Genomic DNA, 56665 nt, shown 5'->3' on the forward strand with positions numbered 1-56665 from the left:
CCGTTGCCAACACGCTGACAATTGGCTGGGGTGAAATCGGCACTGTCGCAGGTAAGACGATTACAGGCACCAATCTCTTTATCTGTGGGCTGATTGGTCTCCTTGTCACGGGCCTGATCGTGGTGATTACGGAATATTATACCGGCACCAACAAACGCCCGGTCAATTCCATTGCGCAGGCTTCCGTTACCGGGCATGGCACAAACGTCATTCAGGGGCTGGCCGTTTCGCTGGAATCGACTGCTTTGCCTGCGATTGTCATCGTTGGCGGCATTATCGGTACCTACCAGCTGGCGGGCTTGTTTGGCACTGCAATCGCTGTGACGGCCATGCTGGGCATTGCCGGTATGATTGTAGCACTCGATGCGTTTGGCCCCGTGACCGATAATGCGGGTGGTATTGCGGAAATGGCCGGGCTCGACCCGGAAGTCCGCAAATCCACCGATGCGCTGGATGCTGTTGGTAACACGACCAAGGCCGTCACCAAGGGCTATGCAATTGGTTCGGCAGGTTTGGGGGCTCTGGTACTGTTTGCGGCTTACTCCAACGATCTGGCTTATTTTGCCGCTAACGGGCAAACCTATCCATATTTTGCCGATATGGGGCCGGTATCGTTTGAACTGTCCAACCCATATGTGGTTGCGGGTCTGATCTTTGGTGGCTTGATTCCATACCTCTTCGGCGGCATGGCTATGACGGCCGTGGGGCGGGCAGGAAGTGCCGTAGTGCAGGAAGTACGACGTCAGTTCCGTGAAAAGCCCGGCATCATGACGGGGCAGGAGCGTCCGGATTACGCGCGCGCGGTTGATCTTCTGACCAAGGCAGCAATTCGCGAAATGATTATCCCGTCACTGCTGCCAGTTCTGGCACCACTCGTCGTCTATTTCGGTGTGCTGCTCATTTCAGGCTCAAAAGCTGCAGCCTTTGCAGCTCTCGGTGCATCGCTCTTGGGCGTCATCATCAACGGGTTGTTCGTGGCTATATCCATGACATCGGGTGGCGGAGCATGGGACAATGCCAAGAAGAGCTTTGAGGATGGCTTTACCGATGCCGATGGTGTGAAGCACATGAAGGGGTCGGAAGCGCATAAAGCCTCTGTAACCGGCGATACGGTGGGTGATCCCTACAAGGATACGGCTGGTCCAGCGGTCAACCCGGCAATCAAGATCACCAACATCGTGGCGCTCTTGCTGTTGGCCGTGCTGGCACATATGGCTTGATATAAAAGCATATCTTCCAAAAGTGGGAACCAATTTTTGGATGAAGACATGTGTAAAAACAAAGACTTAAAGCGTGTCACGTGGATGTGTTAAAACGCGACACGCTCTGGTCCAACAAGAAAAGCCCGCCAGTTGGCGGGCTTTTTGAATTTTGTGGCAGATCAGTTGTTTGCGCCGCCTGCAGCACTTGGCACGGATGTCGGAGCCTTGCTAACACCCTGAATAATCTGACCGATAAAGGTCTGGTCCTTGCCGCCCGTTGGTGTCGTGCGCGACACGAAATCGAACAATTTACCGTCCTGTAGACCGTAATTGGCAATATTGCTGACCTTTCCGTCCTTGTCGAAGTAGACAGCAAGGATATGACGGTCGATGATCTTCGGCTTCATGAATTGTGCCGCACGGTAGCGCTTCTGCGAAATGTAATAAAACACTTCATTGTCGAAGGTTGCCGTGGTGGACGGTGTACCGAGTGCAAGAAGCACCTGTTCACGGCTGGAGCCAACCGGAACTGAATCAAGTGCCTCCTGATCGAGCACGTAACCCTCTGTAAGCGTTTCCGACGGATTTAGCGTGGATGCAGTGTTGCATCCGGCAAGAGCCGCCGAAAAGAGAATTGCTGTGCCTGCGAGAAGGGCACGCTGTTTGCGTGCGCTTAGGAAAATTCGCTGCAACAAAGACCTCTCCATACATTCTATATCAGCGCGGCACTTTCGCCGTCGGGAGAACTTCGGTAAACCACCTTGCTTCTGGATGCAACAAGTACGGTCGTACAGGAATGATTCTTCGACTTTTTCGCCGCAAATCAAAAGCTAATGAGACAGTTGTGCTTCGCGTTTACGAGACGATCGTGGCGGCGGCGCGGCAAAAGCGTTTTTATGCACAATTTCAGGTGCCTGATACGCCATTAGGTCGTTATGAAATGCTTTCAGTGCACATTTTCTTATCTCTTCATCGGATGAAGGGCGAAAATTCTGTGCTGATGCCGCTTGCACAGGACATTGCAGACGAATTTTTCAAAGATGTGGATCATTCTTTACGCGAACTGGGAATCGGTGATCAAGGCGTTCCCAAGCGTATGAAGAAGCTTGCGCGCATGTTTTATGGGCGCGTCAGTTCGTATGGTACGGCACTGGACGCTGGCGATAAAAATGCGCTGGCTATCGCTTTGACGCGAAACATTCAGCCTGATCTCGAATTCTGGCCACATGCGCACTATCTGAGCGAATATGTATTTGCCTGCCGTGATCGGTTGGTAAAAATTGATGACAGTGCTTTGGCAGCAGGCGACATATCCTTTATGGATGCGGATGAAATCGTGCTTACGCCAATTGATAGTACAAAAGAGGCAAACGAGAATGACTGATAAACCGGCGCTGACCTATCCCGTTCCGGTTCTTCATCTGCCCCAGAAGGGCTTAACGGTGAAGATCGGGACAAACGATAGGGAAAGAGCAGCATTGGCAGCTGAGCATGGCCTCCAGACTGTGAATTCTTTTGCCGCTGAGTTTTTGCTGACGCGGTGGAAAAAGAACGGCGTTCGTCTGCGTGGTACCATCAATGCAGAAATCGTGCAGTCCTGCGTTGTGACGCTGGAACCCATCGATGCTACGGTTTCCGAAGAAGTGGACACGATTTTCGTGCCAGAAAATTCACGCCTCGCCAAAATTCAGCTCGATGAAAGCGGTGAGTTGCTGCTGGATGCCGACGGCGCAGATATTCCGGAGACGTTTGTCGGCGATAAGATTGATATTGGCGCTGTTGCGGAAGAATTTTTTGAGCTCGCGCTTGATCCATATCCGCGCAAGCCTGGTCTGCTCGATGACGCTGAACCAGTCGTTTTTGGTGACGCGGAAGAGGGAGACAAGCCTGATTCGCCTTTTGCTAAACTTTCGGAATGGCAGAATAAGCCGTGATTTAACTGATGCTTGAGAGAATCTGGTTGTGCGCGACCGGAAAAACACTATTTTCGCGGAAAACCCCTCTGCTTTCAGACAGGCAGGATTGGGGAAAAGGGATCGCACAGGAATAATCAATAGTGATAAAAATTTCGATTGACGCCATGGGCGGTGATTTTGGCCCAGAAGTGGTCATCCCCGGCGCGGCGAAGGCACTTGAACGCCATCCTGACATCCGGTTCATTTTCTTCGGGCTGGCCGGACAGGTTGAGCCTGTATTGGCACGTTACCCGAAACTGCAGGCTGTATCAGAATTCCGCGCCAGTCAGGTCGTGGTTAAAATGGATGACAAACCCAGTCAGGCGCTTCGCTCTGGTCGTGGCAAATCTTCCATGTGGCAAGCGATTGAAGCCGTAAAGACGGGCGATGCCGACGTCTGTGTGTCGGCCGGAAATACCGGTGCGCTGATGGCGATGTCAAAATTCTGCCTGCGTATGCTTTCTGATGTTGAGCGTCCGGCAATAGCGGCCATCTGGCCAACTTTGCGCGGTGAAAGCGTTGTCCTGGACGTGGGGGCTACAATCGGTGCCGACGCTCGCCAGCTGGTCGATTATGCGGTGATGGGCGCCGGTATGGCGCGCGCGCTTTTCGAGACAAAAAAGCCAACGGTTGGCCTCCTCAACGTTGGTACCGAAGAAGTCAAAGGCCTCGACGAGATCAAGGAAGCCGCCCAGATTCTGCGCGACACACCGCTCGAGGGGCTGCAATATACCGGTTTTGTTGAAGGCAACGATATCGGCAAGGGCACTGTCGACGTGGTCGTAACCGAAGGGTTCACGGGTAATGTTGCACTGAAAACTGCCGAAGGTACAGCGCAACAAATGGCGCAACTGCTCCGTCAGGCGATGACCCGAACATGGCTTGCGAAAATTGGATATATTTTTGCAAAGGGCGCATTTGACCGCATTCGCGAAAAAATGGACCCGAACAAGGTGAATGGTGGCGTGTTGCTTGGCATGACCGGCGTTGTAATCAAAAGCCATGGCGGTGCTACAGCCGAGGGTTTCTGCTCGGCAGTCGAAGTTGGCTATGACATGGTGCGCAACAAGCTTCTTCAAAAGATTGAAGCTGATCTGGCTCATTTCCACCACAGTCATCCGCATGCTGTGTCCAATGATGGCAACGAAGCTGCCAAGTGATTGTTAGCCCTTTAAATTGGGTATGAATGTAGACCGGTAGGCGTGCGACCGGTGTGATCGGGCTAGAACGGTTTCAAAAAGTGGGAACCGGTTTTTCACCGAAACTGCGATAAAACAAAAAGATAGAGCGGCTCTTCCGGTTCAGGAAAAGTAGAAGCTGCTCGAGGACAGGAAAAAGATGATAAGATCTGTCGTAAGAGGTATTGGTTCAGCGCTGCCTAAGCGGATCATGAAAAATGCCGATTTTGAAGGCGTGATTGAAACCTCTGACGAATGGATCGTCCAGCGCACGGGCATTCGCCAGCGCCACATCGCAGATGAAACCGAGACAACAGTATCGCTTGGTGCCGCGGCTGCGCGTGCGGCCCTTGAAAATGCTGGTCTGCAAGCTTCCGATATCGATCTGGTTCTGGTGGCGACCTCGACGCCAAATCACACATTTCCGGCAAGTGCCGTCGAAATCCAGCGCGAGTTGGGCATCACTTCAGGATTCGCGTTCGATCTTCAGGCCGTTTGCAGCGGTTTCATCTATGCGGTGACGACGGCGGACCTTTATATTCGTGGTGGCATGGCTCAGCGTGTGCTGGTCATCGGGGCGGAAACCTTCTCGCGTATTCTCGATTGGAACGATCGCACGACCTGTGTGCTGTTCGGTGACGGTGCGGGCGCATTGGTTCTTGAAGCAGGTGAGGGCAAGGGCCTGACATCAGATCGCGGTATCCTTGCTGCGAATCTTCGTTCTGACGGTAATCACAAGGAAAAGCTTTTTGTGGACGGTGGTCCATCGACCACACAAACTGTCGGTCATCTGCGCATGGAAGGCCGCGAAGTCTTCAAGCACGCTGTGGGTATGATCACCGATGTGATTGAAGCGTCCTTTGCCGAAACAGGTCTATCTGCTGACGATATCGACTGGTTTGTGCCACATCAGGCCAATAAGCGCATTATCGACGCTTCGGCCAAGAAGCTGAATATCGCCGAGGAAAAGGTGGTTATCACCGTCGACAAGCACGGCAACACATCGGCAGCCTCGGTTCCTCTGGCACTTGCGACAGCCGCCGCAGACGGGCGCATCAAGAAGGGCGATCTCGTTCTTCTGGAGGCCATGGGCGGTGGATTTACCTGGGGCGCGGTATTGTTGCGCTGGTAATTAAAAATTTGATGGGCCGCGAGGAAACTCGCGGCTTGACCGGACCGCGTTTATTTGTGTAACCTCCTGTCACTTAAGGATATTATCTGTTCAAACGCTAACCAGGTAGGTTCTGTTATGGGAGGTAAGACGGTCACACGCGCTGATCTGGCAGAGGCTGTTTACCGCAAGGTAGGCTTGTCCAGAACAGAATCGGCGGCTCTGGTCGAGATGATCCTCGACGAAGTCTGTGACGCTATCGTAAACGGTGAAACTGTGAAATTGTCGTCATTCGCGACATTTCAGGTCCGTGACAAGAATGAGCGCATCGGTCGCAACCCGAAGACCGGTGAGGAAGTGCCAATTCTTCCCCGTCGTGTCATGACGTTCAAAGCTTCTAACGTTCTCAAACAACGCATCCTTCAGGAACACCAGAAGCGCGGGTCGAAAAGCGCCAAGTCGTAGTTTTTAGATGGATAGAGGTTTTTAATCTCTTTGTTCTTTACTGTATCGCCCCTTTGGGGGCGAAGTATTACGCTTGCTTATATATCCAGTGACATCAGCAGTCTGAAATCTGTGCTTCTTCCTGTTATATATGAAGGGGTGCTTATAAAGTTCTGATATTATATAATCTACGGACAGAGCGAGTCGGTTCCCTAATATAACAAGCCGAAAAGTAGGGGCTTTTCGTTCGATATTTATATGTTAAACGCCGTTCGATTATTATGATACTTTGGCCGACACGAAATTATGTGTCGATTGCCATTTGAACGATCTGGGCTGGCAGGACTCGCTGCACGGCGAGGCCAAACCACTGGAAAGGGCAAGCAGATGGACAAAAGCCCTGATGCATTCAGGACTATAAGCGAAGTAGCAGAAGATCTCGATCTTCCGCAGCATGTGCTGCGCTTCTGGGAGACGCGCTTTACCCAGATCAAACCGATGAAGCGAGGCGGCGGTCGTCGCTATTATCGTCCGCTTGATGTTGAATTGCTCAAAGGCATTCGCCACCTGCTTTATGATCAGGGTTACACTATCAAGGGTGTCCAGCGGCTCCTCCGTGAAAACAATGCGCAATTCATCATCGCGCTTGGCAATGGCGATGTTCAAGCCATTGAAGCCATCACGCGCCAAAAGCAGGCCGCCGCTGAAAAGCAAGCGATGGAAAACGCTGCCGATAATGAAATGGCACTGCCAAGTGGCATCAAGGCACCGCAACCTGCGCGCAAGCTGTTTGGCTTGTTGAAGGGTGAAGAAGACGGCCCGATTGGAGCTGATGGGAAGCGCCCGTCGAAGGACAATCGTTCGCTTCTGCAGGAAGCACTTTTTGACCTGCTTGAATGCAAGCGCCTGCTGGATCAGGTTCGCTAATAGGTCAGCTCACGCTTGCCGGGCAATAAAATGAAAAAGGGAGGCAGTGCCTCCCTTTCTTTTTATCACTTACGTCGACGACAGCTTCAAGCCAATAATACCGGCCAGAATGAGTGTTACACTGGCAACGCGGAAGAATGTCGCGGCTTCACCCAGAATGAATATTCCAACGATGAATGCACCAACCGCGCCAATGCCGGTCCAGATTGCATAGGCTGTACCAAGCGGCAGGGTGCGCATTGCAATCGAAAGCAAGGCAAAACTGCCGATCATCGTGACAATCGTAATAACGCTAGGCGTTAAAAGCGAGAAGCCTTCCGACTTTTTCATGAAGTAGGCCCAAACAACTTCGAGGCCGCCAGCCAGTGCTAGATAGATCCATGCCATTTTAGTGCTCCTAGGGTATGGGCCGTCCCATTTTTCAAGAGAACGAAAGGTCGTCCTTTCGTCAATATTGTAAATCTAATGAGAAGGGTGCAGAGCATCATTGAGATACATGCAGCTCAGCATGGTAAAGACATATGCCTGAATGATTGCCATCAGCAATTCAAGTGCTGTCAATGCGACGGTCATGGCCAGAGGCATAATGGCCGATATTAACCCCAGCGAACCCAGACCACCCAGTCCAACCACAAATCCGGCAAATACCTTCAGCGTGATGTGACCGGCGAGCATGACTGCAAACAGACGCACCGAATGACTGATCGGGCGCGAAATGTAGGACATGAGCTCGATAGGAACGATAATCGGCGCGAGCATCACCGGGACGCCTGCGGGCATGAACAACCGGAAAAACTTGAAACCGTGGCGTAGCAATCCGTAAATGGTGACCGTAAGAAACACGAGCATAGCCAGTGCAAACGTGACGATGATGTGGCTTGTTACCGTGAAGGCATAAGGAAACATGCCGATGAGGTTGGCCACAAGAATGAACATGAAAAGCGAGAACACCAATGGGAAGAATTTCATCCCGTGTTCACCTGCATTTTCACGTATAGTCTTTGATACAAACTCGTAAAGCATTTCCGCCGACGACTGCCAACGACCTGGCACTACTCTACTGCGTCGCGAGGCCATGAAGAGAAAGCCTGCAGCGACTGTTACGGTCAGCAGCATGTAAAGTGCAGAATTCGTGAAAACGATCTGCTGGCCACCCACGGTGCCAAGCTCGATGATAGGTCGGATTGCAAATTGTTCTATAGGCCCGGCCATGGAGCACCCCTCCAAATGGGGCCGTCCCCTATGCGAACACAGGCGCGGGTCGTCCCGCGCAGCCCTCAGATAGAGAAAGTTTTTGCGATCTGCAAGTCCGCGAACGAGCCGAAGCTTACGAAAAGTTAATTGTTTCGCTCTGGATCGATTAGCTTTTTACGCTATCCTTAATTACCGCAACCAACTCTGGAGACGGATCGATGGCTATTTCACGGCGAAATTTTATCGTTGCAGCTTCTGCTGCAGGTGGCGGAATAGCTTTATCGCCATTTGAAGTTTCGCAAACTGCGGCGCAAACACCTGTGTCAAAAGTGGAAAACTCTGGTTTTCATAGGTTTCAGTTTGGCGACTTTGAAATCACGACACTTTCTGATGGGCGCCGGGCGGGTGAAGCACCAGAGAAGACTTATGCGATCAATCAGGATCCAAAAGATGTTGCGGCATTGCTGGAGGAAAATCTGCTTCCTGCCGATCGTTTTGTGAATAGTTTTACGCCCGTTCTGATTAATACTGGTAAGGAACTGGTCCTGTTCGATACAGGAATGGGGGCAGGAGCCCGTGAGGCGGGGCAGGGCAAATTGATCAGTGCACTGGAGGCTTCAGGCTACAAGGCGGATGACGTTTCTCTTGTGGTTCTCAGCCATTTCCATCCCGATCATATCGGCGGTTTGATGGAAGACGGAAAACCAGCCTTTGCAAATGCACGCTATGCTGCGGGACAGAGAGAGTTTGATTTCTGGACCGACCCAGCCCGGCTCGAAAGTCCGGCAAAGACCGTCGCACAAATGGTCGAAAAGAACGTAAAGCCGTTTGCAGAAAAAGCCACCTTCATCGATGATGGCAAAGAAGTGGTCCCCGGTATTCATGCTATCGGCGCTTACGGCCACACGCCGGGGCACTTGGCATTCCGGGTGGAATCGGATGGCAAGTCGCTCGTGCTGATTTCAGACACAGCTAATCATTCGGTTATCACCTTGCAGCGTCCAGACTGGCACGTTTCATTCGATATAGATAAGGACATGGCAGTCGCGACCAGAAAGCGCATCTTCGATATGATCGCTACCGACCGGCTGCCTTTCATCGGCTATCACATGCCATTTCCGTCGCTTGCTTATCTGCAGCGCGAGGGCGAGGGCTATCGTTACATTCCTGAAACCTACCAAATTCGTAACACTTAATTTGGCAGGTTTGCGGTGCAAGGGACTTCATTTTCATAAATCCGGAAAATAGACCTTGCACCGCAAGTCGTTATATTCTACGGCTTTTTCATGGCTCGGAGCGTAGCGCAGCCCGGTAGCGCACTTGACTGGGGGTCAAGGGGTCGTGGGTTCGAATCCCGCCGCTCCGACCATTTACCCCGACAATAATAATACATTGATGGCGCTGATGGGGCGTTTGCTATTTAGCTTATAGATACGTCCTTGTTCAGTTTTTCCGTTGTTGCAATGAGCATAGAATTACGTGTGGATGCCTTTTGCAGCGACTTGGAAAATGGCCGGGCAGGGGGAGGATCTGCGCTATCGCTGCGTAAACCGTAACCAGCGGCCGGGCGTCATTCCAAAGGCTGATTTGAAATGCCGCGTGAAATGGCTTTGATCTGCAAAGCCGCAGGCCACAGCAATTTCCGCCAAGCTTACATTGCTACCGGATAGCATACGTCGACCTTTTTCGAGTCTGCGCATGATCAGATAACGATGCGGGCTTGTTCCATGAATGGCTCTGAAATGGCGAGACAACGTGTATCTGTCGAGACCTGAAACGTTTTCAAGGTCGACCGATGAAACTGTGCTTTCGATATTCTCCATAAGGTATTCGCGAATATTCAGCATCGCGCCATGTGCAATAACTTTGGGATGTCCCATCTCTTCCGCTGCATGCTTCCAGAGGTTGGAATGTAGCCGCGTTATTACATCGTCGAGTAGCAGTTCATCGGGCTCGTTATTGAGATCTATAAGAACCTCGACCAGCAGTTGATGGAGCATCTTGTCAGATAATATAGGCTCTTTGACAAAAGGTAAGGTGCGCGTGCGATTTGACGCTTCGAGCAATAGTTCCGGGGGAAAATAGAACATCCTGTAATGTAGCATGTTTTCTGAGCCCGCCGCACCATCATGTAGTTCATCGGGGTGAATCACAATCGTGTTTCCAGGAATGCTAACGCGAGTTGCTCCTCGATAACGAAATGTCTGTACGCCGGCTAATGTAATTCCAAGCGCATAAGTATCATGGCGATGAGGACTAAATCCAATGCCATGGAATCTCGCATCAATGCGATCAATCCCGCGTTCTGTCGGCGCATGCAGGATTCGCTCAGATTTGCACAAACGTTCAATACTCAAAATATTGCAGTCCCTAACATCCGCTTACAACGAACATAACGGGATTATTTTTGCATGTTTGATACAAAGTTCACAATTGTTTTGCGGGATGATTTGGCTCCCTGGCAGGAGCTCAATGTCACCGCTTTTCTCGCAAGCGGGATTGTCAGTCAACATCTGGACATCATCGGTGAACCTTATCAGGATGGGGCGGGTAATATCTATAACGCGTTGTCTGTCCAGCCCGTAGTCATCATGTCCGCGGATACGGCTCAAATGCGTAAGATTCACATGAAGTCGCTGGAGAGGGGGATTCGAACATCCTTGTATATTGACGAGATGTTTTCCACCGGGCACGATACTGCGAATAGAGAAGTTTTCTTAAAATTTTCACCTGAATCGGCAAATGTGGTGGGTATCGCCATTCGTGCAGAGAAGAAAATAGTCGACAAGTTGGTCAAAGGCGCAAGGCTTCATAAATAGATATTTACTATTTACTTCTGCATGATGTGCAAAGTTGGCAGCTACGTCATGAGTTATTCAATTGTGCATGTGATGGATTTATAGAAATTTCACATGACTACAGAAAAGACCCGTGGTTCTGCAGTCAAAAAAAAACCCCTGCTGGTAAGCGGGGGCAATGTTAATTTTATGCATATTTAAAAAGATCACGTACGGGGGTAACCATGACCCTTTCATTTAAATGAAGTTTATACAAGTAATCAATTAGTATTATCTATAAATTATAAATACAAAACCTTTTCGTTCTAGTGTGATGCAGTTTAGTAGCAATAATATTCTCCAGCAATCGCATTTGTTCGCTCGCAATAATTTGGATGATGCAGGGATGGCGTGATATCTATCTCCATAATGAGATGTTCTTCGCAGTAATAATTTGACCTTTTGGTATAATTAAATGTGCCTTATGATGGCCGAATTTGCATATGTAATTGGCGAGCCTTTCAAGAGTTAATTGTCGAACGAAGACGACATTTAACCGGTTCAATTCGCTGTTTAATCAAGCTTTTCTGCGATATTGTTATCGGATATGCTTGGTGTTTGAGGCTGAATGGAGTGAGTTTGATTATTGAGTTTGTAAAATACGTGTCGATCGTTGTGATTGGTCTTTTGCCTATCATGAATCCATTGACCACAATTCCACTATATATGTCGCTGACCAAACGCATGAGTGCTGAAAACAAACGCGTTCAGGCACGAAAAGCTTGCATATATGCATTTTCGATTCTGACTGCTTTCCTGCTCCTCGGAAACGGCATCATTTCGCTTTTCAGCATATCCATGCCGGGTATTCGTGTGGCTGGCGGGTTGATCATCATGATCCTTGCGCTACGAATGATTTTCTCCGGTGAAGATTCATCATCGGAAGTGGATGCCGAGCCTGCCGATATCAAGAAGGCTGATCTGGATTATTCGTTCTCGCCGTTGGCGATGCCCAGCCTCGCGGGACCGGGTTCCATAGCGGTTGTCATGAGTTTCGCGTCGCAGATACCATCGGAACATGTCATTGTGGGCCATTTGGTCGTTATTTTGGGTGTCGCTATAACGATCTGTGTAGCCTATCTCGCATTGTCCTCCGCACCGCTCATTGAGAAAGTGCTTGGTGAACACGGTATGCAGGCGGTGACAAAAATCATGGGCTTTCTACTGACCTGTGTGGCTGTACAGTTTCTTGCGTCAGGTATCCGCGATTTTTTTATCGAGTTCAGCAAGATCAACTAAAACTTTTCCAAAAAGTGTGAAACGGTTTCGGAAAAGATACGCGTAAAAACAAATGATTAGAGCGCTGATTTGATTCAATCAGATAGGTGCTCTAGGTGCGTGGAATGAAGAGAATAATGCACGCTCCGGTGAAAGCTACGGTCGCGCCGATAATGTCCCAGCGATCTGGGCGCATGCCTTCAGCGGCCCAGATCCACACAATCGATGCGATAATATAAATCCCGCCATAAGCGGCGTAAGCGCGTCCCGCAGCGTCGCTCTCAATAAGCGTCAGCAGATAGGCAAAAAGGGCAAGGCAAACCAAGCCAGGAATGAGCCAGAGCGCGGATTTGTCGAGTTTAAGCCATGCCCAAAACGAGAAGCATCCGGCAATCTCAAATATAGCTGCGGCGGCATAGATCAGGAATTGCAAAGCAGATTTCCTTGGCATTGGTTGGGTGATGCGGCTTCGCGCTGGTGTTTATATTCCAATCCAGCACCCCCCCATATGAGGCCAAAGAGCAGATAGAAATGCCGCCAGTGATCGGTGTCGATCACATTGCCGATGAGTACGTGACCAAGATAAGTCGCATAGGCACAAAGCAGAAATGGTTGCCATGGCCGGTTTCTGAACATTAGTTTGAAACCGATGGCCAGAGTAAGGAAAGTCAGCGTTATGAAGGCGATAAAACCAATCCAGCCGTAATCAAGCACTGCTTTCAACCAGACATTATGGGTGTCTTCACCAAACATGGGGCCAAACTCCAGTGGCCCAATTCCCAGAGGGTGTTCTGTCGCCAACACCATGCCAAGCCAGTGTCGGGCAAACCGGCCCAGACGTGCACTGTCATAGCTTTGCTCGAGGCGGGCGCGCTCGAAAAAGAATGCTCTTACATCGGGAATTTGCAGGAGCAGCACAATAGCCAGAGCAATAGCAAGAACCGCAAGGAGACCGATTGTGATTAATCGCAAGCGAAATCTGTTGCTTTCGCTCTGAAGCAGCAGAACTGCAAAAACACAGAGAAATGAAAGCGGCGCCATGGCCCAAGCAGCACGCGAGAAAGAAACCAGTATGCCAAGTGTCAGTACGCAGCACAAAGGCAAATAGATGAGCAAATCTCGGCCATTGCCTTTCATGATGCGGTAAAGACTCCATGTGAAGGGAAGCACCAAAAATGGCCCGTAAACATTTGGATCTTTAAAACCGCCCATCGCGCGCCCAAAGCGGGTAAAGACATCGGCACCGGGAAACAGATTGAGATAGCCCGCAATACCCAGCAGCGATGATAGGATGCCGATGAGAAGGTAGGCGTTGAATATTGTTTTCAGACGACGATAGTCTGCTTCGATGATTGCTGCATAAAAAACTGCCGTGAAGGCGAGAAACAGCGAAACGGCGATATATAACGGTGCATCTTTTGTATCCGCCATTTGCATGACGGAAATCATGCCGCCGAAGTTGAATACAGTCAGCAAAGCAAGCAGCACCGAGCTGGTTCGTGTCAGCCGCATCCCAAAAAGCAGGGCCACAGCTATGAGCGCGACCATATAAAGCTCATAAGGAGCGGGTTCGCTCATCACGAAGCCAAGCAGAAAAACACCGAGCCCGATGGCAAAATTAGCGATGAGCCTGTTTAAAGCGCGCTTACCTGCAATTTCTGTTGCAGGTAAAACGCGGTAAAGCGCAGATATCCCGCTGGCGCTGTTTGCGACCGTTCTCAATAGGCATTTTCCGTGTTGAGAAGTCTGATGGGTGTCAGGAACAGGATTTTGAGATCGAACCAGAGTGACCAGTTTTCAATGTAAAACAGATCATATTCTGTGCGCATTCTTATCTTTTCGTCATTGTCGATCTCACCACGCCAGCCATTGATCTGAGCCCAGCCAGTCACGCCCGGTTTGACGCGGTGCCGCGCGAAATAGCCATCGACGACCTCGTTATACAATACATTATGCGAGTGAGCTGCCACTGCATGTGGGCGCGGCCCTACGAGTGATAGGGAACCCGTCAACGAATTGAAGAATTGCGGTAGTTCGTCGATCGATGTCTTGCGGATGAAGCGGCCGACGCGGGTCACGCGGGGATCGTTTTTCGTGACAGCGTTGCGTGCAGTCGGATCGCTCAGCTCGGTATACATGGAGCGGAACTTCCAGACATTGATGACTTCGTTGTTAAAGCCATGACGCTTCTGTTTGAAGATCACAGGACCCTTGCTGTCGAGCTTGATGGCAATGGCTGTGGCCAGCATGATCGGTGAGAGAAAGATGATACCAAGCAGACTGAAAGTGATGTCGAAAATACGTTTCGCGACGGAAGCCCAGTCGTTAATCGGTTTGTCAAAGATATCAAGCATCGGCACGTTGCCAATGTAAGAATAGGCGCGTGGGCGAAAGCGCAGGTGATTGTTGAGTGCCGACAGACGAATATCGACCGGTAGAACCCAAAGTTTGTTGAGGATCATCAGAATGCGCTCTTCAGCACTAATCGGCAAAGAGACGATCAACATATCGATATAGGCAATACGCGCAAACTCGATCAGCTCCCCGATATTTCCGAGCTTTGGATATCCAGCGACGATGGGCGGAGAGCGCTTGTCGTCGCGATCATCAAAAATACCGCAGATGCGGATGTCGTTGTCTGGTTGCTGCTCCAGAGAGCGGATCAGTGCTTCAGCATTAGGGCCACCGCCAACGATAACGGCGCGACGTTCCATGATGCCGTTCCGTGCCCAGCGACGTATCCGCCATGAGACGAACAGGCGGCAGGTAATGAGGATAATTAGCCCGCTCAAAGCCCAGATCAAAAACCAGGCGCGTGAAAAATCCGAAGAGATCTTGAAGAGGAAACCTGCCACGGCAACGGTGCCAAGGACAGTCGCCCAGCTAATGATGACGCGCTTCAAATGACGGCTGGGGCTGCGCAGAATATTGATCTGGTAGCCATTGTTGATTTCCATCAAAAGCACATAAAGACCGCCGCCTGCGCCCATGATGAGAAAATAATAAAGCAGGTGGGGAGTGTTGAAGCCCACGTAATAAACGAAACTGAATACACCTGTCAGAAAAACAATGCCGAATTCAACGAGCCGTATCACGCCGCTCACCATGGTCGGCGATAGAGTATCCCGGGCATATTGCGCAGCCATCTGGCGCGCCATCGGGTTTAACTCAATGTGTTCTTTCTGCTTGGAGCTACTCGTGGCGCCAGCACTGCTTGCCTCAGGACCGACCGGAGAAAGCGCATCATTATCCCGCACAGTTTTACCCCTACCAATTAAAGTGCCGGGCTATCTTTAAGGGCAAATCCTAAGGATTTGCTGATCAAACGGTTCCAGCGGCTGCAAGATTTTCAGGAACGTGCTTCACGGTAAACCAATTCTATAGAATGTGCCATCGTCTGAAGGCTGAACCTTTCGTGCAGACGTGTGTTGTTGGGCATTGATGAGAGAAAACCATCCTTGTCATTCGCAACTGCAAGCAGCTTGGCTGCAAGAAACTCTGTGTCTGGTTCAGCAAGCGCCGGTGAGTTGGGACCGAAGATTTCGGGAATACCGCCAACATTGCTCGCAATCACAGGCTTCCCCGCAGCCAATGCCTCCAACACGATATAAGGAAACGCTTCCGCGCGTGATGGAATGACCATGATTTTGCCGAGCGGAAATGCTTCTCTTGCAGCCATGCCGGGCAGGAAGCGGATTTGGTCTGTTATGCCGAATTCATCTGCGAGCACCTGAAAACCGGGCTTCTCCGCGCCATCACCGACGATAGTGGCGGTAAAGCGTTTGCCATGTTTGTCACGCAGAGAGGCAAGGGCGCGGATCAACAGATCGGGTCCCTTCAATGTACGCATCGTGCCTATAAACAGGAAGTCAGTAGCGTCAGGTGCGGTTGACGTATGAACAAACTCTTCATCCGACAAGCCATTATAGATAACCGCGTGGAGATCGTATGGCCTGCCAACCTTCTCTTCATATGTTCGCTTCTCGAAGTTCGAAACAAACAGAACGGCGTCGGTGAGCGGAGCCAGCAGCCTTTCAACCAGAAAGACTGCGCTACCACGGCGTGTCTTTCTGTCAAAATGCAGGCTGCCGCCATGCGGTGAATAGATACGGGCTACGCGAGACTTAAAAACCCGTAGAACTGAGCCGAACAGACGCGCATAAACGCCACCTTTGGCGCCATGGCCGTGCAAGATGTCCGGCTGCAATTTCTTGATTATGCGATAGGCCTTGTATGCTGCTTTGATATCGCCAATGCCGATATGCCTCTGCATGGCGATACGATGGATGCCCAGTGCAAGCTTGGGCCTTAATTCTTCCAGTAATTCATCTTCACGCGGGCCGCCGGTCGTTGCATCACAGAGAATGCCGACCTGATGTCCGTTTGAAGCCTGAATGCTGACGAGATCGCGAACATGACGGAACAGGCCACCTGTAGGTTCGCGAAAACAATGGACGATTCGTAGGGGCGCATTGTGCTTTTCATCAGACATTTATCGCCATCAGAACAGACGTTCGCGCACATAGACAGTGTCGCCCGGCAGGATCGGATCAGAGATCAGGACGCGGCCTGTCATTACGTCTCCATTGATCGTGCGTGTTATGTCGACACTTTCCTGATTGGCGCGTGGGGTAAATCCGCCAGCCGCAGCGATTGCTTTTTGCACCGTCATGCCCGGCACGTATGAATATTGGCCTGCACCACCCACTTCACCCATGATGAAGATGGGGCGATAGCGGTCGACCTCGACGCTTACGTCTGGATCGCGCAGATAGCCACCACGCAGTTTTGAGGCAATGGTGCCTTCAAGCTGCTTTACCGTCTTTCCGCTTGCCGGAACGCTGCCGATAAGTGGGAACGCAATGTAACCAGACTGGTCGACGCTATAATTATTGGTAAGGCTTGCTTGCTCAAACACGGTGACACGCACACGATCACCAGCATTGAGTAAATAAGGTTCGTTTAACGCGGTATGAAATGCCTGCGGAGCAGGGCGATAGCTGGAACATGCGGAAAGCGTCATTGCCGCAAGGCCAAGCGCAACAAGAACCAGTCGGCCTGTACGCTTTTTATGAGTTTTCTGCATCGTCATTGTCGCCTCGGTCTCTTCCGAAAAGCATTGCCGCATTTGTAGATTCGGACGGGAGATATCCGAATGCTGATACATGACGTTATCGTTTGATTAAGGTTAATGGCTGGTAAAGAAGCGGTGCAATTCCGGAAAAACTTTCTCTCTTCCGGCAAAGCCGAACAAATAGACAATTTAACTCTCTGGTTACCTTGTTCATTTACACTTTCTTACAAAATTGGCCTGCGATGCCTTTGAAGCATTTCCAGCAAAAGTGCGAAGTGGCTTTGCGTTGGATGATGCGTAAGAACAAATAGCGAGGCGGTTGCTCGAGTACCGCGCCTCCGAAGTGTTGGGCGGAGCATCGGGCGGAGTATGAGAATGTCTGGAGTCGATAGGCTGTCGAAAGACGCAGATATTGATATTGGCGCGCTCTTTTCGAGCTTGCGTCGCAATTGGCTTTTGATTGTCAGCGGCGCGGTCATTATGGCAGTGCTTGCCTGGATCATTTGCCTCCTTCTGACGCCTGATTATCGCGCTGAGACCCGTATTCTGATCGAATCTCGCGAATCCGTTTTTACACGTCCAAATGGTGAAGCTACAACTGAGCGACCGTTGATGGACCCGGAAGGGGTGAAAAGCCAGGTCGAAGTGCTGACTTCTGGAGATCTGTTGAAACAGGTTTCCGACAAGCTGAAACTCACAGACAATGATACATTTACCTCAACAAATATAAAGCCTTGGACGCGCGCTTTGATTCTTCTTGGCATGCGCAACAATCCGGCCAGTTTGACACCTGAAGAGCGCGTGCAGCAAAAGCTGCGCCAGAATTTACAGGTTTTCAACGTCACCGGTTCACGTGTGATCGTCATCCAATATACGTCTGCAAATCCACAGGAAGCAGCCGACGTCGCCAATGCCGTGGCTGACGCTTATATCGCGCTGCAAAGTGCTGCAAAACTCCAGTCTAATGATGATGCAACCGGTTGGCTTGCGCCAGAAATCGAGGATTTGCGCGGCAGAGTACGGGATTCGGAAAAGAAGGTCGCAGACTATCGTGCAGCGAATGGCCTTTTGACGGGGCAGACAAACAGCACCATTGCCACCCAGCAGCTATCCGAAGTCTCGACGGAATTGACGCGGCTGCGTTCAAGCCGTGCGACGTCTGAAGCAAAAGCGGAAAGCATTCGCCGAGCGCTTGCAGCCGGTGTCCCGGTTGATACCCTGCCTGATGTTGTAGCGTCCGGTATGATGCAGCGCCTTTCTGAACGCCGCGTTCAGCTCAATTCGCAGATTGCTGATCTTTCGGTGACGCTGCTCGAAGGCCATCCGCGTATCAAGTCTCTGCGCTCGCAACTCGCCGACCTCGACCGGCAGATCAATTCGGAAGGGCGTAAGCTGTTGGCGAGCCTCAATAATGAGGTGAGTGCTGCAAGATTGCGCGAAGATGAGCTCAACCGTGAGCTAAATCGTGTCAAGGCACAGGCAGCTCAGGCGGGCGAGCAGGAAGTCGAACTCCGGGCGCTTGAACGTGAAGCAGCTGCACAACGCCAACTTCTTGAAACCTATCTGACACGCTATCGCGAAGCTGCTTCGCGTACGGATCGCAATTATGTCCCTGCCGACGCGCGGATTTTCTCACGCGCTGATGCGCCGGGATTGCCCTATTATCCAAAAACCTTGCCGGTTGTCAGCGCAACCTTCGTTGCTGGATTGTTGCTCCTTTCGATTTTCGTACTGCTCCGTGAATTGTTCAGTGGACGTGCCTTTGTCACCGTGGATGGGCGCCGTATCGCAGCAGCAGAAATTGAGATGCCAGTGATTGAAGCCGCAACCGACATGGCTTTTACCCCACTTTCGGAAAGAGAACTCGGGGCTGTCGGTAAGCCTGTGCGACGCTGGACTTCGCCTTTCATGTCGGAATCCAAAATTGTCTCTGAGGAAGACGCGCCAGAAAATCCAAATGGCGTGAAGACGGTGGCCAACCGCCTGATTGACGGCAGTTTGAAGCGGGTTATTGCGGTATCTCCGGAAGGTGATAACGCGTCCGCTACAACAGTGCGTCTGCTGCGGGAGCTGGCAGACCGGGGCAAACGCGCTATTCTGATCGATATGACGGCCTTCGGCACGCTGGGGCTGGTTATGCTCGACGGCAACAGCCGAGCCGGTATTACAGAGCTTCTGGCTGGCGAACGGCGCTTCAACGATGTCATTCATACAGATCACTATTCTCAGGCGCATGTCATGCCGCTAGGAAACGTGCCGCCGGAGAACGCGATGCGTTCGGCTGATCGCCTGCCATACATTCTAGATGCGCTGGAAACGGTTTATGATTTCGTGGTGGTTGAATGCGGTCCGTCTACATCGCGGCAGATACGCCGTATTGCAGATGGTCCAGCGATCGTCATCATGAATATTGTCGACCCCGACGACAACAGCGTTGTCACGGCGGCACTTGATATGGATCAGGGTGGCTATGAAGACGTCATCATTCTGACGGACACTCCTGAGCGCGCAACGGACCCAAACCCTAATGCACCGCAACCAACGGCCTGATTTCGATTCACGATCAACAAGATAGCACTGTCATTTGAATCAAAATGGGAAGCGCTTTGCCAGTTTGCTGCGGAGTGCTTTCGCGAACTGCCATAGGCGGGGATTGCTTTTGACCGTTGCGACGGCTTGGCTGCGTATTGATTGCAGAGCGGTGAATGCTTTGCCTTTGGTCGTCAATGGGACAAAGGCGTCGTAGATGCGCGATTCAATATCGCACCATTCTCGCTTATAGGGTTCATCGCCAATACCGAAACTATAGACTGGCAGTTCAGCGTCGCAGCTTTTCTTGATATCTTCATAAAACAGAAACTCGCCGGGGCTGGCAGTCGTTAATTCGTCATCCGCTATCGCGTTGAACTCAACGGTCGGACCATCTTTTGAGAAGGCTTTACCTATAAGCGAGCGGATCTTGCCACCGACTTCAAGAATTTGCAGTCGATACACCGCGTTCTGGCTTTCGGCTGCATTGCCGTAGAGCTCTTTGAAGAACGCCTGAATATGCGCACCGGCAAAAGGATCACGGATCCCCATTTGCTTGAAACGATGCGCTTTGAGAGCAAAGAAAGTATCGAGTATCTCATCGGCTTCTTTACGAGACTGCGGGGCGTAAATGCGCCAACCGCCGGATTCTTCATAACGACGTCCATGCTGACGATGCTTTTTGAGTTTCCGCTTTGTATTGCTCCGCCCAAGCACGGCATCAAAACCATGTCCGAGAGACGCAGCAAGCACAGGATTGGGGTTCTCGATATTCTTCAACTGCAATAAAGGGTTATCTTGACCCGATAGAAAGGGCAGTTGCCTCGTTAGCGAAAGTACATCGATATCGGGCCGAGCGGTTCGAATGGCCGACACAAGCTGGCCGACGGATGCGTGGTCGACCGAACCGTCAAGCCAGGGGAAGTTACAGTTTGCGTGACTTCCGCCCGGATAGCGCAACACACGTGCGCCATTCACGCTGACAGCCTCAAGTGGCAGCAACATAATCGGCGTGTCGTCGGTAAACAGACCGGCCACCAGACTGTCCGGATTGACATGTCTGCGCCAGCAGTCGATCCAGTCGAAAGTTTGCGCATTGCCATGTAGCGCACCCGGCTTCGACCAAAAGTCACGCAGTTGTGCGTAGTCGGTAATGAGACGTGGCGTCAGACTGGCTCCGGCTTCTTCAGTCACGTTTCGTTTGCCCCCGCAAATGAATCATCGGCGTTTTGGGCGTGGGGGCTGAGCCATCCACCAGATGATCCCCATAGCGGGCAATACCCAGAGAATACCGGTGAAAAAGAAGTAAAGGAGATGCACCCATGCAGGCGAATTGCCAAGCTGGGCTACGGCTATGATTGTTGCAAAAACTGCATAGACGATCACAAGAGCAACCAGCAGAAATGTGCCTATGAGTTTTTTCAGCCGAACGGGCATGTCATTCTCCTCTATTCTCTCCTTCACTAGCTTGTGAGGACGCGCAAAGGAAGAGAAAACGCGTCGGCATGTCGCGTGAACCTGGCTTGTAACCGCTTCTCCTATGCGGCATGTATCGGCGAGATGAACAGTCAGGGATAAAATGGCATGGCGGCAATTTCCGTTCGACATGAAGGGCAGGGCACAGTGAGATCCGGCGAGGATAAAAACCGTCGACTGATCCGTTATTGGCTCTATGCGGTTTTTGTCGTTCTGATCGCTATTGTCATGGTCGGTGGCGCGACGCGCATGACAGGCTCTGGCCTGTCGATCACTGAATGGAAACCGATCCATGGTGTTATTCCTCCACTCAACCATGCCGAATGGCTGGAAGAGTTCGATAAGTACCGCCAGATTCCGCAATATCAGCAGATCAATAAGGGCATGTCGCTCGAAGCATTCCAGTCCATCTTCTGGTGGGAATGGGCGCATCGCATGCTCGCGCGCTTCGTGGGTTTTCTGGTTGCAATTCCACTTGCCTTCTTCTGGCTTACCGGACGCCTGAACAGCAGTCTTAAATACCGGATGCTTGGCCTTCTGGCGCTGGGCGGCTTTCAGGGTGCTATCGGCTGGTGGATGGTTGCATCGGGACTGAGCGAGCTTACCAGTGTCAGCCAGTATCGCCTTGCCATCCACCTGACGACAGCCTGCGTCATCATAACGGCGGTGTTCTATATAGCGCGAGGGCTGGTCACTTATACGGAGCGCCCGGCGGAACGGTCTATCCAGCGTTTTGCTGGCTGGCTGGTTTTTGCCGTGTTGGTGCAGATCTATCTTGGTGGTCTTGTCGCCGGGCTCCATGCCGGTCTTACCTACAATACCTGGCCGCTGATGGACGGTGCGATCATCCCGTCAGACTTGTTCATCCAGTCGCCATGGTGGCGCAATCTGTTTGAAAATCCCAAGACAGTACAGTTTGTGCATCGCATGTTTGCCTACACAGTTCTGGTTCTGGCGGTTGTTCATGCTGTGCAGGTTTGGAAAAATGCGGCAGCAACCACCCATGCCCGCCGTACGATCGTTTTGCTCGGCCTGATAATGGTGCAGGCAGCGATTGGAATCGCGACGCTCCTGATGAGCGTGCCCCTGGATCTTGGCTTGACGCACCAGTTTGTGGCCCTGATGGTTCTGGCTTTCGCCGTTGCACACTGGCGCGCAACCAAGGGCGCTTACAAAGAGTAAGCTGTCTGACGCAGATGCCTTAGCGCGGAAGCAATTTTCAGCTCGCGCGCTTCATCGGCATCATTGCCGTCTTCGCGATGCCAGGCGGCGGAGAGGCAGCCATACGCAAATGCGTAATCGAGGACATAAGCGGGATTGCATTTGAGGATCGGCGCGAAATGCTCTGCCATGTGTCGGGCGCGTTCAAGGTCGAGGCAGAGATCGTCCCGGTCAAGCGGATTGTAGAAGATGTTGGCGGCATCGAAGGCAGCGTCGCCGACAATTCCATGCGGATCGATGGCGAGCCACCCGCGCGGTCCCTTGATTATGTTCTCGTGGTGAATATCGCCATGCAGCGGAATGGCCTTATGCGGCGTCGCCAGCAGGCACTTCGCGACCGCTGTGCCATCCGCATAGATGGAGCTTTCGTTTGCTACTGCGAAGAGACCGGAAAAATGCTTGTCCAGTGGTTGCAAATCAGCCGGTATCGGGGCAGGAGAGGGCGTGTGCAGCGCGTTCAGAACCTCGCCGAATATCTGCAAACATTCGGCATCCTTGCCGCGTTTCAAGTACTCGTCAAGGTGATAGTCACCTGCATATTCAAGCAGCATCGATGTGCCATTGAGGCTGTATAATCGTGCGGCACCATGGCCGTCCTGCCAGTCGAGATAATGCGCGCCGCGCAGTTCCTCCATTCCGGCAGGTTTCAGCTGTTTGATAACAAAGGCCTCGCCCGGAAAGTCGTTGCGTTCGACTTTCCAGACGAGGCTTGAATGCGTGTCCGCGAGCGGCTCATAAGTGCCGATATTCCATTCGGCAGGGAATATCGGCCTTAAGTTTTTGTTTTTAAGCATGTCTTTATTCCCAAAACCGGTCCCCACTTTTGGGAGACCTGCTTTAGGCCTCGCCGAGCATCAGGTTCATGTTCTGAACAGCGGCACCCGATGCGCCCTTGCCGAGATTGTCGAGGAGCGCCACGAGATTGACCTGATTGTCACCTTCCGTACCAAACACGAAAAGCTTCATGCCATCCTGGCCAGCAAGCTCTTCCGCATCGACACGCGGCAGTTGGCTGCTTTCTTCAAGCGAAACCACTTCTACAATATTCTGCCCGGCATAATGTGCGGTCAGAGCGGCATGAATATCCTTAAGTGAAGGAGTACCTTCAAGCTCAGTAACAAACAGCGGAACCTGAACGATCATACCCTGCGGGAAACGGCCGACGCTTGGGCTGAAGAGCGGGCGGCGATCCAGACGGCCATGCAATTGCAGTTCAGCAACGTGCTTGTGACGCAGCGGCAGACCGTAAAGGAAATTGTTGGCCGCAAGATGCTCCGGATGGTTCTTGTCCTCCATCTGCGCAATCATCTGCTTGCCGCCGCCGGTATAGCCGGAAACTGCATTGACGCTGATCGGATAATCCGCAGCCAGCAGGCCCGCATCGCGCAATGGACGGACGAGGGCGATTGCGCCGGTCGGATAGCAGCCCGGATTAGCGACGAGGCGTGCTTCTGCGATGCGTTCACGCTGACCCTTGGCAAGTTCTGCAAAGCCGTAGGCCCAATCAGAATGCACACGATGAGCGGTCGACGTATCGATGATCCGGGTCGCGTTGTGACCTTCGAGCAACGAAACTGCTTCTTTGGAAGCGTCATCGGGTAGGCACAGGATTGCAATATCAGCAGAGCGCAGATAGTCGGCGCGCAAATCCTTGTTGCGACGCTCGGCTTCCGGGATGGAAATAACTTCAAGATCGTCGCGCTCGGCAAGGCGGCTGCGGATTTGCAGACCGGTTGTGCCGTGTTCGCCGTCGATGAAGATTTTCGGTTTCATGCGCTTTGCCTTTAAATTTCAGAAAGTTACGCTAATATTCGGAATCAATTTTTGAGCTGCTTGAATCTGTTTCTGAGTTGTATCTATCGTCGTCGTGCTTTTTGCTCAGCCAGAAGCCCAAGATAATACATTGCAATGGTCGCTCCAGCGATTGCCGTTATATCAGCATGATCATAAGCCGGTGCAACCTCGACCACATCGGCACCCACAAAATCAAGAGTCGTCAGCTTGCGAAGCACGGAAAGCATCTTTGCCGAAGAGGGACCACCAGCAACGGGTGTTCCGGTTCCCGGTGCAAAGGCCGGATCAAGACAATCGATGTCGAACGTCAGATAGGTCTTTTTGCCAGCTGTGCGTTTGAGAATCTCGTCGGCGATTGCCTGCGCCGACATATCCTCAACTTCATGGCCATAGATGATCTTGATACCGCAGTCTTCCGGCGCGTGCGTCCGGATGCCGATCTGGATCGAATGTTCAAGATCGATAATTCCATCTCGCACGGCACGGGCTACAAAAGAACCGTGATCGATCCGCTTACCATCGTCAAACCATGTATCCTGATGCGCATCGAATTGCACCAATGCCACCGGGCCATATTTTGCTGCATGAGCTTTGAGAAGCGGCCATGTCACGAAGTGATCGCCACCAAGTGTTAGCAAAAATGCATCAGATTTGAGGATTTTCGCGGCTTCACGCTCAATCGTTGCTGGCGTCTTATAATGGTTGCCGTAATCGAGCAGACAGTCACCGTAGTCGATGACAGCGAGATTTTCGAACAGATCGCGCTCAAACGGATATTGCGGATCATTATCGAAAATGGCCGATGCACGACGGATCGCTTGCGGACCAAACCGTGCGCCGGGCCGGTTGGAAACTGCTGCATCAAACGGAATGCCCCATACGACGGCTTCGGCCCCTTTCAGCGACTTACTATAAAGGCGCCGCATGAATGACAACACACCCGCGTGGGTGGGGTCAGTGGCAGCACTGTTCAGGCTGCGGGCAGTGAAAGCATGGTCAATCGTCTTAGAGGGCATGGCCGGCTCCCGGATGGCGTCTCAACTCTCATAGCGCTTCACGAAGCAAAATGGGAGATTGCTTTATGCGGTTTTAAAGCATGTCGCGGAAAAGTGGGAACCGGTTTTCCGATAACGACATGCGTAAAAACAAAAAAGATAGAGCGATCGTAATGGTTACGATTAAGTGCGACGCGCTCTATCTTCAAATCCGTCGCTCGGCCATTTCACCATAGCCATCATCATCACCGAAGCGTTGCGACGAGAATGATACAACAAAGTAGGGCGGTTGCGGCGTGTTGGCGAAGCGTTCAATCCTAGGCATGGGGCGTTCCATTATCGCGGAATTTAGACTGCACTCTTCATGAATGCTGTCGCCGGGGCTTGCAACTGCGTCTGCGGCATCGGCCCCAAAATTGGAATCGATTTTTCGAAAGCACGATGCGCAAGTTCAATAATTAGAGCGCTGCCCGTCATACCAAGGGTGCAAGATTGCGCGAGCGATAAACCGCGATTGTGAGAACACAGAGCGTGTTGGCAAATACTTCTCTTTCAGAGAGGGACTTTATGAAGAAAGCAGTATTTCCAATTTCAATCGCGCTTGCTTGTTCTGCAGTGCTGTCTGGCTGTGTGACCGACCAGAGCGCGGCTCGCTATCAATTGGAGCAGCAGAATGTGAGTGCGCTCAACTGGATGCAACAATCCGGCGAATATGATGCACTTGCCTATCAGGCCTTTAACGGTGCGCGTAAAGCGTTCGATACGGCAAAGGTCCGCAAGGGACGCAGGAAAGCAGTGATCGTTGATCTTGATGAGACGATGATCGACAATTCGGCTTATGCCGGATGGCGCATCCAGCACAATGTGCCTTACACGGAGAAAACCTGGGGTCGTTGGATGGCTGCCGAACAGGCGCGACCTATCCCGGGTGCTGTCGAATTTGCGCGCTATGTGAATTCGCATGGAGGCACGATGTTCTATGTTACGAACCGCGATGCCAAATCATTTGACCATACAGCCGCCAACATCAGGAAGTTAGGCTTTCCCGGGGTCTCGGCCAAGACCCTGCTTCTCAATAGTGGCCAATCCAACAAACAGGCGCGTTTTGATGCCGTCAAAGCAGCTGGCTTCGATGTGGTGGTCTATGTTGGTGACAATCTGAATGATTTCGGAAGCGCCACTTATCATAAGAATAACCAGCAGCGCCGCACTTTCGTCGCAGCCAATAGCGAAGTGTTCGGTACGAAATTTTTCATGCTGCCAAATCCAAGCTATGGAGATTGGATTTCCGGCATGGCGCCGCACTATTACAAACAGCCTGTTGCGAAACAGCTGGAGATTAACCGCAAAACCATTCGCGCATGGGCAGGCTAAAGCAATTCAGATATTCGAAAACAAAAAAAGCGGACCCGAAGGTCCGCTTTTCTGTAATTCCAAAGCGACAAATATTAGCGCTTTGAGAACTGGCCCTAAGCGTATTAGCGCTTGGAGAACTGGAAAGAACGGCGAGCCTTGGCCTTACCGTACTTCTTACGTTCAACAACGCGGCTATCGCGAGTAAGGAAGCCACCCTTCTTAAGAACCGTGCGAAGGCCTGGTTCGTAGTAGGTGAGTGCCTTGGAGATGCCGTGACGAACTGCACCGGCCTGACCGGAAAGACCGCCGCCAACAACAGTTGCGACAACATCGAACTGACCAGCGCGGTTCGACGCAACGATTGGCTGCTGCAGGATCATCTGCAGAACCGGACGTGCGAAATACGCAGCAAATTCTTTGCCGTTTACAGTGATCTTGCCGGAACCTGGCTTGACCCAAACGCGAGCAATCGCGTCTTTACGCTTGCCGGTCGCATAAGCGCGGCCCTGAGCGTCGATCTTCTGAACATGAACCGGAGCGGCCTGTTCGGCGACTACGCTGCCGAGTTCTTCGAGCGAGTTGAGCTGCTCAGCCATGATTATGCATTCCCTTTGTTCTTGCGGTTCAGCGCTGCAACGTCCAGAACTTCTGGCTGCTGAGCTTCATGCTGATGATCTGCACCTGCATAAACGCGCAGGTTCTTCATCTGGCGACGACCGAGTGGACCACGTGGGATCATACGCTCGATAGCCTTTTCAAGAACGCGTTCCGGGAAACGGCCTTCGAGAATTTGGCGAGCAGTACGTTCCTTGATGCCACCTGGATGGCCAGTGTGCCAGTAGTAAACCTTGTCGGTGTACTTCTTGCCGGTCAGAACAACCTTGTCGGCATTGATGATGATGACATTGTCGCCATCGTCAACGTGCGGGGTGAAGGTTGCTTTGTGCTTACCGCGCAGGCGATTGGCGACGAGGGATGCGAGACGACCGACGACGAGACCTTCTGCGTCGATCAGAATCCACTTCTTCACCACTTCGGCTGGCTTCTGAGAAAAAGTTGCCATTGAAGTCTTCCTTGACTTAATCCCCGATCTTACGATCCGGGCTTTTCTTGTTGCTTGTGTTGGTCACGCCTATCATAAGGCGGCCAACCCTAAGGACGTTAGGAAGCGAACTTCCATACGCACTGGGCGGGTCGATACACAAACTCTGGAAGGTCGTCAAGCACTGTTTTCGCAGCGACCTTTTAAAAAATCAATAAAAACAATTGGTTATAATATTGGTATTATAATACCTTATCTTTTTATCGTGGTGGAATGGAATAAGTCGCAGTCGCATGGGCGATCAGCTCATTTGTCTCATCACTGGTCAGGCTTATTTCCAATACGGCCAAACGCTTTCCGAGTTTGAGAATCCTCGCTATTGCCTGCACCGTTCCCGGAGTGGCTTTGCGGAGGAAATTGATATTGAGATTTGTGGTCACTGCGAGCGCGACTGGCCCGATATGCCCGAGGATTGCTGCATAAGCTGCCACATCTGCAAGTGCGAAAAGGGAAGGGCCTGAAACGGTGCCACCGGGGCGCAAGTGCTGATCGTTGGCGCGGAGGTGCATGGTCGCTGCACCGTCGTCGATAGAGACGATCTCAAAACTGTCATCGAGCTGCGGAAATTCGCGCTTCATGAAGAGGCGTAAATCGTCGATATTCATGACCGGGCTCAAGGCCGCATGGTGTGCAGTGCTGATATTCATGTTCTCTCCCTTATAATAAGGAATAGGGGGAGTTTGGCCAATCTTGCAAGCACGCGTTGCGATATGCAAAAAATAAAGCATTTCCAGCAAAAGTGCGCAGCCGTTTTGCGTAGGATAGTGCGAAGCAAAATAGATAGAGCAGTCCCAACGTTTCAATCTTAACGAGACCGCTCTGGCCCTGAATTTGCAGCGGAGGAGCCAAATGCAAGCGTCTTCAGACAATCAGATTCGCGAAATTCTTGAGTCCGTCAAAACGATTGCGCTTCTTGGTGCATCGCCCAAGCCCGAGCGCCCCAGCAACGGCGTCATGAAGTTTTTGCTTGATCGGGGATACAATGTCATTCCCGTTAATCCCGGGCAGGTGGGAAAGAGTATCCATGGGCAGCAAGTGGTGGCCAATCTCGCCGATATTGATGTGCCGGTCGATATGGTGGACGTTTTCCGCGCGTCACATTCGCTTCCGGACATTGTGGATGAAATTCTTGCCATGAAACAACGGCCAACGGTTCTTTGGACCCAGCTTGACGTTGTGCATGAAGAGGCCGCAAGGCGGGCGGAAGAAGCAGGCCTGAAAGTGGTAATGGACCGCTGCCCGGCCATTGAATATCCGCGCCTCATGCGATGATTTATAGTTCGGGAATTAATTTCCGCGATTGCGTAGTTTGGCGCAAATTCCTCCTTTGCTTTCTTTGTGGCACAGCCTAACGTCCACTCGAATTATTTGGCATAGACTGTCAGGAGGAACTTATGTCCAAACGCTCACCCGGCATCGAAACACTGGCAATCCATGCGGGCGCAAAACCCGATCCGACGACGGGTGCACGTGCGACGCCGATCTATCAGACAACGTCTTTCGTGTTTGAAGATGCCGACCATGCAGCCTCTCTATTTGGCCTGCAGGCTTTCGGCAATATCTATACGCGGATTACCAATCCGACCACCGCTGTTCTGGAAGAGCGCATTGCCGCACTTGAAGGTGGGACAGCTGCTGTTGCCACGGCATCGGGCCATGCGGCACAATTGCTGATCTTCCATTGCCTGCTACAGCCAGGTGATAATTTCATCGCCGCTAACAAGCTCTACGGCGGTTCGATGAACCAGTTTGGCCAGGCTTTCAAATCGTTTGGCTGGCAGGTGCGTTGGGCCGAAGCAACTGATCCAGCGGACTTCGAAAAGCATATTGATGAGCGCACCCGCGCAATCTTCATTGAAAGCTTTGCAAATCCGGGCGGCATTGTGACAGATATCGCAGCTATTGCTGAAGTCGCACACAAGCACGGATTGCCGCTGATTGTCGACAACACGCTGGCGTCACCTTATCTGATCCGCCCGATTGAACACGGCGCGGACATTGTTGTGCATTCGCTGACGAAGTTCATCGGCGGACATGGCAATTCGATGGGCGGCATTCTCGTCGATGCAGGAACATTCGATTGGGCAAAGTCGGGCAATTATCCGCTTTTGACAGAGCCGCGTCCTGATTATGCAGGTCTCGAAATCCACAAGACATTCGGCAATATCTCTTTCGCAATTGCGGCTCGGGTGCTGGGTCTGCGTGACTTTGGTCCTGCAATCTCGCCGTTCAATGCATTCCAGATCTTGACGGGCGTTGAAACACTTCCGCTGCGTATGCAGCGCCATAGTGACAATGCCCTCAAGGTCGCGACCTGGTTGAGCAACCACGACAAAGTGTCATGGGTGAGCTATGCTGGTCTTCCGAGCGACAAGTTCAACGCGTTGCAGAAGAAATACTCACCGAAGGGTGCAGGTTCTGTTTTCACCTTTGGCCTGAAGGGCGGTTATGATGCAGGCGTCAAATTCGTTGACAACCTCGATTTGTTCTCCCTGCTCGCGAACATTGGCGACACGCGTTCGCTGGTCATTCACCCGGCATCAACGACCCATCGTCAGTTGACCGACGAACAGAAGGTTGCCGCCGGTGCCGGTCCAGAAGTGGTTCGCCTCTCTATCGGTATCGAAGATGCGGATGACATCATCGCAGATATCGAACAGGCGCTTGCCAAGGTCTGATGTGATGAGCTTGCTTGTTGATTTCGAGCTGACTGACGTTGAACCAGAGGAGGGCGCGCCTTTGCCGGAGCGTGTGCTGTCCGGCGATCCGCGTTCCCGCACATGGAACCTCGAAGAAACTGCTGATGGCACGCTCTTCGCAGGCATATGGGAAAGCTCGCCGGGCAAATGGCGTGTTGAATATGACGAATGGGAGTTTTGTCATATTCTCGCTGGTCATTCGGTCTTGACGGAAGAGGGTGGTGAAGCGCGCACACTTAAAGCGGGCGACAGCTTTGTCATTCGTCCCGGCTTTAAGGGCACTTGGGAAGTGATCGAAACCACACGCAAGGAATATGTGATCCGGCTTTAGAGCTGGTGAGGGTATTGAGAGAAGAAAGGCCCGGTCACTGTGACCGGGCCTTTCTTCTTATGCCCCGTATGGCACCCAGATATTCTTCACCTGAATGGCATGGCGCAGATAATCCCGGCCCTGTCCTTCGGTCTTGTTGAGCCAGTTCGGCAAGCGGCCATTGCTGACCCATGTGGCCTTGAGGTTTCCGGCAGAAGCCTTTTCGGCCATTGCGCTGCCTTCGCGTGAACCGAAATACCAGAGCGCTGCAACCTCATCATGTTCGGCAAGCGTCTTCGTGAGAAGATCGCGTTCACCGGTGGCGATATTGACCACGCCGCCCGGCACGTCGGATGTGTCGAGCACCTGATAGAAATCACCTGCGATCAGCGGATGACGGCTCGAAGGCACGACCACCGTGCGGTTGCCCATGGCAATGGCGGGAAGTATCAGCGAAACGAGCGAAAGAAGCGGCGCTTCATCAGGGCAGACGATGCCCATCACGCCCCAAGGTTCGTTCATCGCCAGTGTCACATGACGCGACTTGGTGGAATGAACTGCACCATCGAACTTGTCGGCCTGCGCGGCATAATAGAAAATCCGACGCAGCGCGGTTTCAAATTCCTCTTCCGCTTTTTTCTCGCTGATGCCGGTGCTTTCGATCAGCCGTGCCACGAAATCCGTGCGGCGTGCATCGAGGTTTTCGCCAAGATAATAGAGCACCTGAGCCCGGTTATGCGCAGTGGCTGCGCCCCAGCTTCCAGCCTTGCTTGCAGCTTCCACAGCATTGCGGATGTCCTTGCGGTTGCCGATGCCAGCCTGCCCGATGACCGAGCCGTCCTTGCCGGTGACCGAATAGCTGTAGCCGCCATCCGGACGTGCCTGCTTGCCGCCAATATAGTTCTTCATCGTGCGGTCGATACCGCCGATGGTGATCTTGTCGTCGCCGGAGGGCGAAGCTGATGGCACGAAGGCTTCCGCAATCTTGGTCGCGGACAGTGCCTTTTCCCAATCGGAGACGAGATATTCGTACATGCCTTCGCGTGCGCCTTCGCGACCGAACCCGCTTTCACGGTAGCCACCGAAGCCTGCGCCTGCATCCAGCATGTTGGTGCAGTTAATCCAGACGACACCGGCCTTCACCCGCGCAGCAAGATCGAGCGCGACATTGATGTTTTCAGACCAGATCGACGCGGCAAGCCCGTAGCGCGTATTGTTGGCGAGCGAGACGGCTTCATCGGGAGTGCGGAAGGTTGTTGCTGCCGCAATCGGCCCAAAAATTTCCACCTGACAGACGGTTGAGGCCTGATCCACATCGGTGAAGAAGCCGGGGGCGATATAATTGCCTTTGGCCGGAAGCGGGTTCGGTGTTTGCCAGAGCTCGCCGCCTTCCTCGATACCCTTTTGGATAAGATCGGAAATGCGCTTCACCTGACCGGGTGAAACAATGGCGCCGACATCGGTGGATTTGTCGAGCGGGTCGCCGACGCGCAAGCTTTCGAGACGCTTTCTGAGCTTGGCATAGAAGCGCTCGGCAATGCCTTCCTGCACGAGCAGGCGCGACCCGGCGCAACAGACTTCGCCCTGATTGAACCAGATGGCATCGACCACGCCTTCAACGGCTGCGTCAAGATCGGCATCTTCAAAGACGATGAAGGGCGATTTTCCGCCCAGTTCCAGCGACAGCTTCTTGCCCGATCCGGCAATTTGCTCGCGAATGACGCGGCCAACCTGCGTCGAACCGGTGAAGGCCACCTTGTCCACGCCGTCATGGCCGCAGATTTCCGCGCCGGTGGTGCCATCGCCCTGCACGATGTTGACGACACCGGCGGGCAGGCCGACTTCATGGCAGATCTCGGCAAAGGCAATGGCGGAAAGTGGCGTCAGATCGGCGGGTTTCAGCACGACCGTGTTACCGGCGGCCAAAGCTGGTGCGATCTTCCAGGCAAGCATGAGAAGCGGGAAATTCCACGGAATGACCTGACCGCAGACGCCAACGGGCGAAAAGCCCTTGAACTCATCTTCCACCATCTCGGCCCAGCCTGCATGGTGATAGAAGTGACGGGCGGCGAGGGGAATGTCGATGTCGCGGGTTTCGCGGATCGGCTTGCCGTTGTCCATGGTTTCCAGTACGGCCAGAAAACGCTCGTGCTTCTGAATATGGCGCGCGATGGCATAGAGATACTTGGCCCGCTCATAGCCCGAAAGTTTGGACCATTTGCCAAAAGCGGTGCGGGCGGCTTTCACCGCCTGATCGACATCTTCGGCATTGCCGCAGATGATTTCGGCGAGCTTGTCACTATTGGCCGGATTGGCAACCGCAATTGACTTGCGGCCTTCCGGTTTGACAAAGGTCCCGTTGATATAGTGGCCGAAGGAACGGTCATGCTGTTCTAGCCATAGGTTCACATCGCCGTTTGCTTCGGGGGAAGGTCCATATTCCATGGTCTTCAGGATGTCCTTGATGGGTCGCATTTCAAATTTTCCTTACGAGCATTTCCAGCAAAAGTGCGAAGCGGTTTTGCGCAGGAGAATGCGAAATTCCAAGTTTAAGCAGCGGCGTGACGGTTGGCGGCGGAGTAGCGCCCGGTCACGAAGTGCTCCAATTGCCGTTCGATATCTCCAAGCATCGACGATGCGCCGATCCGGAACAGATCGGGCTCCAGCCAGCGATTGCCGAGTTCTTCCTTCATCAGTGTGAGCCAGGCGAGCGCGTCCTTTGCGGTCTTGAGGCCGCCCGCGGGTTTGAAGCCGACGCTCTGACCGGAAAGCTCGCCATAATCGCGCAGCGCCCGCACCATGGTCAGGCTCACTGGCAAGGTGGCGTTGACGTCTTCCTTGCCCGTCGAGGTCTTGATGAAATCGGAGCCTGCCTGCATCGCCACCATCGAGGCGCGATAAACATTGGTCAGCGTATTGAGATCGCCGGTGGCAAGGATTGCCTTCATATGCGCATCCCCGCAGACTTCGCGCATGGCAGCAATTTCATCGTAGAGGGCCGACCAGTTCTGTGTCAGCACATGCTCGCGCGTAATCACGATGTCGATTTCATGCGCGCCCTGTTCGACGGCATAGGTGATTTCAGCAAGACGGAGCGGCAGCGGCGTCAGCCCGGCGGGAAAGCCCGTCGCCACCGAGGCAACCGGAATGCCGGAACCTTCAAGCGCCTTCACGGCATGGGGCACCATGGTGGGATAAACGCAGACCGCGCCGGTGGTGATGCCTGCATCTGCCAAACCGAGCGCTTCCAGAATATCCTCGCGCACCGGGCGGCGCGCCTTGGCACAGAGCCTGCGCACGCGCGCCGCCGTGTCGTCGCCTGCAAGCGTGGTGAGGTCTATGCACTGGATGGCGCGGATGAGCCACGCCGCCTGATATTCCTTTTTCACCGAACGGCGGGCGCTAATCGTAGCGGCACGGCGCTCGGAAGCGCTGCGATTGACGGATACATCCTCAAACCATTCCGGCTTGAGCGGTGTCCCGTTATTGCGGGGGAGGGCTTCGGTCATTTCATTGTCCGTTCGTGGGTTCAATTACGTTCAAGTGCGATCAGGCACGTTCGGTCGAAGGGGCGTGATCGCGGCAGAACGTTTCGAATTCTTCCTGGCTGGCATAGGCTTTCTGCGTGCCCGGCCGGGTGATGGAATGGGCCGCATAAAGAGCGGCCTTGCGAAGCGAGGCTTCCACATCGCCGGTCCCGGCGTAGAAGCGGGCAAAGGAGCCGATAAAAGCGTCGCCCGCGCCGGTCGTGTCTTTTGGTGTGACCTTGACCGGGGGAATATTGACGATTTCGCTTGCCGTAATCATGCGCGCGCCGCGTCCGCCGAGCGTGACAATGACGGTGCGGATGCCGCGAGCGATCAGCGAACGCGCTGCGGTGACGATTTCATCGTCCGTGCCGGTCGGCAGGCCGGAGAGGATTGCCAGCTCGCTCTCGTTCGGCACGAGAAAGGTCACCTGCCGGATCAGTTCGGGATCAAGGTCGGCGGCAGCAGGCGCAGGATTCAAAATGGTTTCGATGCCGTTTTCAGCGGCGAAAGCGATGGTGTGGTAGACTGTCTCGACCGGAACTTCCATCTGCATCAGGATGAGGCCGCACGCTTTCAGATCGTCCGCAGCCTTGTCGACTTCGGCGGGCAGAAGATCGGCATTGGCGCCCTTGACGATCAGGATCGAGTTTTCACCCGATGGCTCGACGAAGATGGGGGCTACGCCGCTCGACTTGCCGGAAACCTTGCGCACATGGCGCGTATCGACGCCGAACTCGTTCAGGTTGCGGATGGTGTTGTCCGCGAAAATATCGTCGCCCACCCGCGTCACCATCATCACATCTGCGCCAAGGCGTGCAGCAGCCACGGCCTGATTGGCGCCTTTGCCACCACAGCCAATTTCAAATGTCGGGGCTTCCAGTGTTTCGCCGGGGCCGGGCATGCGGTTCACATAGGTGATGAGGTCCACCATGTTGGAGCCGACCACTCCGATCTTTCTGGTCATGAGACGTTCCTTTGAAATTTCAGAGTGCCTTGATCGAGGCTTCAAATTCTTCGGCGGCGGTTGTATCGAGATAACCGACGCGCACGGGGAAAACGGCGCGCTCACCCGATGCCAGCACCTGCACATTGTTCTTGGCCCTTTCCGCCAGATAGCCTTCCGGCTCGCAGGTCGAGGGCAGGGCAAAGGCTGCAACCTGGGCATCGCCGTTCACGAGAATCCAGCGCACGGTTTTTGGGAAGATTTCGGTCGGGTAGGAAATGCCAAACCCGTCGCCCTCGGGAAGCTGCATCATCAGATGGGTGTTGCCTTCGGCATCTTTAGGCAGTCCGCGAATATAGAAGACCTGTTCGGGATCGTAGCGCTCCGGCTCATCCAGCACTTCCATCGCGGCGGGGTCGGAGGCCAGTTCGTCGATCAGCGACAGGTAATCATCATTGGGTGTCACATGGCCGGGAACGGCTGTGCGCACCTGCACGTGATCCGGCGTATACGGCACCGGTTGCACGATCCGCGCACCTTCCGCATAGGCGAAATTGACGTGGCACATATACATCAGCTCCATCGGAGCGGATGAAAGGTTCTCGACATCCATGGTGATGTCGAACAGTGTTTCACTGGCATAAAGCCGCACGCTTGGCCGTGCCAGATAATGCGCGCCGAAGCCCATCACATATTCATATTCACCGGTGATTTCGACGAAGGCGCCGCGCTCGTCATGGCCAAAGAGAAGACCGGCCTTGTCCATTTTCGCGCAAGCCATTTCGCCATGCAGAAGATGATTGTCCTGAGGCGAAGGACAGCCATTGCGCAGGATGCCGCTATGGAACGCAAAGCAGCCATAGGTTTCAACGATAGTAGTTGCCGGGCGCGGCATGGAGAAGCTGTTGCCCATTGTCAGATCGACGCCGTCGAATTCCGCGCCCCAGATCATCTGCCCCATGAAGGGCAGCACGATGAGATTGCCGCGTTCATTCTCGACCAGCAGCGCCTCGATGCCGCTTGGATAGCGAAAAGCGGTGACGCTGAGGCCATAGGTATTGGCGATGACATGCGGCTGTTGGACAAAATCCTGACGGCGAAGATGAAATTCGATGTCCTGCATAAGGGATCACCTGCCCTGATTGCGCGATGCGTTGATCGCGATGACGAGAATAAGGAAAGCGCCCCAGATGAAATCGATGAGGTGGTTGGAAAACCGCATCATCTGGAAGCCGGAGGAAAGCAGCATTAGAGCAATCAGCGCGATGGCGACGCCCAGAACACGTCCCTTTCCACCTGCCGGATTGGTGCCGCCGAGAACGGCGATCAACACGGCTTGCAGCAGATAGGATGCGCCATAGTCCGACTTGGCGGCATTGGTGCGGCCTGAAAGAATGATCCCGGCTATGGAAGCAAGCACGCCGGTGAGCATGTAGGAATAGAGGATCATGCGATCCTTGCGGATACCGGCAAAGGCGGCTGCACGCGGATTGGTGCCGATCAGCATGAGATTGATGCCGAGCGTCGTGCGTGTCAGGAGAATTGCCACGACGATGCACACGGCGATGAACAGCAGGAATGGCGTGGCGATGCCGAACAGCTTGCCATTGCCGACCCAGTTCCACGCATCAGGGAAGCCGACGATGGCCGGGCCGCCTGTCAGAACCAGTGCCAGCCCCATCAAAACCTGTCCGGTGCCGAGTGTGGCAAGGATTGGCGTGATGCGGAGTTTGGCTATGAGCAGGCCGTTGACCAACCCTGATACCAGCCCGATCAGTACGGCAAGCAATATGCCGATGATGGTGTAGAACAGCATGCCGGAACCCGACGTCTGTGCCGCCTGCACCATGGAGGAATGGAAATAAACCCCGGCCATGATACCCGCCAGATTGGCGATGCCCACCACCGAAAGATCGATGCCGCCTGTCAGCATGGCAATCATCATGGCGACGGAGAGGATGCCCAGCTCCGGCATGATGTAGCTGATGGATTCGAAATTGTAATAGCGCAGGAACTTGTCCGGGTTCATCCAGGTCATTAGCGCAAAGACCAGTACGGTGATGACGATGAGCTGGATGATGTTGTTGTCTCCGCCAAGGATGCGGCGCATGTCGAAAGATTGTTTCATGTCGCGTTCTCCCCTCAAGCGATACTTTTGCGGTCACGCCATGCGGTGATGGCTGTGGCGACGATGATGATGAGGCCGACAACGACACGCTGCCATGTGGTGTCCACCTTCATGATGATGAGCGAGTTCTTGACCATGACGAGCATGAAGACGCCCATCAGCGTGCCGAGAACCGTGCCGCGTCCGCCGAAGATCGATGCGCCGCCCAGAACCACGGCTGCGATCACGTCCAGTTCAAGCCCGACGAAATCGCGCGGATTGGCAAGCCAGATCATCGAGGAATGCAGAAGCCCTGCGAAACCTGCCAGCGCTCCGGCCACGCAATAGACGAAGAAGATCGTACGGCGGGTATTGAAGCCGACACGCTTTGCCGCTTCCGGCGAGCCGCCATAGGCATAAACGCTGCGCCCGATCATCGTATAATTGAGGATCAGGTGGATCAGCAGCGCCAGCGCCAGATAGACGAGGAACATTGCGGTCAGGCTAAAGGCTGTTCCGGCGGCATTTGTCAGCGAAACAACATCCGTCTTGCCAAATTCGATCAGCTCCTTCGGCATCTTGTTGATGTTGACGGTGCTTGTACCCACCAGACCAAGCACCAGTCCGCGCACAATGGAACCGGTACCGAGTGTCACGATCAGCGGGATCATCTTGAAACGATGGATGATGAAGCCGTTGAATGCGCCAAGCAGCAGGCCGATCAGCGTTGCGGCCACGAACGGAATGAACACGCCGTCATAGCCGAGATAAACCATGGCGCGGACGGTCAGATACATGGCCGCGATGGCAAAGGCGGTGAAGGAGACGTCGATGCCGCCGGAAATCATCACCAGCAGAACGCCAAGCGCCATGATGCCGATCACGACATTGGAGCGCAGAAGGCCGAAGATATTGTCCAGCGACCAGAATGCCGGATTGATGAGGCCGATAATAACCATGGCCGCGAACAGCACGCAGGCAATGATGAATTCGGTACTGCGAAAAAACTTCATGTGCCGGTTCCTCAATTCAGCGTCTTGAGCCGGTCATTGACGGCATCTTCGGTCATGGTTTCACCGGAAAGTTCGTCGACGAAACGTCCGCGATGCATCACCAGCACACGATTGCAGTTCTGCACCAGCTCGGGCACATCGTCGGAAATCATCAGGACGGCGAGCCCTTCATCACGGGCAAGCTTGCGGATGATATTGTGGATCTGCGCCTTGGAGCCGACATCGACGCCGACGGTTGGCCCGTTGAGGATCAGGATTTTTGCGCCTGTCAAAAGCCAGCGTGCCAGCACCACACGCTGCGCATTGCCGCCTGACAGATGATTGACCGGCGTATGCGGACCGGGGGCAACGATGTGCATCGCCGAAAACATGTCGCGGGTTGTGGTGTCAGCTTGTCTGCGGTCGATGAAGAGGCCGCGCACGAATTTCTCGATGGAAGTGACGATGATGTTGCGCTCGATCGATTGCGTGAGGAACAGGCCTTCCGTCAGGCGGTCTTCCGGCACATAGGCGACGCCGCAGGCGATCCCTTCCTGAACTGTCTTCGGATGAACTTGCTTGCCATCGATACGAACAGTGCCGGTGAAATCCGGCTTCATGCCGAAGAGAGCCAAGGCAAGCTCGGTGCGACCAGAGCCGATAAGACCAGAAATACCTACAATTTCACCGGCATGGAGCGTAAGGCTGGCATTTTCCACCGACCCCGGAACAGAAAGGTTCGTGATTTCAAGGGTCGGATTGGCTGGAGCGCCTTCACGCGGGGTCCAGTGATAATGGTCCGATGTGAGTTCCTGACCGGTCATCGCGCGGGTGATCGACGGTTCGTCGAAATCGGAAATCGGGCCTTCGGCAACCTTCTTGCCATTGCGGAAGACGGTCAGCCTTTCGCTGATTTCCAGCATCTCGCGCATCTTGTGGCTGACGAAAAGCACTGCGATGCCCTGTGCCTGAATATCGCGAACGATCTTGAACAGCGCGTCGACTTCATGCCGCGTCAGCGCGGTGGTCGGCTCGTCCATGATAATGAGGCGGGCGTCAGCCATGACGGCGCGCGCAATCGCCACGATCTGCTTGCCCGATGTCGGCAGGCTGTCCACATCCGCATCGAGGTCGATACTGACGTCGAGCCGCTCCAGCGCCTTCTGCGCCAGGTCACGCACGCGCTTCCAGTCGACGCCCTTGCGGCCTTCGATGAGAAAAGTATTGATTGCCAGATTTTCAGCAACCGTCAGGTTCCCGAACAACGAGAAGTCCTGATAGATCACCTGAATACCGTGATGAACCGACTTGACGGGGTCGAGCTTGCCGACTGATTTGCCGTCGATCAGTATCTCGCCGTCTTCCGGCGTGTAGACGCCCGACATGACCTTGATGATGGTGGATTTGCCGGAGCCGTTCTCGCCCGCGAGACAGTGGATTTCGCCGGGCTTTATGGCAAAGGAAACGTCGTCCAGTGCCCTGACACCACCGAAGCGTTTTCCGATATGGCGCAGTTCGATCAGGTTTTCACTCATATGGGGGCCTCGTGCAAGGCTGGAATGCGATTTGTCCGATAGGAGGGGCAGGAAGCCCCTCCCGTCAGGCAGCCATGGATATCAGAAGTCGTACTTATCCATGTTTTCCTTGGTCACACCGACCCAGCCTGCACCATAGAGCAGGTTCGGCTTGGCAGCGTCAGGCGCCAGCAGGCTTTCATAGCCCGGCAGACCCAGATTGAGACCGGCCTTGATCTGGTCGTTCTTCTTTTCAAGTGCGGCGACGGCCAGCATGTTCATGGCATAGCCTGCAACGGCGGGGTCCCAGAACTGGATGTACTGGATGTCGTCGTTCTTCAGATATTCACCAGCCACCGAAACGAGGCCCGTGCCTGCGAAGAAGACCTTGCCCTTGAGGCCGCCTTCGGCGATCAGGCGTCCGGCACCGGCAGAGGTCGGCATCGGTGCACCAAGAATGCCCTTGATGTCCGGATAGGCGGTCATCGCCTCCTTGAGCTTGTTATAGTCGGTGTTGGCATCGTCATATGTTTCGAGGCGGCCTGTTGCTTCCGACATTTCCGGGAAGTTGGCCTTCTGGTATTCGACGGCACCGTCGATCCATTCCATCTGCGACTTGGAGGTCAGGCTGCCGACAGTCGCGACATACTTGCCCTTGCCGCCCATCGACTTGCCGAGTTCCTTCATCAGGTTCGCGCCATAGGCCTTGTTGTCGAAGGCTTCGATGTCGTAGTCGACGTTCTGGATGTTGGATGCTTCGTGGCTGATGACCACGATGCCACGTTCACGCGCCTTTTTCAGAACGGGTTCCACTGCTTCAACCGAGAAGGGCACGATGGCGATGGCGTCAACGCCCTGCGCGATCAGGTTTTCGACGATCTGCACCTGTGCTGCGGCATCCGCCTGGCTCGGGCCGACCATCCAGACGTCATTGCCGGTGTCGGCCTTGAACTGATCTACGCCGTCGCGCATGCGGTCGAACCAGGCAATGCCATCAACCTTCACGACGGTCGCGATGGTGTATTTCTTGTCATTTGCAGTGGTGATCAGCTCTTTGTTGACCTTCGATGTATCAACGACGCCTTCCGCAAAAGCATGCGGAACGGCAACGGACATGGCAATCGCCACGGATGCTAGAAATTTTTTCACCGGTGTTTCCTCCCAAAACGCATCTCCAAAGCGCTGACTGGTTCGGATAGATGCGCATTCCTCCAAAATTCCGGAGCTGCTCTGGCGTATTTGACCAGAAGAACTCCGAATTCCCTGTCCTGTCGCGCCATTGGCTGCAGAAGGACGATGCTGACGCTGACGCACCCTGGAACGGTAGGGTGCGTCAGCGTTCTCCTCCATGCCCGGCTTCCCGGCCGGGCGAAAATGCAATCTGTTTTCCCGCTTGTCTGACGTCCTCGAAGAACGGAATTCTGTTCGAGGCGTACAAAACCCTGTTGTTTTATCCTCCCAACAATGCGAATTATAATGTTACAATCCGATCATTATGTTTGGATCGTTTCACATTTATGTTCGGCCTGTCAAGATCGGATGATCGCATTGCGTGAAATGTGACGGACGTATAAACGGGTGAGCGGATCGCAAGGATTGGGGACAGCGTGAGCAGAATCAGCCGGAAGGAAGAGCGGATTGCCGAACTGGCGGCGCTGGTCGATGACGTTGGCGTGCTTCGCCTGCGGGATGCGGCAGCGCGTCTTGGCGTGTCGGAAATGACGATCCGCCGCGATATCGGCAGCGATGGCGGGATGCTGAATTGTTTGGGTGGTTACATTATCCCCACCCAGGACGGTGTGAATGGCGATTATGTCTTTGATTTTGAAAAAGACAGCCATGCCAATGCCAAAGCACAGGCTTGTGCCGCAGCCGCAGCGTTGATTGAACCCTATGATACGGTTTTCATCGATTGTGGCACGACAATGCCGCACCTTGCTCACCGTATACCGCAGAACCAGCACATCACGGTTGTCTGCTACTCCCTGAATATTGCCGAGATTCTATCGCGTCGAGATGATGTTCGGCTGATCGTGCTTGGCGGCGTCTATCACTCCGAAGCGGCATCTTTTTCGAGCGACGAGGGCATTGAGGTGCTCAAGCGCATCAATATTAACAAAGCTTTCTTGTCTGCGGGTGGGGTCGATGAGCAGCACGGTGTAACCTGCTCTCACTTTCATGAAGTGCCGGTCAAACAAATGGCGATGCAAAGAGCCCTACAGAAACACCTCGTCGTTGATGAAAGCAAATTCGGTAAAGTCCGTGCCGCACGCTTTGCAGGCGTAATGGATTTTAACTCAATTGTTTCCGGCTAAACACTTTGCGCTCAAAGCCGCTACTGGCTTGGGAGACCTTTGGTGCAGTTCAAGTTTTCTCTATCGGCTCTCATCGTAACTCTTGCTCTGCTCGTCGCGTTGGTTCTCTTAGCCACGGCTGGCGCTGGCATGGGCTGGATAAGAAGCTTTCTCGGCGATGTGATTGCAGTGATCTTTGTCTATTCAGCTTTCCGCATCATGATTGACGGGAACAGGGTTTTGTTGGCTTTTGCAGCGTTCTTGGTTGGAGCTGCTATCGAGCTGGGCCAGTATCTCGCAAAAATAACGGGTGTTGAAATTGGCAATCGAGCCCTGCGGATTATTCTTGGCGCAACACCTGACTGGCTTGATGTATTGGCCTACGGCATCGGCGCATTGTCGATCATTGCATGCCTGACGCTTGCCAGATGGTCGAAACTCGCTTGCCGTGCCTGAGTTTTTCTGACAAACTTTCTTTGAACACAATGTCGGTTTATATGTCGTGGGATAGGCATTGCTGATGAGCGCTGGAACGCGTCTGTCGCTCGCAATAGCCTTCATCAAATGACGCTTTTGACCACGGATGTACTGGCACTAGTAGACATTGATGATCAGGAAGGTCGGTGCATTTTTGCCCCGGCCTTTTTTGTTGCGCTTGTTTGCTTGGGCCAGCGCATGGAGACTGGCGCGATTCAATCGCAGTCAATTGTCTTCATGAGGGCTGAATCGTAAATCAGCTGGCTTCAGATCGCGGCGAAATTTCTCAAATACAAATAGATCCAATGAGGTTTATTGAACCTCAGGAGAATTTTATATTTTTGGTCTAAGCGTTTGGAAAATATGGTGGGCGATGAGAGACTCGAACTCCCGACATCTTCGGTGTAAACGAAGCGCTCTACCAACTGAGCTAATCGCCCGACTGACTTGTCAGCCGCTGTGAGAGCCGTTTAGGCAATTCGTTCGAAGAGTGCAAGCGCAAAATTGCAAAAATGCATTCTTTTTATTTTCCCGGCTAAAATCCACAGGCCGCATCAATTATAACGAGCAGAGTTGTCCCGAATAAAGCACTGGGAATTGTACGATCCATGACCACTGACCTGAATCGCGATTCCGATTCATGTGAATTTTGAATGCCTTCGGGCAAGGGGCGCTTCGTTGCGGATAAAGCAGGTCAAACTCGAAAGCCTGTAAAAGCGTGGCTTTTTGAATAAAAACAAATTTCTTCTTTTTTCTTCAAACCACTCGCTTGACACTGGTGAGAGAACACCTTAAACGACCGCTCACACCGAACGGAAACGCCGGTGACTACCCAGCCAGACGGCTGAAAATGAAATGCGCGGGTGTAGCTCAGTTGGTTAGAGTGCCGGCCTGTCACGCCGGAGGTCGCGGGTTCGAGCCCCGTCACTCGCGCCATTTTCATTCAAGAAATCGAACAAAAATCTTGATGAAAATGGCGCATCTCGCGTTCTTTCCACTTCTTACTAATATCAAAAGATTGGTCGCTGGAATCATTGCTTTGATTCCGCGCTTTTTTGCATTTGGTGAGTTTGCTTCGAACGTTGGGGTTTTCCGGACCGAGAGCGATGTGATTCCGCGCTGAAAGCTGAGGCTATTTTGCTTTCTTCCATGAAAGATAAGCGACCGAGAAGATTCCAGCCAGAACGACCAGAATGTCACCGCTGGCGAGAAAATATGTGCCCAACGCTCTCTCCTTGCGAATTCCTCTTTTCACCCAAGGCTGAAATCGCAGCCCTTTCAGATGCAAAAATTTCCGAAGTTATCGATTCTGTAAGCCGAACCGGTTTTGCAATCTGTGGTCTACGGGGATTTTAGAGATGTGCTCGACTTATAGAAGGCAAGCAATCTTGCTCATTGGCTCCCCTGCGCCAAATATTTTCACAAACCGCAACGAGGGCAGTTATAATTTTCTGAACCTGAAAATGTGCTCTAATCGGTGGGGCAGGGTGCTCTCGCGTTTCTTATATATGAGCTCGATTCTGACCCTTACATATCTCTTATATATAAAGTGCGTTCGATCCGTTGCTCAGATATTAGTCTGGAATGGAACCGGGCTCGTGAATTCGTTCGCTGAGGTTTGCATTATGCCTGCCCATCTCCGGGCTTTATACATTTTAAAGCGCGTTGAGGGATCGTCTGAATCAGCCACACGATTAAGCCCGACAATTCAACCGATTGATTCTATCGGGCAAATATTGGCAGAAGATCGTTCTTTGCCTTTTCCTCACGAAATTATGATGTTTTCGTGCTATATGGGGTTTGGGTGGCATATACGGGCTTGATGTTGCCTCTTATTCAGCATCCTGACCGGACTATACCCGCCTGTTCGCGTTGGAGGGCTTGCGCTTGCGCGCATGCTGCGCTAACCGTCCCGCCAAATACTTAAGTTCGCACGGCATGCCTTTTGAAGCTGCTTGAGGCGACGAGGTCGCAAGAGATGCAATGTGTCGCATGGTGGTAGGCTCTAAAAAGCTTATGACAGGCGGCGCAGCCTCGTATTCAAGCCGGATAAGGATCATGAACGAGCTTTTAAGTTCCTATTTGCCGATTGTCATCTTTCTCGGCATCGCGATGGTAATTGGTGTAGCCCTCCTGGTTGCGCCGTTTCTGGTCGCGTACAGACAGCCCGACCCGGAAAAGCTTTCAGCTTACGAGTGCGGGTTCAATGCCTTTGATGACGCCCGTATGAAATTCGACATCCGTTTCTATCTCGTGTCGATTCTCTTTATTATCTTCGATCTCGAAGTCGCCTTCCTGTTCCCGTGGGCTGTGTCCTTCGGTGCAATTGGCTGGTTCGGCTTTCTGTCGATGATGCTTTTCCTTGGTGTTTTGACCATCGGCTTCATCTACGAATGGAAGAAGGGAGCGCTGGAATGGGATTGACCGGCACTAATCAGGCGTCGGGCTCGACGCTTATTGCTCCGCAGCCAAAGGGGATACTTGACCCACGTACGGGCAAGCCAGTTGGCTCTGATGACGCATTCTTCAATGATCTGAACAGCGAACTGTCTGACAAAGGCTTCATCGTCACATCTGCTGACGCTCTGATCACCTGGGCGCGTACCGGCTCGCTGATGTGGATGACCTTCGGTCTCGCATGTTGCGCCGTGGAAATGATGCATATTTCCATGCCGCGTTATGATGCTGAGCGCTTCGGTATCGCGCCACGCGCATCTCCACGCCAGTCCGACGTCATGATCGTTGCAGGCACGCTGACCAACAAGATGGCCCCTGCTTTGCGTAAGGTCTATGACCAGATGCCTGAGCCTCGTTACGTTATTTCGATGGGTTCCTGCGCCAATGGCGGCGGCTATTATCACTACTCTTATTCTGTAGTGCGTGGCTGTGATCGTGTGGTTCCAGTCGATATTTATGTTCCGGGCTGCCCGCCAACCGCAGAAGCTCTGCTTTATGGCATTCTGATGCTTCAGAAGAAGATCCGCCGTACTGGTACGATCGAGCGTTAATCGGACCTTCGCGGTCTGAATGGTGCAAGAGGGTTTGTTAGAATTCGATCTGTTTTCCCAAGGATGGGTCGGGTTCTAAAAAAGGAAGTTAGAGATATGAGCGAAGAAGCTCTTGGTGAACTTTCCGGCTATATCAAGGAACGTCTCGGCGATGCGATCGAAGAGGCGCAGCTGGCTTATGGTGAGCTGACGCTTAGCGTCCCAGTTGCAAGCTTGATCGGCGTTCTCACGTTCCTGCGCGATGACGTGCAGTGCCAGTTCGTGAACCTGACGGATATTTCCGGCGTTGATTATCCACAGCGCGCCAAGCGTTTTGACGTTGTTTATCAGTTCCTTTCACCTCGCCAGAACCTGCGCATTCGTGTGAAAGTTCAAGCTGATGAGGATACGCTGGTTCCTTCTGCGGTGTCGGTTTTCGTCGGCGCTGAATGGTTCGAGCGTGAAGCCTATGACATGTATGGCATTCTGTTCTCCGGTCATCCAGATCTGCGCCGCATTCTGACTGACTACGGTTTTGAAGGTCATCCGCTGCGTAAAGATTTCCCAACGACTGGTTTCGTTGAAGTTCGCTACAGCGATGAAGCCAAGCGTGTCATTTATGAGCCTGTCGTTCTGCGACAGGAATTCCGCAATTTCGACTTCCTCTCGCCGTGGGAAGGGACTGACTACGTCCTGCCCGGTGACGAGAAGGCAAAGACGAATTAAGGTGAGATGATGGGCTCTGTCGAAAGATTGAACGGCCAATGTCTTTGTGGGGAGGTGAAATTCACCGCTGTTCCCGTAAAGATGGAAATGGACGTTTGCCATTGCAGCATGTGCCGTCGCTGGTCGGGTGGCGCGTTCATGGCTGTCAATTGTGGCACTTCAGTCGAAATTGAAAATGAGTCGGCACTCGCATCCTACAGTTCTTCGGAGTGGGGCGAACGTCGCTTCTGCTCGAAGTGCGGTTCGTCGCTGTTCTGGCGCGGTGTCCATGATGGAATGACGGTCGTTTCGATGCAGGCATTTGCCGGGCCGGAACGTTTTCATTTCGCCGAAGAAATCTTCATCGATAACAAGCCTGCAAATTACGATTTCGCCAACAAGACCCACCGGATGACCGGCGCGGAATTCTTGGCGGCGATAGCAGCCAAACAGGAAGCTGAACATGGCTGAGACTCAGGTCCGCAACTTTAATATTAACTTCGGCCCGCAGCATCCTGCTGCACACGGCGTTCTGCGTCTTGTTCTTGAACTCGATGGCGAAGTCGTGGAACGCGTCGATCCGCATATCGGTCTGCTGCATCGCGGCACCGAGAAGCTGATGGAAACGAAGACCTATCTTCAGGCTTTGCCTTATCTCGACCGCCTCGACTACGTGGCGCCGATGAATCAGGAACATGCTTATGCGCTGGCCGTCGAACGTCTGCTCGGTATCACCGTGCCGAAGCGTGGTCAGCTGATCCGCGTTCTCTATTCGGAAATTGGCCGTATCCTGAACCATCTTCTGAACGTGACTACGCAGGCCATGGACGTTGGCGCGCTGACGCCACCGCTCTGGGGCTTCGAAGAGCGCGAAAAGCTGATGGTGTTCTACGAACGCGCTTGTGGCGCGCGTATGCACGCAGCCTATTTCCGTCCGGGCGGCGTCCATCAGGACCTGCCGGATCAGCTCGTTGAAGACATCGGCAAATGGATCGATCCGTTTTTCAATACGCTCAACAATCTTGATGATCTGATCACGCCGAACCGTATTTTCAAGCAGCGTAACGTCGATATCGGCGTCGTGAAGCTGGAAGATGCATGGGCATGGGGCTTCTCGGGCGTCATGGTGCGTGGTTCGGGCGCGGCATGGGATCTGCGCAAGTCGCAGCCTTACGAGTGCTACAACGAGATGGAATTCGACATTCCGATCGGCAAGAACGGCGACTGCTATGACCGTTACCTGATCCGTATGGAAGAAATGCGCCAGTCGGCACGCATCATGCGCCAGTGCGTTGATCTTCTGCTCGGCAAAGAACGCGTCGGTCCTGTTTCCAATACCGATAACAAGATCGTGCCGCCAAAGCGCGGCGAGATGAAGCGCTCGATGGAAGCGCTCATCCATCACTTCAAACTTTACACGGAAGGCTATCACGTGCCTGCCGGTGAAGTTTACGCAGCTGTCGAAGCACCGAAGGGTGAATTTGGCGTCTTCCTCGTATCGGATGGCACCAACAAGCCCTACCGTTGCAAGCTGCGCGCTCCGGGCTTTGCCCATCTTCAGGCCATGGATTTCCTGTGTCGCGGTCACATGTTGGCTGACGTGTCGGCAATTCTTGGCTCGCTCGATATCGTGTTTGGTGAGGTTGACCGCTGATGTCCGTTCGCCGTCTCGCAGATGATGCCGTCCAGCCGGCTGGTTTCGCTTTCAATGCGGAAAACCAGAACTGGGCGCACAAGACGATCGCAAAATTCCCTGAAGGCCGCCAGCAGTCGGCTGTCATTCCGTTGCTCATGCGTGCGCAGGAGCAGGATGGCTGGGTTACGAAAGCTGCCATTGAACATGTTGCGGGCATGCTCGACATGCCGCTGATCCGCGTTCTGGAAGTTGCCACTTTCTATACGCAGTTCCAGCTGAAGCCGGTTGGCACGCGCGCTCACATTCAGGTTTGCGGCACCACGCCATGCATGCTTCGTGGTTCGGAAGCGCTGATGGATGTCTGCCGTCACAAGATCAATCACGACCCGTTCGAGCTCAATGCCGACGGAACGCTGTCGTGGGAAGAAGTGGAATGCCAAGGCGCCTGCGCCAATGCACCGATGGTCATGATCTTCAAGGACGCCTATGAAGATCTGACGCCGGAACGTCTTGCCGAGATCATTGACGCGTTTGAAGCTGGCAAAGGCGATACCGTTAAGCCGGGTCCGCAGGACGGACGCGTGACGTCGGAGCCGATCAGCGGCCTGACCGCGCTAACCGAAGATCTCGACTACAAGAAGGTCGGTCTCGAAACCCGCAAGGCATCTGATGCCGCTGCCGCCAAGGCTAAGGCCGAAGCTGAGGAGAAGGCAAAGGCGGAAGCCGCTGCAAAAGCTGCCGAGGAAGCAAAGAACGTTGCTCCGTCGAATGCTGCTTCAGTTGACAGCAAGCAGGATTTCAAGCTTGACGACAAGAACCGCCCGGAAGCGATTGCGCGTCCGGAAGCTGTTGACGATCTGAAGCTTATTTCCGGCGTCGGCCCGAAGATCGAGGGAACCTTGCACGAGCTGGGCATCTTCACCTTCAAACAGGTCGCTTCATGGAAGAAGGCCGAGCGCGAATGGGTTGATGGCTATCTGAGCTTCCACGGTCGCATTGAGCGTGAAGACTGGGTTAAGCAGGCCAAGGCTTTGGCCAAGGGCGGCGTCGAGGAATACATCAAGGTATTCGGAAAGAAGCCGGTATGATGACTTCGATATTGGCAAACACGAACGGAAACAGGTGAGACATGCTGGCTGATAAAGATCGCATCTTCACCAATATTTACGGCTTCAAGGATCAGTCCCTGAAGGGTGCCATGGCGCGCGGCCATTGGGACAACACCAAGGGCCTGATCGAAAAGGGCCGTGACTGGATCATCGACGAGATGAAGGCATCGGGCCTGCGTGGCCGTGGCGGTGCTGGCTTCCCGACAGGTCTTAAGTGGTCGTTTATGCCGAAGCAGAATGACGGTCGCCCGCATTATCTGGTCGTCAATGCCGACGAATCCGAGCCGGGCACCTGCAAGGACCGCGAAATCCTGCGCCACGATCCGCACACGCTGATCGAAGGCTGCCTGATCGCCGGTTGTGCCATGGGCGCGCATACTGCTTATATTTATATTCGCGGCGAGTTCATGCGTGAGCGTGAAGCGCTGCAGGCCGCTATCGACGAGTGCTATGATGCCGGTCTTCTCGGCAAGAACAACAAGTGCGGCTGGGATATGGACATTTTTGTCTCCCATGGTGCCGGTGCTTATATCTGCGGTGAAGAAACGGCTCTGCTCGAAAGCCTTGAAGGCAAGAAGGGCCAGCCGCGTCTCAAGCCTCCGTTCCCAGCGAATATGGGCCTTTATGGCTGCCCGACGACCGTGAACAACGTGGAGTCGATTGCCGTTGCGCCGACGATCCTGCGTCGCGGTGCGGCATGGTTCTCGTCCATCGGACGCCCGAACAATGTCGGCACCAAGCTGTTCCAGATTTCGGGTCACGTGAATACGCCTTGCGTTATCGAAGAAGGCCTCGGCATTCCGTTCCGCGATCTGATCGAAAAGCACGGTGGCGGCATTCGCGGCGGCTGGGACAATTTGCTGGCGGTTATTCCCGGCGGTGCATCGTGCCCGGTCATCAAGGGCGAAGACATGATGGATGCCATCATGGACTTTGACGGAATGCGCGACAAGAAATCGTCGTTCGGCACCGGCGGCCTGATCGTCATGGACAAGTCCACCGACATCATCAAGGCGATTGCCCGTCTGGCAGCGTTCTTCAAGCATGAAAGCTGTGGCCAGTGCACGCCTTGCCGCGAAGGCACCGGCTGGATGTGGCGCGTGATGGAACGCATGGTCAAGGGTAACGCACAGAAGCGCGAAATCGACATGCTGTTCGACGTGACCAAGCAGATTGAAGGTCATACGATCTGTGCGCTTGGTGATGCTGCTGCATGGCCTATTCAGGGCCTGATCCGCAATTTCCGTCCGGAAATTGAAAAGCGCATTGACGATTATACGCGCAACGCCGTTCAGAGCCGCAACATCCGCCTCGAAGCGGCTGAATAAGGCTGAAGCATTGTGTAGGGCAGCCCACTTCCCATGGGCTGCAATAGAGTTTGACATCTGGAAGATGCGGCAAGAGCCGCAGGTTTGGATAAGCGATGGCAAATATTAAGGTTGACGGCACAGAGATCGAAGTACCCGATCACTATACGCTCCTTCAGGCTGCCGAAGCCGCGGGGGCTGAAGTCCCGCGTTTTTGTTTCCACGAACGGCTTTCCATCGCCGGAAACTGCCGCATGTGCCTTGTTGAAGTGAAGGGTGGGCCACCAAAGCCAGCAGCATCCTGCGCTATGGGCGTGCGCGATCTGCGTCCCGGCCCGAATGGCGAAGCACCTGAAATTTTCACCAATACGCCGATGGTCAAGAAGGCCCGCGAAGGCGTGATGGAATTCCTGCTTATCAATCACCCGCTCGATTGCCCGATCTGCGATCAGGCAGGTGAGTGCGATCTGCAGGATCAGGCAATGGCGTTTGGTACCGATGGCTCGCGCTATCGCGAAAACAAGCGTGCGGTTGAGAACAAGTATATCGGCCCACTCGTCAAGACCGTGATGACACGTTGCATTCACTGCACGCGCTGCGTCCGTTTCACGACCGAAGTGGCTGGCATTTCTGAACTCGGCCTGATTGGTCGCGGTGAAGATGCTGAGATCACCACCTATCTCGAACGCGCAATGACGTCGGAACTGCAGGGCAATGTCATCGACCTTTGCCCGGTTGGTGCTCTGACCTCGCGCCCTTATGAATTCCAGGCTCGTCCGTGGGAGCTGAATAAGACGGAAACCATCGATGTGATGGATGCTGTCGGTTCGAACATCCGTGTTGACACCCGTGGCCGTGAAGTGATGCGCATCATGCCGCGCGTCAATGAAGCGGTGAACGAAGAGTGGATTTCCGACAAGACCCGTTTCATCTGGGATGGTCTGCGCACCCAGCGCCTTGATCGCCCATATGTTCGCAAGGATGGCCGTCTGGTTGCAGCATCATGGCCTGAAGCTTTTGCAGCGATCGCTGCCAAGGTTTCCGCTACCTCCGCTGACAAGATCGGTGCTGTTGCTGGCGATCTGGCTTCGGTTGAAGAACTCTATGCTCTGAAGAGCCTGATCGCGTCGCTTGGTTCAGCCAATATCGACAGCCGTCAGGACGGCGCAGCACTGGATCCAGCTTTGGGTCGTGCAAGCTATCTCTTTAACACGACGATCGAAGGCATTGAAAATGCTGACGCTCTTCTGATCATCGGTTCCAACCCACGTGTTGAAGCAGCTGTTCTCAATGCTCGTATTCGCAAGCGTCAACGCATGGGCCATTTCCCAATCGCTCTGATCGGCGAACAGGCTGAACTGCGTTACGACTACGAATATCTTGGTTCAGGTGCGGACACCCTCGCAGCCGTTGCTTCCGGTAAAAATGCATTCCGTGACGTGCTGGCAAAGGCTGAACGTCCGCTGATCATCGTTGGTCAGGGCGCATTGACTGGCGAAAACGGTGCAGCAGTTCTCGCATCCGCTGCAAAGCTCGCTCAGGACGTTGGTGCGATCAACGGTGAGTGGAACGGTTTCTCAGTGCTTCACACTGCCGCTTCCCGCGTCGGCGCTCTTGATCTCGGCGTTGTTCCGGGTGAGGGCGGCAAGGTTGCAGGCGATATGCTTGGCAATCTTGATGTTGTGTTCCTGCTCGGCGCAGACGAACTCGACATGACAGCCAAGGGTTCGAGCTTCGTCGTCTATATCGGTACGCACGGCGATGCCGGTGCACATGCTGCCGACGTGATCCTGCCGGGCGCTGCCTACACCGAAAAGTCGGGCACATGGCTCAACACTGAAGGTCGCGTGCAGCTTGGCAACCGTGCTGGCTTTGCTCCGGGCGAAGCGAAGGAAGATTGGGCAATCCTGCGCGCTCTTTCCGACACGCTCGGCAAGCGTCTGCCATTCGACTCGCTCGCACAGCTTCGCGCCAAGCTCTATGCAGACTTCCCGCATATGATGGCGATCGACACTATTATGCCCGGCTCCGCCGACGACATCGTCGCGCTGGCCGCAAAGGCAACCAACCTGGGCGGCGGCGCTGCGTTCGTCTCCCCGGTCAAGGATTTCTACCTGACGAACCCAATCGCGCGTGCTTCCGCTGTCATGGCCGAGTGCTCGGCGCTTGCGGCCGGCAGCTTCCAACAGGCAGCTGAGTAAGCGAGAGAGAGACGGAATAATGGACGGAATTTTTGCAGCTTACGTCTTGCCCGCGCTGATCATAGCGCTGAAGTCGGTCGTTCTGCTTGTCGTATTGCTGATCGTCGTGGCTTACCTGCTTTATGCGGATCGTAAGATCTGGGCAGCCGTGCAGCTTCGCCGTGGACCGAACGTCGTTGGCCCATGGGGTCTGTTTCAGGCCTTCGCCGATCTTTTGAAGTTCGTCTTCAAAGAACCGATCATTCCATCGGGCGCGAATAAGGGTGTGTTTCTTCTCGCACCTTTCATTTCCGCAGTGCTGGCAATGGCAACCTGGGCGGTCATTCCGGTCAACGAAGGTTGGGCAATCGCCAACATCAATGTCGGTCTGCTTTATATCTTCGCTATTTCTTCGCTTGAAGTTTATGGCGTTATCATGGGCGGCTGGGCCTCGAACTCGAAGTATCCGTTTCTTGGTGCACTTCGTTCGGCAGCGCAGATGGTTTCCTACGAAGTTTCCATCGGTTTTGTGATTGTCACGGTTCTTCTGACCGTTGGCTCGCTTAATCTGACAGATATTGTGTTGTCGCAGAATACGGGTCTTGGCACATCGCTCGGACTGCCTGCTTCGTTCCTCGACTGGAACTGGCTGGTTCTGTTCCCAATGTTCGTGATCTTCTTCATCTCGGCGCTTGCTGAAACGAACCGTCCGCCATTCGACCTCGTCGAGGCTGAATCCGAACTCGTGGCCGGTCACATGATCGAATATTCGTCCACGCCGTTCCTTCTGTTCTTCTTGGGCGAGTATGTGGCGATCACGCTGATGTGCGCCCTGATGACCACGCTCTTCCTTGGCGGCTGGCTGCCTCCGGTTGATGTATGGTTCCTCAACTGGGTTCCGGGCATCATCTGGTTCATGCTCAAGCTCTGCTTCTGCTTCTTCATGTTCGCCATGGTGAAGGCTTTCGTACCGCGTTATCGCTACGACCAGCTGATGCGTCTTGGTTGGAAAGTGTTCCTGCCGATTTCGCTCGGAATGGTTGTTCTGACCGCGACCGTCATCAAAGTCTTCGATCTGGTGTAAGGAGAAAGACAAATGGCTTCATTCGCACAAGCCGCGAAATCCCTCCTTCTCAAGGAATTCGTCGGTGCTTTCTTCCTCTCCATGCGTCAGTTCTTCGCGCCAAAGGCGACACTGAACTACCCGCATGAAAAGGGTCCGGTTTCTCCACGTTTTCGTGGCGAACATGCGCTGCGCCGTTATCCCAACGGCGAAGAACGCTGCATTGCCTGCAAGCTCTGCGAAGCGATCTGCCCGGCGCAGGCTATCACCATTGAAGCAGGTCCACGCCGCAACGACGGCACGCGCCGCACGGTGCGTTACGACATTGATATGGTGAAGTGCATCTATTGCGGCTTCTGTCAGGAAGCTTGCCCGGTGGATGCAATCGTTGAAGGTCCGAACTTCGAGTTTGCGACCGAAACCCGCGAAGAGCTCTACTATGACAAGGACAAGCTCCTTGCCAATGGTGATCGCTGGGAACGCGAAATTGCGCGCAACATCGCGATGGATGCGCCATATCGCTGATTGGTTTTGCTGAAACGCGGTTTCGGCATCCGGTTTGAAAAGCGGCAACAAGAGGGGAAAACCTCGCTTGTTGCTTGAATTTAAGTTTCGCGATTTTCGCGACAAACAAAGACTAAAGCGGGCAAAGCAATAGGGCTTTGTCCACGGAAAGGTGTTGGGGGATCCCCATGCTGACAGGTATTGCGGCAGCGTTCTTCTATCTGTTCGCCTTTATCATGATCGCCAGCGCGTTCATGGTGATTGCGGCGCGCAACCCCGTGCATTCGGTGCTGTTTCTGATCCTCGCTTTCTTCAATGCGGCGGCACTGTTCTTGCTGACGGGGGCCGAGTTCCTCGCCATGATCCTGCTTGTCGTTTATGTCGGCGCTGTGGCGGTTCTCTTCCTCTTCGTCGTCATGATGTTGGATGTCGATTTCTCTGAACTCAAGCGTGGTGCGCTGCAATATGCGCCGGTTGGAGCTCTGGTCGGTCTCATTCTGCTGGGCGAGCTGATCGTTGTGTTTGCGGGTTCGATGTTCACGCCCAAGCTGGGGCAGGGCTCGGTTCCGATCCCGGATCTCGCAGAACGCACCAACACTGCAGCCCTCGGTGACATTCTTTACACCGACTACGTTTTCAACTTCCAGATTGCCGGATTGGTCCTTCTCGTTGCCATGATCGGTGCGATCGTTCTGACGCTGCGGCACAAGCCAAATGTAAAGCGCCAGTCGATCCCGGATCAGGTTGCTCGTACGCCTGAAACGGCGATCGAGATCAAGAAGGTCGAAACGGGCAAGGGCATCTGAGGATAAGAATATGGAAATCGGTATTTCTCATTATCTGACCGTTTCAGCCATCCTGTTCACACTTGGCGTTTTCGGTATCTTCTTAAACCGCAAGAACGTCATCGTTATCCTGATGTCTGTCGAGTTGATCCTCCTCTCGGTCAATCTCAATTTTGTGGCGTTTTCATCAGTGCTCGGCGATATGGTCGGGCAGGTCTTCGCACTCTTCGTTCTGACTGTTGCAGCTGCAGAAGCGGCTATCGGTCTGGCAATTCTCGTTGTTTTCTTCCGTAATCGCGGTTCTATCGCGGTGGAAGACGTCAATGTTATGAAAGGTTGACGGGCAAATGCTCTATAACGCGATCGTCTTCCTTCCGCTTATTGGCTTCCTTATTGCCGGTCTTTTCGGCAATAAGATCGGAGCCAAGGCGAGTGAATACATCACTTCCGGCCTGATGGTGATCGTTGCGATCCTGTCATGGGTTGTCTTCTTTCAGATCCCGCTTGGCCACGATGCCGAAACGGTCCGTGTCCCTGTGCTTCATTGGGTGACGTCCGGCTCGCTGTCGTTCGATTGGGCTCTGCGCATCGATACGCTCACCGGCGTCATGCTGGTCGTGGTGAATTCGGTGTCGGCTCTCGTGCACATCTATTCGATCGGATACATGCACCACGACCCACATCGCCCGCGCTTCTTTGCCTATCTGTCGCTGTTCACCTTCGCCATGCTCATGCTGGTTACCTCGGACAATCTGCTTCAGATGTTCTTCGGCTGGGAAGGCGTGGGTCTGGCTTCGTATCTCTTGATCGGTTTCTGGTTCCAGAAGCCTTCGGCAAATGCCGCCGCGATGAAAGCTTTCGTTGTCAACCGCGTTGGCGACTTCGGCTTCCTGCTTGGTATCTTCGGTCTGTTTGCGCTGTTCCAGTCGGTTGATTACAACACGATCTTTGCGGCCGCTGCGAATTATCTGCCTGCAGAAGGTGCTGCCGATACCGGTGCGGTTGTTCTCAACTTCCTTGGCTATGAACTGCACAAGGAAACTGCGCTGACCGTTGTTTGCCTGCTGCTCTTCATGGGGGCGATGGGTAAGTCTGCGCAGTTCCTGCTGCACACATGGCTTCCTGACGCGATGGAAGGCCCAACACCTGTTTCCGCACTTATTCACGCGGCAACAATGGTGACCGCGGGTGTGTTCATGGTTGCGCGCCTGTCGCCGATCTTTGAACATTCGCATACCGCTCTTTTGATCGTGACGATCATTGGCGCAACGACAGCATTCTTTGCTGCAACCGTTGCGCTTGTGCAGAATGATATCAAGCGCGTTATTGCTTACTCGACCTGTTCGCAGCTTGGTTACATGTTTGTGGCTCTTGGTGTGGGCGCTTACGGCGCCGCCGTGTTCCACCTCTTCACGCACGCTTTCTTCAAGGCGCTTCTGTTCCTTTGCGCCGGTTCGGTTATCCATGCCGTGTCGGACGAACAGGACATGCGTCGCATGGGTGGTTTGCGCAAGCTGATCCCAATCACCTATTGGATGATGATGATCGGTACTGTTGCGATCACGGGTCTGGGCATTCCAGGAACGGTCATCGGTACGGCTGGCTTCTTCTCGAAGGACGCCATCATCGAGTCGGTCTTTGCGTCGCACAGCCTCGCTTCGGGTTACGCCTTCACGCTTCTGGTCGTTGCCGCGATGTTCACAAGCTTCTATTCATGGCGTCTGATTTTCATGACTTTTTATGGCAAGCCACGTGCTTCCGCTGAAGTCATGCATCACGTTCATGAATCGCCGCCAGTGATGCTCGTTCCGTTGATGCTGCTTGCTGTTGGTGCTTTGCTTGCTGGTTTCGTGTTCAAAGAATACTTCTTCGGCCACGAATATGCAGAGTTCTGGAAGGGCGCGCTTTAC

Annotated in this window: 56 protein-coding genes and 3 tRNA genes (2 of these 59 only partly in view); 33 read left to right on the top strand and 26 right to left on the bottom strand. The window is 53.6% G+C overall.

The window, feature by feature from the left end; genetic code table 11:
* Positions 1-1220: the 3' portion of a sodium-translocating pyrophosphatase gene (locus CEV33_RS18415; RefSeq protein WP_094541868.1), read on the top strand. It extends 931 nt beyond the left edge of the window; the window shows 1220 of its 2151 coding nt (coding positions 932-2151); the start codon falls outside the window, past its left edge; the stop codon is at positions 1218-1220.
* A gap of 161 nt (positions 1221-1381) precedes the next feature.
* Here the strand turns inward: CEV33_RS18415 and CEV33_RS18420 are convergent, their stop codons facing one another.
* A complete protein-coding gene (locus CEV33_RS18420; protein WP_094541869.1) occupies positions 1382-1897 on the bottom strand; it encodes an outer membrane protein assembly factor BamE in 516 nt (171 codons plus the stop codon).
* A 101-nt stretch (positions 1898-1998) separates the two neighbouring features.
* Between CEV33_RS18420 and CEV33_RS18425 the strand changes: the two genes are divergently transcribed.
* The 6 genes from CEV33_RS18425 (at position 1999) to CEV33_RS18450 (ending at position 6817) form a co-directional block, all read left to right on the top strand.
* On the top strand, positions 1999-2586 hold the full coding sequence (locus tag CEV33_RS18425) for a ubiquinol-cytochrome C chaperone family protein (RefSeq protein WP_094541870.1): 588 nt from the start codon (positions 1999-2001) through the stop codon (positions 2584-2586).
* A complete protein-coding gene (locus tag CEV33_RS18430) occupies positions 2579-3136 on the top strand; it encodes a YceD family protein (RefSeq protein WP_094541871.1) in 558 nt (185 codons plus the stop codon). Before CEV33_RS18425 ends, CEV33_RS18430 begins: the two co-directional genes overlap by 8 nt.
* Positions 3137-3258: 122 nt before the next feature.
* The gene (gene plsX, locus CEV33_RS18435; RefSeq protein ID WP_094541872.1) at positions 3259-4317 is read left to right on the top strand and encodes a phosphate acyltransferase PlsX; all 1059 of its coding nucleotides are present in this window, start codon (positions 3259-3261) and stop codon (positions 4315-4317) included.
* Between the two features lie 178 nt (positions 4318-4495).
* Positions 4496-5467: a beta-ketoacyl-ACP synthase III gene (locus tag CEV33_RS18440; protein WP_094541873.1), complete on the top strand. Its 972-nt coding sequence runs from the start codon at positions 4496-4498 to the stop codon at positions 5465-5467.
* Positions 5468-5584: 117 nt separating this feature from the next.
* Positions 5585-5911 (top strand): integration host factor subunit alpha, encoded by a 327-nt coding sequence (locus CEV33_RS18445; RefSeq protein WP_024897430.1) that lies wholly within the window; start codon positions 5585-5587, stop codon positions 5909-5911.
* Between the two features lie 366 nt (positions 5912-6277).
* On the top strand, positions 6278-6817 hold the full coding sequence (locus CEV33_RS18450) for a MerR family transcriptional regulator (RefSeq protein ID WP_094541874.1): 540 nt from the start codon (positions 6278-6280) through the stop codon (positions 6815-6817).
* A 69-nt stretch (positions 6818-6886) separates the two neighbouring features.
* On the opposite strand, the gene sugE is transcribed toward CEV33_RS18450, so the two are convergent.
* Positions 6887-7204 carry a quaternary ammonium compound efflux SMR transporter SugE gene (gene sugE / locus CEV33_RS18455; protein ID WP_094541875.1) on the bottom strand — a complete coding sequence of 106 codons (318 nt, stop codon included), beginning with the start codon at positions 7202-7204 and terminating at the stop codon, positions 6887-6889.
* A 75-nt stretch (positions 7205-7279) separates the two neighbouring features.
* Positions 7280-8029 carry a F0F1 ATP synthase subunit A gene (locus tag CEV33_RS18460; RefSeq protein WP_094541876.1) on the bottom strand — a complete coding sequence of 250 codons (750 nt, stop codon included), beginning with the start codon at positions 8027-8029 and terminating at the stop codon, positions 7280-7282.
* 200 nt (positions 8030-8229) lie between these two features.
* On the opposite strand from CEV33_RS18460, the gene CEV33_RS18465 reads away from it, so the two are divergent.
* On the top strand, positions 8230-9207 hold the full coding sequence (locus CEV33_RS18465) for an MBL fold metallo-hydrolase (protein ID WP_094541877.1): 978 nt from the start codon (positions 8230-8232) through the stop codon (positions 9205-9207).
* A gap of 96 nt (positions 9208-9303) precedes the next feature.
* Positions 9304-9380 (top strand) — tRNA-Pro (locus tag CEV33_RS18470).
* 166 nt (positions 9381-9546) lie between these two features.
* On the opposite strand, the gene CEV33_RS18475 is transcribed toward CEV33_RS18470, so the two are convergent.
* Positions 9547-10368 carry an AraC family transcriptional regulator gene (locus CEV33_RS18475; RefSeq protein ID WP_235818450.1) on the bottom strand — a complete coding sequence of 274 codons (822 nt, stop codon included), beginning with the start codon at positions 10366-10368 and terminating at the stop codon, positions 9547-9549.
* A gap of 54 nt (positions 10369-10422) precedes the next feature.
* On the opposite strand from CEV33_RS18475, the gene CEV33_RS18480 reads away from it, so the two are divergent.
* Both CEV33_RS18480 and CEV33_RS18485 read left to right on the top strand, forming a co-directional pair.
* Positions 10423-10830: a DUF2000 family protein gene (locus CEV33_RS18480; RefSeq protein ID WP_094541878.1), complete on the top strand. Its 408-nt coding sequence runs from the start codon at positions 10423-10425 to the stop codon at positions 10828-10830.
* A gap of 591 nt (positions 10831-11421) precedes the next feature.
* Positions 11422-12087, top strand: coding sequence for a MarC family NAAT transporter (locus CEV33_RS18485; RefSeq protein ID WP_094541879.1), 666 nt, complete (start codon positions 11422-11424; stop codon positions 12085-12087).
* A 91-nt stretch (positions 12088-12178) separates the two neighbouring features.
* On the opposite strand, the gene CEV33_RS18490 is transcribed toward CEV33_RS18485, so the two are convergent.
* From CEV33_RS18490 to CEV33_RS18510, 5 genes are all read right to left on the bottom strand, one after another.
* The gene (locus CEV33_RS18490) at positions 12179-12499 is read right to left on the bottom strand and encodes a YnfA family protein (protein WP_094541880.1); all 321 of its coding nucleotides are present in this window, start codon (positions 12497-12499) and stop codon (positions 12179-12181) included.
* Positions 12487-13788 carry an O-antigen ligase family protein gene (locus CEV33_RS18495; protein ID WP_094541881.1) on the bottom strand — a complete coding sequence of 434 codons (1302 nt, stop codon included), beginning with the start codon at positions 13786-13788 and terminating at the stop codon, positions 12487-12489. The genes CEV33_RS18490 and CEV33_RS18495 overlap by 13 nt, the downstream gene beginning before the upstream one ends.
* Positions 13785-15323, bottom strand: coding sequence for an undecaprenyl-phosphate glucose phosphotransferase (locus CEV33_RS18500; RefSeq protein WP_094541882.1), 1539 nt, complete (start codon positions 15321-15323; stop codon positions 13785-13787). The genes CEV33_RS18495 and CEV33_RS18500 overlap by 4 nt, the downstream gene beginning before the upstream one ends.
* A gap of 92 nt (positions 15324-15415) precedes the next feature.
* Positions 15416-16558 carry a glycosyltransferase gene (locus CEV33_RS18505; RefSeq protein WP_094541883.1) on the bottom strand — a complete coding sequence of 381 codons (1143 nt, stop codon included), beginning with the start codon at positions 16556-16558 and terminating at the stop codon, positions 15416-15418.
* Positions 16559-16567: 9 nt separating this feature from the next.
* Positions 16568-17152, bottom strand: a complete 585-nt coding sequence (locus CEV33_RS18510) for a polysaccharide biosynthesis/export family protein (RefSeq protein ID WP_208620218.1) — start codon at positions 17150-17152, stop codon at positions 16568-16570.
* 363 nt (positions 17153-17515) lie between these two features.
* Between CEV33_RS18510 and CEV33_RS18515 the strand changes: the two genes are divergently transcribed.
* Positions 17516-19690 carry a GumC family protein gene (locus tag CEV33_RS18515; protein WP_094541884.1) on the top strand — a complete coding sequence of 725 codons (2175 nt, stop codon included), beginning with the start codon at positions 17516-17518 and terminating at the stop codon, positions 19688-19690.
* A 39-nt stretch (positions 19691-19729) separates the two neighbouring features.
* Here CEV33_RS18515 and CEV33_RS18520 read toward each other — a convergent pair whose 3' ends face one another.
* Together CEV33_RS18520 and CEV33_RS18525 are read right to left on the bottom strand one after the other, a co-directional pair.
* The gene (locus CEV33_RS18520; protein ID WP_094541885.1) at positions 19730-20863 is read right to left on the bottom strand and encodes a GNAT family N-acetyltransferase; all 1134 of its coding nucleotides are present in this window, start codon (positions 20861-20863) and stop codon (positions 19730-19732) included.
* 24 nt (positions 20864-20887) lie between these two features.
* Positions 20888-21106, bottom strand: coding sequence for a DUF2842 domain-containing protein (locus tag CEV33_RS18525; protein ID WP_024897446.1), 219 nt, complete (start codon positions 21104-21106; stop codon positions 20888-20890).
* Positions 21107-21253: 147 nt separating this feature from the next.
* On the opposite strand from CEV33_RS18525, the gene CEV33_RS18530 reads away from it, so the two are divergent.
* The gene (locus tag CEV33_RS18530) at positions 21254-22327 is read left to right on the top strand and encodes a COX15/CtaA family protein (protein WP_094541886.1); all 1074 of its coding nucleotides are present in this window, start codon (positions 21254-21256) and stop codon (positions 22325-22327) included.
* Here the strand turns inward: CEV33_RS18530 and CEV33_RS18535 are convergent.
* The 3 genes from CEV33_RS18535 to speB form a co-directional block, all read right to left on the bottom strand.
* Entirely contained in the window at positions 22315-23160 is an 846-nt protein-coding gene (locus tag CEV33_RS18535) for an aminoglycoside phosphotransferase family protein (RefSeq protein ID WP_094541887.1), read from the bottom strand. The genes CEV33_RS18530 and CEV33_RS18535 overlap by 13 nt on opposite strands.
* 43 nt (positions 23161-23203) lie before the next feature.
* On the bottom strand, positions 23204-24139 hold the full coding sequence (gene argC / locus CEV33_RS18540; protein WP_094541888.1) for an N-acetyl-gamma-glutamyl-phosphate reductase: 936 nt from the start codon (positions 24137-24139) through the stop codon (positions 23204-23206).
* Between the two features lie 83 nt (positions 24140-24222).
* Positions 24223-25176, bottom strand: coding sequence for an agmatinase (speB, locus tag CEV33_RS18545; protein ID WP_094541889.1), 954 nt, complete (start codon positions 25174-25176; stop codon positions 24223-24225).
* Positions 25177-25722: 546 nt separating this feature from the next.
* Here speB and CEV33_RS18555 point away from each other — a divergent pair.
* Positions 25723-26529 carry a 5'-nucleotidase, lipoprotein e(P4) family gene (locus CEV33_RS18555; RefSeq protein ID WP_094541890.1) on the top strand — a complete coding sequence of 269 codons (807 nt, stop codon included), beginning with the start codon at positions 25723-25725 and terminating at the stop codon, positions 26527-26529.
* 104 nt (positions 26530-26633) lie between these two features.
* Here the strand turns inward: CEV33_RS18555 and rpsI are convergent, their stop codons facing one another.
* The 3 genes from rpsI to CEV33_RS18570 form a co-directional block, all read right to left on the bottom strand.
* Positions 26634-27107 (bottom strand): 30S ribosomal protein S9, encoded by a 474-nt coding sequence (gene rpsI, locus CEV33_RS18560; RefSeq protein ID WP_036567214.1) that lies wholly within the window; start codon positions 27105-27107, stop codon positions 26634-26636.
* A 2-nt stretch (positions 27108-27109) separates the two neighbouring features.
* Positions 27110-27574: a 50S ribosomal protein L13 gene (gene rplM, locus CEV33_RS18565; RefSeq protein WP_024897454.1), complete on the bottom strand. Its 465-nt coding sequence runs from the start codon at positions 27572-27574 to the stop codon at positions 27110-27112.
* A gap of 239 nt (positions 27575-27813) precedes the next feature.
* Positions 27814-28260, bottom strand: coding sequence for a PaaI family thioesterase (locus tag CEV33_RS18570; RefSeq protein ID WP_094541891.1), 447 nt, complete (start codon positions 28258-28260; stop codon positions 27814-27816).
* Between the two features lie 202 nt (positions 28261-28462).
* On the opposite strand from CEV33_RS18570, the gene CEV33_RS18575 reads away from it, so the two are divergent.
* From CEV33_RS18575 to CEV33_RS18585, 3 genes are all read left to right on the top strand, one after another.
* Complete coding sequence (locus tag CEV33_RS18575) at positions 28463-28885, top strand: CoA-binding protein (RefSeq protein WP_094541892.1); 423 nt, start codon at positions 28463-28465, stop codon at positions 28883-28885.
* A 122-nt stretch (positions 28886-29007) separates the two neighbouring features.
* Positions 29008-30291, top strand: coding sequence for an O-acetylhomoserine aminocarboxypropyltransferase (locus tag CEV33_RS18580; protein ID WP_094541893.1), 1284 nt, complete (start codon positions 29008-29010; stop codon positions 30289-30291).
* 4 nt (positions 30292-30295) lie between these two features.
* Complete coding sequence (locus tag CEV33_RS18585) at positions 30296-30643, top strand: cupin domain-containing protein (protein ID WP_094541894.1); 348 nt, start codon at positions 30296-30298, stop codon at positions 30641-30643.
* A 57-nt stretch (positions 30644-30700) separates the two neighbouring features.
* Here the strand turns inward: CEV33_RS18585 and CEV33_RS18590 are convergent, their stop codons facing one another.
* The 8 genes from CEV33_RS18590 to CEV33_RS18625 form a co-directional block, all read right to left on the bottom strand.
* The gene (locus tag CEV33_RS18590) at positions 30701-33097 is read right to left on the bottom strand and encodes an aldehyde dehydrogenase family protein (RefSeq protein ID WP_167388182.1); all 2397 of its coding nucleotides are present in this window, start codon (positions 33095-33097) and stop codon (positions 30701-30703) included.
* Between the two features lie 74 nt (positions 33098-33171).
* Entirely contained in the window at positions 33172-34131 is a 960-nt protein-coding gene (gene deoC, locus CEV33_RS18595; RefSeq protein WP_094541895.1) for a deoxyribose-phosphate aldolase, read from the bottom strand.
* Positions 34132-34171: 40 nt separating this feature from the next.
* The gene (gene rbsK / locus CEV33_RS18600; protein ID WP_094541896.1) at positions 34172-35116 is read right to left on the bottom strand and encodes a ribokinase; all 945 of its coding nucleotides are present in this window, start codon (positions 35114-35116) and stop codon (positions 34172-34174) included.
* A gap of 19 nt (positions 35117-35135) precedes the next feature.
* Positions 35136-36218, bottom strand: coding sequence for an aldose 1-epimerase family protein (locus CEV33_RS18605; RefSeq protein WP_094541897.1), 1083 nt, complete (start codon positions 36216-36218; stop codon positions 35136-35138).
* Between the two features lie 6 nt (positions 36219-36224).
* The gene (locus tag CEV33_RS18610; RefSeq protein WP_094541898.1) at positions 36225-37223 is read right to left on the bottom strand and encodes an ABC transporter permease; all 999 of its coding nucleotides are present in this window, start codon (positions 37221-37223) and stop codon (positions 36225-36227) included.
* A 14-nt stretch (positions 37224-37237) separates the two neighbouring features.
* A complete protein-coding gene (locus CEV33_RS18615) occupies positions 37238-38215 on the bottom strand; it encodes an ABC transporter permease (RefSeq protein WP_094541899.1) in 978 nt (325 codons plus the stop codon).
* An 11-nt stretch (positions 38216-38226) separates the two neighbouring features.
* Entirely contained in the window at positions 38227-39729 is a 1503-nt protein-coding gene (locus tag CEV33_RS18620) for a sugar ABC transporter ATP-binding protein (RefSeq protein WP_094541900.1), read from the bottom strand.
* Positions 39730-39810: 81 nt separating this feature from the next.
* Positions 39811-40857 carry an autoinducer 2 ABC transporter substrate-binding protein gene (locus CEV33_RS18625; RefSeq protein ID WP_167388183.1) on the bottom strand — a complete coding sequence of 349 codons (1047 nt, stop codon included), beginning with the start codon at positions 40855-40857 and terminating at the stop codon, positions 39811-39813.
* Positions 40858-41315: 458 nt separating this feature from the next.
* Between CEV33_RS18625 and CEV33_RS18630 the strand changes: the two genes are divergently transcribed.
* Both CEV33_RS18630 and CEV33_RS18635 read left to right on the top strand, forming a co-directional pair.
* Positions 41316-42023: a DeoR/GlpR family DNA-binding transcription regulator gene (locus CEV33_RS18630; RefSeq protein WP_094541901.1), complete on the top strand. Its 708-nt coding sequence runs from the start codon at positions 41316-41318 to the stop codon at positions 42021-42023.
* A 42-nt stretch (positions 42024-42065) separates the two neighbouring features.
* A complete protein-coding gene (locus tag CEV33_RS18635; RefSeq protein WP_094541902.1) occupies positions 42066-42458 on the top strand; it encodes a ribosomal maturation YjgA family protein in 393 nt (130 codons plus the stop codon).
* A 385-nt stretch (positions 42459-42843) separates the two neighbouring features.
* On the opposite strand, the gene CEV33_RS18640 is transcribed toward CEV33_RS18635, so the two are convergent.
* A tRNA-Val gene (locus CEV33_RS18640) sits at positions 42844-42919 on the bottom strand.
* 419 nt (positions 42920-43338) lie between these two features.
* On the opposite strand from CEV33_RS18640, the gene CEV33_RS18645 reads away from it, so the two are divergent.
* The 14 genes from CEV33_RS18645 to nuoL all read left to right on the top strand — a co-directional run.
* Positions 43339-43415: transfer RNA gene (locus tag CEV33_RS18645), tRNA-Asp, on the top strand.
* Positions 43416-44537: 1122 nt separating this feature from the next.
* Complete coding sequence (locus CEV33_RS18650; protein WP_007874537.1) at positions 44538-44903, top strand: NADH-quinone oxidoreductase subunit A; 366 nt, start codon at positions 44538-44540, stop codon at positions 44901-44903.
* Positions 44894-45487 (top strand): NuoB/complex I 20 kDa subunit family protein, encoded by a 594-nt coding sequence (locus tag CEV33_RS18655; protein WP_024897475.1) that lies wholly within the window; start codon positions 44894-44896, stop codon positions 45485-45487. Before CEV33_RS18650 ends, CEV33_RS18655 begins: the two co-directional genes overlap by 10 nt.
* Positions 45488-45583: 96 nt before the next feature.
* Entirely contained in the window at positions 45584-46192 is a 609-nt protein-coding gene (locus CEV33_RS18660) for an NADH-quinone oxidoreductase subunit C (RefSeq protein WP_094541903.1), read from the top strand.
* 9 nt (positions 46193-46201) lie between these two features.
* Positions 46202-46642: a GFA family protein gene (locus CEV33_RS18665; protein ID WP_094541904.1), complete on the top strand. Its 441-nt coding sequence runs from the start codon at positions 46202-46204 to the stop codon at positions 46640-46642.
* On the top strand, positions 46635-47825 hold the full coding sequence (locus CEV33_RS18670) for an NADH-quinone oxidoreductase subunit D (RefSeq protein ID WP_094541905.1): 1191 nt from the start codon (positions 46635-46637) through the stop codon (positions 47823-47825). The genes CEV33_RS18665 and CEV33_RS18670 overlap by 8 nt, the downstream gene beginning before the upstream one ends.
* Positions 47825-48895 carry an NADH-quinone oxidoreductase subunit NuoE gene (gene nuoE / locus CEV33_RS18675; RefSeq protein WP_094541906.1) on the top strand — a complete coding sequence of 357 codons (1071 nt, stop codon included), beginning with the start codon at positions 47825-47827 and terminating at the stop codon, positions 48893-48895. Before CEV33_RS18670 ends, nuoE begins: the two co-directional genes overlap by 1 nt.
* 41 nt (positions 48896-48936) lie before the next feature.
* On the top strand, positions 48937-50244 hold the full coding sequence (nuoF, locus tag CEV33_RS18680) for an NADH-quinone oxidoreductase subunit NuoF (RefSeq protein ID WP_024897480.1): 1308 nt from the start codon (positions 48937-48939) through the stop codon (positions 50242-50244).
* 95 nt (positions 50245-50339) lie between these two features.
* Entirely contained in the window at positions 50340-52424 is a 2085-nt protein-coding gene (gene nuoG, locus CEV33_RS18685; RefSeq protein ID WP_094541907.1) for an NADH-quinone oxidoreductase subunit NuoG, read from the top strand.
* Positions 52425-52443: 19 nt separating this feature from the next.
* The gene (gene nuoH / locus CEV33_RS18690) at positions 52444-53487 is read left to right on the top strand and encodes an NADH-quinone oxidoreductase subunit NuoH (RefSeq protein WP_094541908.1); all 1044 of its coding nucleotides are present in this window, start codon (positions 52444-52446) and stop codon (positions 53485-53487) included.
* A 12-nt stretch (positions 53488-53499) separates the two neighbouring features.
* The gene (gene nuoI, locus CEV33_RS18695; protein WP_007874549.1) at positions 53500-53991 is read left to right on the top strand and encodes an NADH-quinone oxidoreductase subunit NuoI; all 492 of its coding nucleotides are present in this window, start codon (positions 53500-53502) and stop codon (positions 53989-53991) included.
* Positions 53992-54158: 167 nt separating this feature from the next.
* Positions 54159-54776, top strand: a complete 618-nt coding sequence (locus CEV33_RS18700) for an NADH-quinone oxidoreductase subunit J (protein WP_024897483.1) — start codon at positions 54159-54161, stop codon at positions 54774-54776.
* Between the two features lie 10 nt (positions 54777-54786).
* The gene (gene nuoK, locus CEV33_RS18705; protein WP_007874552.1) at positions 54787-55095 is read left to right on the top strand and encodes an NADH-quinone oxidoreductase subunit NuoK; all 309 of its coding nucleotides are present in this window, start codon (positions 54787-54789) and stop codon (positions 55093-55095) included.
* Positions 55096-55102: 7 nt separating this feature from the next.
* Positions 55103-56665, top strand: partial view of an NADH-quinone oxidoreductase subunit L gene (nuoL, locus tag CEV33_RS18710; RefSeq protein ID WP_094541909.1) — the 5' portion only. The gene runs 432 nt beyond the window's last position; the window shows 1563 of its 1995 coding nt (coding positions 1-1563); the start codon lies at positions 55103-55105; its stop codon lies beyond the right edge, outside the window.

This window comes from Brucella grignonensis (assembly GCF_002252505.1).
Classification (GTDB): Bacteria; Pseudomonadota; Alphaproteobacteria; order Rhizobiales; family Rhizobiaceae; genus Brucella; species Brucella grignonensis.

Excerpts from the sequence above, each read along its gene's own strand:
- CEV33_RS18425 (WP_094541870.1), top strand. The coding sequence starts at position 1,999 with ATGATTCTTCGACTTTTTCGCCGCAAATCAAAAGCTAATGAGACAGTT.
- CEV33_RS18430 (WP_094541871.1), top strand. The coding sequence starts at position 2,579 with ATGACTGATAAACCGGCGCTGACCTATCCCGTTCCGGTTCTTCATCTG.
- CEV33_RS18440 (WP_094541873.1), top strand. The coding sequence starts at position 4,496 with ATGATAAGATCTGTCGTAAGAGGTATTGGTTCAGCGCTGCCTAAGCGG.
- CEV33_RS18445 (WP_024897430.1), top strand. The coding sequence starts at position 5,585 with ATGGGAGGTAAGACGGTCACACGCGCTGATCTGGCAGAGGCTGTTTAC.
- CEV33_RS18450 (WP_094541874.1), top strand. The coding sequence starts at position 6,278 with ATGGACAAAAGCCCTGATGCATTCAGGACTATAAGCGAAGTAGCAGAA.
- sugE (WP_094541875.1), bottom strand. The coding sequence starts at position 7,204 with ATGGCATGGATCTATCTAGCACTGGCTGGCGGCCTCGAAGTTGTTTGG.
- CEV33_RS18460 (WP_094541876.1), bottom strand. The coding sequence starts at position 8,029 with ATGGCCGGGCCTATAGAACAATTTGCAATCCGACCTATCATCGAGCTT.
- CEV33_RS18465 (WP_094541877.1), top strand. The coding sequence starts at position 8,230 with ATGGCTATTTCACGGCGAAATTTTATCGTTGCAGCTTCTGCTGCAGGT.
- CEV33_RS18480 (WP_094541878.1), top strand. The coding sequence starts at position 10,423 with ATGTTTGATACAAAGTTCACAATTGTTTTGCGGGATGATTTGGCTCCC.
- CEV33_RS18505 (WP_094541883.1), bottom strand. The coding sequence starts at position 16,558 with ATGTCTGATGAAAAGCACAATGCGCCCCTACGAATCGTCCATTGTTTT.
- CEV33_RS18510 (WP_208620218.1), bottom strand. The coding sequence starts at position 17,152 with ATGCAGAAAACTCATAAAAAGCGTACAGGCCGACTGGTTCTTGTTGCG.
- CEV33_RS18515 (WP_094541884.1), top strand. The coding sequence starts at position 17,516 with ATGTCTGGAGTCGATAGGCTGTCGAAAGACGCAGATATTGATATTGGC.
- CEV33_RS18525 (WP_024897446.1), bottom strand. The coding sequence starts at position 21,106 with ATGCCCGTTCGGCTGAAAAAACTCATAGGCACATTTCTGCTGGTTGCT.
- CEV33_RS18530 (WP_094541886.1), top strand. The coding sequence starts at position 21,254 with ATGGCGGCAATTTCCGTTCGACATGAAGGGCAGGGCACAGTGAGATCC.
- CEV33_RS18535 (WP_094541887.1), bottom strand. The coding sequence starts at position 23,160 with ATGCTTAAAAACAAAAACTTAAGGCCGATATTCCCTGCCGAATGGAAT.
- argC (WP_094541888.1), bottom strand. The coding sequence starts at position 24,139 with ATGAAACCGAAAATCTTCATCGACGGCGAACACGGCACAACCGGTCTG.
- speB (WP_094541889.1), bottom strand. The coding sequence starts at position 25,176 with ATGCCCTCTAAGACGATTGACCATGCTTTCACTGCCCGCAGCCTGAAC.
- CEV33_RS18555 (WP_094541890.1), top strand. The coding sequence starts at position 25,723 with ATGAAGAAAGCAGTATTTCCAATTTCAATCGCGCTTGCTTGTTCTGCA.
- rpsI (WP_036567214.1), bottom strand. The coding sequence starts at position 27,107 with ATGGCTGAGCAGCTCAACTCGCTCGAAGAACTCGGCAGCGTAGTCGCC.
- rplM (WP_024897454.1), bottom strand. The coding sequence starts at position 27,574 with ATGGCAACTTTTTCTCAGAAGCCAGCCGAAGTGGTGAAGAAGTGGATT.
- CEV33_RS18570 (WP_094541891.1), bottom strand. The coding sequence starts at position 28,260 with ATGAATATCAGCACTGCACACCATGCGGCCTTGAGCCCGGTCATGAAT.
- CEV33_RS18575 (WP_094541892.1), top strand. The coding sequence starts at position 28,463 with ATGCAAGCGTCTTCAGACAATCAGATTCGCGAAATTCTTGAGTCCGTC.
- CEV33_RS18580 (WP_094541893.1), top strand. The coding sequence starts at position 29,008 with ATGTCCAAACGCTCACCCGGCATCGAAACACTGGCAATCCATGCGGGC.
- CEV33_RS18585 (WP_094541894.1), top strand. The coding sequence starts at position 30,296 with ATGAGCTTGCTTGTTGATTTCGAGCTGACTGACGTTGAACCAGAGGAG.
- CEV33_RS18590 (WP_167388182.1), bottom strand. The coding sequence starts at position 33,097 with ATGCGACCCATCAAGGACATCCTGAAGACCATGGAATATGGACCTTCC.
- deoC (WP_094541895.1), bottom strand. The coding sequence starts at position 34,131 with ATGACCGAAGCCCTCCCCCGCAATAACGGGACACCGCTCAAGCCGGAA.
- rbsK (WP_094541896.1), bottom strand. The coding sequence starts at position 35,116 with ATGACCAGAAAGATCGGAGTGGTCGGCTCCAACATGGTGGACCTCATC.
- CEV33_RS18605 (WP_094541897.1), bottom strand. The coding sequence starts at position 36,218 with ATGCAGGACATCGAATTTCATCTTCGCCGTCAGGATTTTGTCCAACAG.
- CEV33_RS18610 (WP_094541898.1), bottom strand. The coding sequence starts at position 37,223 with ATGAAACAATCTTTCGACATGCGCCGCATCCTTGGCGGAGACAACAAC.
- CEV33_RS18615 (WP_094541899.1), bottom strand. The coding sequence starts at position 38,215 with ATGAAGTTTTTTCGCAGTACCGAATTCATCATTGCCTGCGTGCTGTTC.
- CEV33_RS18620 (WP_094541900.1), bottom strand. The coding sequence starts at position 39,729 with ATGAGTGAAAACCTGATCGAACTGCGCCATATCGGAAAACGCTTCGGT.
- CEV33_RS18650 (WP_007874537.1), top strand. The coding sequence starts at position 44,538 with ATGAACGAGCTTTTAAGTTCCTATTTGCCGATTGTCATCTTTCTCGGC.
- CEV33_RS18655 (WP_024897475.1), top strand. The coding sequence starts at position 44,894 with ATGGGATTGACCGGCACTAATCAGGCGTCGGGCTCGACGCTTATTGCT.
- CEV33_RS18660 (WP_094541903.1), top strand. The coding sequence starts at position 45,584 with ATGAGCGAAGAAGCTCTTGGTGAACTTTCCGGCTATATCAAGGAACGT.
- CEV33_RS18665 (WP_094541904.1), top strand. The coding sequence starts at position 46,202 with ATGGGCTCTGTCGAAAGATTGAACGGCCAATGTCTTTGTGGGGAGGTG.
- CEV33_RS18670 (WP_094541905.1), top strand. The coding sequence starts at position 46,635 with ATGGCTGAGACTCAGGTCCGCAACTTTAATATTAACTTCGGCCCGCAG.
- nuoE (WP_094541906.1), top strand. The coding sequence starts at position 47,825 with ATGTCCGTTCGCCGTCTCGCAGATGATGCCGTCCAGCCGGCTGGTTTC.
- nuoF (WP_024897480.1), top strand. The coding sequence starts at position 48,937 with ATGCTGGCTGATAAAGATCGCATCTTCACCAATATTTACGGCTTCAAG.
- nuoG (WP_094541907.1), top strand. The coding sequence starts at position 50,340 with ATGGCAAATATTAAGGTTGACGGCACAGAGATCGAAGTACCCGATCAC.
- nuoH (WP_094541908.1), top strand. The coding sequence starts at position 52,444 with ATGGACGGAATTTTTGCAGCTTACGTCTTGCCCGCGCTGATCATAGCG.
- nuoI (WP_007874549.1), top strand. The coding sequence starts at position 53,500 with ATGGCTTCATTCGCACAAGCCGCGAAATCCCTCCTTCTCAAGGAATTC.
- CEV33_RS18700 (WP_024897483.1), top strand. The coding sequence starts at position 54,159 with ATGCTGACAGGTATTGCGGCAGCGTTCTTCTATCTGTTCGCCTTTATC.
- nuoK (WP_007874552.1), top strand. The coding sequence starts at position 54,787 with ATGGAAATCGGTATTTCTCATTATCTGACCGTTTCAGCCATCCTGTTC.